Origin of the sequence: Thalassospira lucentensis, assembly GCF_032921865.1 — a bacterium.
In the GTDB taxonomy this organism is placed as follows: Bacteria; Pseudomonadota; Alphaproteobacteria; order Rhodospirillales; family Thalassospiraceae; genus Thalassospira; species Thalassospira lucentensis_A.
In genome coordinates, this window is sequence record NZ_CP136684.1 from 810672 (window position 1) to 868342 (window position 57671).

At 53.9% G+C, this 57671-nt stretch carries 54 protein-coding genes (2 of these 54 cut by a window edge); 24 read left to right on the plus strand and 30 right to left on the minus strand.

Annotation, left to right across the window (positions count from 1 at the left end):
• The 9 genes in view from R1T41_RS04395 to R1T41_RS04435 are tightly spaced (at most 36 nt apart) and all read right to left on the minus strand, a layout consistent with a single transcriptional unit that may run on beyond the window.
• Nucleotides 1–188: the start of an NAD(P)-dependent oxidoreductase gene (locus R1T41_RS04395; RefSeq protein ID WP_317340219.1), read on the minus strand. It extends 691 nt beyond the left edge of the window; only the first 188 of its 879 coding nucleotides appear in the window; the start codon lies at nt 186–188; its stop codon lies beyond the left edge, outside the window.
• Between the two features lie 12 nt (nt 189–200).
• Nucleotides 201–1478, minus strand: coding sequence for a nucleotide sugar dehydrogenase (locus R1T41_RS04400; protein ID WP_317340221.1), 1278 nt, complete (start codon nt 1476–1478; stop codon nt 201–203).
• Complete coding sequence (locus R1T41_RS04405; RefSeq protein ID WP_317340223.1) at nt 1478–2401, minus strand: Gfo/Idh/MocA family oxidoreductase; 924 nt, start codon at nt 2399–2401, stop codon at nt 1478–1480. Before R1T41_RS04405 ends, R1T41_RS04400 begins: the two co-directional genes overlap by 1 nt.
• 11 nt (nt 2402–2412) lie before the next feature.
• Nucleotides 2413–3984, minus strand: a complete 1572-nt coding sequence (locus tag R1T41_RS04410) for a PfkB family carbohydrate kinase (RefSeq protein WP_317340225.1) — start codon at nt 3982–3984, stop codon at nt 2413–2415.
• A gap of 8 nt (nt 3985–3992) precedes the next feature.
• Nucleotides 3993–4985 (minus strand): GDP-mannose 4,6-dehydratase, encoded by a 993-nt coding sequence (locus R1T41_RS04415; protein WP_317340227.1) that lies wholly within the window; start codon nt 4983–4985, stop codon nt 3993–3995.
• The gene (locus R1T41_RS04420) at nt 4985–5995 is read right to left on the minus strand and encodes an SDR family oxidoreductase (RefSeq protein WP_317340229.1); all 1011 of its coding nucleotides are present in this window, start codon (nt 5993–5995) and stop codon (nt 4985–4987) included. The genes R1T41_RS04415 and R1T41_RS04420 overlap by 1 nt, the downstream gene beginning before the upstream one ends.
• A gap of 36 nt (nt 5996–6031) precedes the next feature.
• Nucleotides 6032–6763, minus strand: coding sequence for a transaldolase (locus R1T41_RS04425; protein WP_317340231.1), 732 nt, complete (start codon nt 6761–6763; stop codon nt 6032–6034).
• A gap of 27 nt (nt 6764–6790) precedes the next feature.
• A complete protein-coding gene (locus tag R1T41_RS04430) occupies nt 6791–7333 on the minus strand; it encodes an HAD-IIIA family hydrolase (protein WP_317340233.1) in 543 nt (180 codons plus the stop codon).
• 27 nt (nt 7334–7360) lie between these two features.
• On the minus strand, nt 7361–7945 hold the full coding sequence (locus R1T41_RS04435; protein WP_317340235.1) for an SIS domain-containing protein: 585 nt from the start codon (nt 7943–7945) through the stop codon (nt 7361–7363).
• A 564-nt stretch (nt 7946–8509) separates the two neighbouring features.
• On the opposite strand from R1T41_RS04435, the gene R1T41_RS04440 reads away from it, so the two are divergent.
• Entirely contained in the window at nt 8510–9004 is a 495-nt protein-coding gene (locus R1T41_RS04440; RefSeq protein ID WP_317340237.1) for an NUDIX domain-containing protein, read from the plus strand.
• A 115-nt stretch (nt 9005–9119) separates the two neighbouring features.
• The gene (locus R1T41_RS04445; protein ID WP_317340238.1) at nt 9120–10493 is read left to right on the plus strand and encodes an oligosaccharide flippase family protein; all 1374 of its coding nucleotides are present in this window, start codon (nt 9120–9122) and stop codon (nt 10491–10493) included.
• On the opposite strand, the gene mntR is transcribed toward R1T41_RS04445, so the two are convergent.
• Nucleotides 10435–10875, minus strand: coding sequence for a manganese-binding transcriptional regulator MntR (mntR, locus tag R1T41_RS04450; protein ID WP_317340239.1), 441 nt, complete (start codon nt 10873–10875; stop codon nt 10435–10437). The genes R1T41_RS04445 and mntR overlap by 59 nt on opposite strands.
• Nucleotides 10876–11017: 142 nt before the next feature.
• Here mntR and R1T41_RS04455 point away from each other — a divergent pair, with 142 nt between their 5' ends.
• The 5 genes from R1T41_RS04455 (at nt 11018) to R1T41_RS04475 (ending at nt 16120) form a co-directional block, all read left to right on the plus strand.
• Nucleotides 11018–11992, plus strand: a complete 975-nt coding sequence (locus R1T41_RS04455; RefSeq protein WP_317340240.1) for a metal ABC transporter solute-binding protein, Zn/Mn family — start codon at nt 11018–11020, stop codon at nt 11990–11992.
• Nucleotides 11993–12015: 23 nt separating this feature from the next.
• Nucleotides 12016–12816 carry a metal ABC transporter ATP-binding protein gene (locus R1T41_RS04460; RefSeq protein WP_062961090.1) on the plus strand — a complete coding sequence of 267 codons (801 nt, stop codon included), beginning with the start codon at nt 12016–12018 and terminating at the stop codon, nt 12814–12816.
• A gap of 39 nt (nt 12817–12855) precedes the next feature.
• A complete protein-coding gene (locus R1T41_RS04465) occupies nt 12856–14076 on the plus strand; it encodes a metal ABC transporter permease (protein WP_317340242.1) in 1221 nt (406 codons plus the stop codon).
• Nucleotides 14073–15023 (plus strand): metal ABC transporter permease, encoded by a 951-nt coding sequence (locus R1T41_RS04470; RefSeq protein WP_317340243.1) that lies wholly within the window; start codon nt 14073–14075, stop codon nt 15021–15023. Before R1T41_RS04465 ends, R1T41_RS04470 begins: the two co-directional genes overlap by 4 nt.
• 176 nt (nt 15024–15199) lie before the next feature.
• Nucleotides 15200–16120, plus strand: a complete 921-nt coding sequence (locus tag R1T41_RS04475; protein ID WP_317340245.1) for a hypothetical protein — start codon at nt 15200–15202, stop codon at nt 16118–16120.
• 14 nt (nt 16121–16134) lie between these two features.
• On the opposite strand, the gene R1T41_RS04480 is transcribed toward R1T41_RS04475, so the two are convergent.
• Entirely contained in the window at nt 16135–17241 is a 1107-nt protein-coding gene (locus R1T41_RS04480) for a siderophore-interacting protein (RefSeq protein WP_317340247.1), read from the minus strand.
• Nucleotides 17242–17408: 167 nt separating this feature from the next.
• Between R1T41_RS04480 and R1T41_RS04485 the strand changes: the two genes are divergently transcribed.
• From R1T41_RS04485 to R1T41_RS04500, 4 genes are all read left to right on the plus strand, one after another.
• Complete coding sequence (locus R1T41_RS04485) at nt 17409–18260, plus strand: GNAT family N-acetyltransferase (RefSeq protein WP_317340249.1); 852 nt, start codon at nt 17409–17411, stop codon at nt 18258–18260.
• Nucleotides 18261–18625: 365 nt separating this feature from the next.
• On the plus strand, nt 18626–19399 hold the full coding sequence (locus R1T41_RS04490) for a motility protein A (protein ID WP_062948147.1): 774 nt from the start codon (nt 18626–18628) through the stop codon (nt 19397–19399).
• Between the two features lie 56 nt (nt 19400–19455).
• Nucleotides 19456–20379: an OmpA family protein gene (locus R1T41_RS04495; protein WP_317340251.1), complete on the plus strand. Its 924-nt coding sequence runs from the start codon at nt 19456–19458 to the stop codon at nt 20377–20379.
• A gap of 54 nt (nt 20380–20433) precedes the next feature.
• Complete coding sequence (locus R1T41_RS04500; protein ID WP_317340253.1) at nt 20434–21744, plus strand: pentapeptide repeat-containing protein; 1311 nt, start codon at nt 20434–20436, stop codon at nt 21742–21744.
• Nucleotides 21745–21751: 7 nt separating this feature from the next.
• Here the strand turns inward: R1T41_RS04500 and mutL are convergent, their stop codons facing one another.
• Nucleotides 21752–23695, minus strand: coding sequence for a DNA mismatch repair endonuclease MutL (gene mutL, locus R1T41_RS04505; RefSeq protein WP_317340255.1), 1944 nt, complete (start codon nt 23693–23695; stop codon nt 21752–21754).
• Nucleotides 23696–23835: 140 nt separating this feature from the next.
• On the opposite strand from mutL, the gene R1T41_RS04510 reads away from it, so the two are divergent.
• Nucleotides 23836–24555 carry a hypothetical protein gene (locus R1T41_RS04510; protein WP_317340256.1) on the plus strand — a complete coding sequence of 240 codons (720 nt, stop codon included), beginning with the start codon at nt 23836–23838 and terminating at the stop codon, nt 24553–24555.
• Between the two features lie 41 nt (nt 24556–24596).
• Here the strand turns inward: R1T41_RS04510 and R1T41_RS04515 are convergent, their stop codons facing one another.
• The 6 genes from R1T41_RS04515 to R1T41_RS04540 all read right to left on the minus strand — a co-directional run bounded on the left by R1T41_RS04515 (nt 24597) and on the right by R1T41_RS04540 (nt 32639).
• Complete coding sequence (locus R1T41_RS04515; RefSeq protein WP_317340259.1) at nt 24597–25955, minus strand: pitrilysin family protein; 1359 nt, start codon at nt 25953–25955, stop codon at nt 24597–24599.
• Nucleotides 25956–25957: 2 nt separating this feature from the next.
• A complete protein-coding gene (locus R1T41_RS04520; RefSeq protein WP_114109616.1) occupies nt 25958–27379 on the minus strand; it encodes a M16 family metallopeptidase in 1422 nt (473 codons plus the stop codon).
• A 187-nt stretch (nt 27380–27566) separates the two neighbouring features.
• Entirely contained in the window at nt 27567–28145 is a 579-nt protein-coding gene (locus tag R1T41_RS04525; protein WP_062948159.1) for a DUF3035 domain-containing protein, read from the minus strand.
• 50 nt (nt 28146–28195) lie between these two features.
• Complete coding sequence (lspA, locus tag R1T41_RS04530) at nt 28196–28669, minus strand: signal peptidase II (protein ID WP_317340261.1); 474 nt, start codon at nt 28667–28669, stop codon at nt 28196–28198.
• Between the two features lie 69 nt (nt 28670–28738).
• Nucleotides 28739–31579: an isoleucine--tRNA ligase gene (gene ileS, locus R1T41_RS04535; RefSeq protein WP_317340263.1), complete on the minus strand. Its 2841-nt coding sequence runs from the start codon at nt 31577–31579 to the stop codon at nt 28739–28741.
• Nucleotides 31580–31682: 103 nt separating this feature from the next.
• Nucleotides 31683–32639 carry a bifunctional riboflavin kinase/FAD synthetase gene (locus R1T41_RS04540; RefSeq protein WP_317340265.1) on the minus strand — a complete coding sequence of 319 codons (957 nt, stop codon included), beginning with the start codon at nt 32637–32639 and terminating at the stop codon, nt 31683–31685.
• 342 nt (nt 32640–32981) lie between these two features.
• On the opposite strand from R1T41_RS04540, the gene R1T41_RS04545 reads away from it, so the two are divergent.
• Complete coding sequence (locus R1T41_RS04545) at nt 32982–34241, plus strand: MFS transporter (protein WP_317340266.1); 1260 nt, start codon at nt 32982–32984, stop codon at nt 34239–34241.
• Between the two features lie 59 nt (nt 34242–34300).
• Here the strand turns inward: R1T41_RS04545 and R1T41_RS04550 are convergent, their stop codons facing one another.
• Nucleotides 34301–34735, minus strand: coding sequence for a MaoC family dehydratase (locus R1T41_RS04550; protein ID WP_082832855.1), 435 nt, complete (start codon nt 34733–34735; stop codon nt 34301–34303).
• A gap of 242 nt (nt 34736–34977) precedes the next feature.
• On the opposite strand from R1T41_RS04550, the gene R1T41_RS04555 reads away from it, so the two are divergent.
• Nucleotides 34978–35769, plus strand: coding sequence for a class I SAM-dependent methyltransferase (locus R1T41_RS04555; RefSeq protein ID WP_317340269.1), 792 nt, complete (start codon nt 34978–34980; stop codon nt 35767–35769).
• Nucleotides 35770–35781: 12 nt separating this feature from the next.
• Here R1T41_RS04555 and R1T41_RS04560 read toward each other — a convergent pair whose 3' ends face one another.
• Nucleotides 35782–36678 carry a sterol desaturase family protein gene (locus R1T41_RS04560; RefSeq protein ID WP_317340271.1) on the minus strand — a complete coding sequence of 299 codons (897 nt, stop codon included), beginning with the start codon at nt 36676–36678 and terminating at the stop codon, nt 35782–35784.
• Between the two features lie 103 nt (nt 36679–36781).
• Between R1T41_RS04560 and R1T41_RS04565 the strand changes: the two genes are divergently transcribed.
• From R1T41_RS04565 to R1T41_RS04585, 5 genes are all read left to right on the plus strand, one after another.
• The gene (locus R1T41_RS04565; protein WP_317340272.1) at nt 36782–37810 is read left to right on the plus strand and encodes a M23 family metallopeptidase; all 1029 of its coding nucleotides are present in this window, start codon (nt 36782–36784) and stop codon (nt 37808–37810) included.
• A 191-nt stretch (nt 37811–38001) separates the two neighbouring features.
• On the plus strand, nt 38002–40425 hold the full coding sequence (locus tag R1T41_RS04570; RefSeq protein ID WP_317340274.1) for an EAL domain-containing protein: 2424 nt from the start codon (nt 38002–38004) through the stop codon (nt 40423–40425).
• Between the two features lie 223 nt (nt 40426–40648).
• Complete coding sequence (locus tag R1T41_RS04575) at nt 40649–40771, plus strand: hypothetical protein (protein WP_256376265.1); 123 nt, start codon at nt 40649–40651, stop codon at nt 40769–40771.
• Between the two features lie 198 nt (nt 40772–40969).
• Nucleotides 40970–41296, plus strand: coding sequence for a hypothetical protein (locus R1T41_RS04580; RefSeq protein WP_062948496.1), 327 nt, complete (start codon nt 40970–40972; stop codon nt 41294–41296).
• An 80-nt stretch (nt 41297–41376) separates the two neighbouring features.
• A complete protein-coding gene (locus R1T41_RS04585) occupies nt 41377–42240 on the plus strand; it encodes an NUDIX hydrolase (protein ID WP_317340275.1) in 864 nt (287 codons plus the stop codon).
• A gap of 36 nt (nt 42241–42276) precedes the next feature.
• Here the strand turns inward: R1T41_RS04585 and R1T41_RS04590 are convergent, their stop codons facing one another.
• From R1T41_RS04590 to R1T41_RS04600, 3 genes are all read right to left on the minus strand, one after another.
• Complete coding sequence (locus R1T41_RS04590; protein ID WP_062948176.1) at nt 42277–42756, minus strand: hypothetical protein; 480 nt, start codon at nt 42754–42756, stop codon at nt 42277–42279.
• A gap of 119 nt (nt 42757–42875) precedes the next feature.
• A complete protein-coding gene (locus R1T41_RS04595; RefSeq protein WP_317340276.1) occupies nt 42876–43337 on the minus strand; it encodes a methylmalonyl-CoA mutase in 462 nt (153 codons plus the stop codon).
• Nucleotides 43338–43472: 135 nt separating this feature from the next.
• Nucleotides 43473–44135 (minus strand): NnrU family protein, encoded by a 663-nt coding sequence (locus R1T41_RS04600; RefSeq protein WP_317340278.1) that lies wholly within the window; start codon nt 44133–44135, stop codon nt 43473–43475.
• A gap of 214 nt (nt 44136–44349) precedes the next feature.
• Between R1T41_RS04600 and R1T41_RS04605 the strand changes: the two genes are divergently transcribed.
• Nucleotides 44350–44790 carry a GcrA family cell cycle regulator gene (locus R1T41_RS04605; protein WP_062948182.1) on the plus strand — a complete coding sequence of 147 codons (441 nt, stop codon included), beginning with the start codon at nt 44350–44352 and terminating at the stop codon, nt 44788–44790.
• Nucleotides 44791–44885: 95 nt separating this feature from the next.
• Here the strand turns inward: R1T41_RS04605 and R1T41_RS04610 are convergent, their stop codons facing one another.
• Both R1T41_RS04610 and R1T41_RS04615 read right to left on the minus strand, forming a co-directional pair.
• The gene (locus R1T41_RS04610) at nt 44886–46868 is read right to left on the minus strand and encodes a bifunctional 2',3'-cyclic-nucleotide 2'-phosphodiesterase/3'-nucleotidase (RefSeq protein ID WP_209220409.1); all 1983 of its coding nucleotides are present in this window, start codon (nt 46866–46868) and stop codon (nt 44886–44888) included.
• Nucleotides 46869–47035: 167 nt separating this feature from the next.
• Nucleotides 47036–48322 (minus strand): MFS transporter, encoded by a 1287-nt coding sequence (locus R1T41_RS04615; protein ID WP_097052071.1) that lies wholly within the window; start codon nt 48320–48322, stop codon nt 47036–47038.
• Nucleotides 48323–48460: 138 nt separating this feature from the next.
• Here R1T41_RS04615 and R1T41_RS04620 point away from each other — a divergent pair, with 138 nt between their 5' ends.
• The 3 genes from R1T41_RS04620 (at nt 48461) to R1T41_RS04630 (ending at nt 50784) form a co-directional block, all read left to right on the plus strand.
• Nucleotides 48461–49252: a helix-turn-helix transcriptional regulator gene (locus tag R1T41_RS04620; protein ID WP_317340281.1), complete on the plus strand. Its 792-nt coding sequence runs from the start codon at nt 48461–48463 to the stop codon at nt 49250–49252.
• A 29-nt stretch (nt 49253–49281) separates the two neighbouring features.
• Nucleotides 49282–49641 carry a GFA family protein gene (locus R1T41_RS04625; RefSeq protein WP_317340283.1) on the plus strand — a complete coding sequence of 120 codons (360 nt, stop codon included), beginning with the start codon at nt 49282–49284 and terminating at the stop codon, nt 49639–49641.
• Nucleotides 49642–49860: 219 nt separating this feature from the next.
• Complete coding sequence (locus tag R1T41_RS04630) at nt 49861–50784, plus strand: DMT family transporter (protein WP_317340284.1); 924 nt, start codon at nt 49861–49863, stop codon at nt 50782–50784.
• 46 nt (nt 50785–50830) lie between these two features.
• On the opposite strand, the gene R1T41_RS04635 is transcribed toward R1T41_RS04630, so the two are convergent.
• The 3 genes from R1T41_RS04635 to R1T41_RS04645 form a co-directional block, all read right to left on the minus strand.
• The gene (locus R1T41_RS04635) at nt 50831–51721 is read right to left on the minus strand and encodes a 2-dehydropantoate 2-reductase (RefSeq protein ID WP_317340286.1); all 891 of its coding nucleotides are present in this window, start codon (nt 51719–51721) and stop codon (nt 50831–50833) included.
• An 81-nt stretch (nt 51722–51802) separates the two neighbouring features.
• Nucleotides 51803–53026, minus strand: a complete 1224-nt coding sequence (locus tag R1T41_RS04640; protein ID WP_317341564.1) for a CaiB/BaiF CoA-transferase family protein — start codon at nt 53024–53026, stop codon at nt 51803–51805.
• Between the two features lie 75 nt (nt 53027–53101).
• Nucleotides 53102–54292: an acyl-CoA dehydrogenase gene (locus tag R1T41_RS04645; protein WP_297204824.1), complete on the minus strand. Its 1191-nt coding sequence runs from the start codon at nt 54290–54292 to the stop codon at nt 53102–53104.
• A gap of 224 nt (nt 54293–54516) precedes the next feature.
• Between R1T41_RS04645 and gcvA the strand changes: the two genes are divergently transcribed.
• On the plus strand, nt 54517–55413 hold the full coding sequence (gcvA, locus tag R1T41_RS04650) for a transcriptional regulator GcvA (protein ID WP_114109603.1): 897 nt from the start codon (nt 54517–54519) through the stop codon (nt 55411–55413).
• Nucleotides 55414–55430: 17 nt separating this feature from the next.
• Here gcvA and R1T41_RS04655 read toward each other — a convergent pair whose 3' ends face one another.
• Both R1T41_RS04655 and R1T41_RS04660 read right to left on the minus strand, forming a co-directional pair.
• The gene (locus R1T41_RS04655) at nt 55431–56876 is read right to left on the minus strand and encodes a hypothetical protein (RefSeq protein WP_097052080.1); all 1446 of its coding nucleotides are present in this window, start codon (nt 56874–56876) and stop codon (nt 55431–55433) included.
• On the minus strand, nt 56873–57671 hold the 3' portion of the coding sequence (locus tag R1T41_RS04660) for a hypothetical protein (protein WP_231858119.1). The gene runs 332 nt beyond the window's last position; 799 of the gene's 1131 nt are visible here — the last part of the coding sequence; its start codon lies beyond the right edge, outside the window; it ends in the stop codon at nt 56873–56875. The genes R1T41_RS04655 and R1T41_RS04660 overlap by 4 nt, the downstream gene beginning before the upstream one ends.

The window sequence follows — 57671 nt, forward strand, 5'->3', positions numbered from 1 at the left end:
TCAAAGATGTCCGCCAACCTTTTTGCAGCCCCAGCAGCCGTCAAATCGACATCCGACGAAGTTAGCGCCAAGGTTTCAATCTCTTGCCCCACTAATTGACGATGCAACACCTGCCCTATAAAACCTTTGGCGCCGATCAGAACAACCCGTTTTGGTTTTTGTTTCAAAGAGAATTCGTGGGTTAGCATCCCATATCCTTACTAAAGATCGTTTACGCCCAAAGTGAAGTAGCGAGCCCCTGCTACTCGACATGCTCCCCCCCCCAAGACCCTGTAAGGATCTATGATCATCTTTGTGCGCATGCTTTTGAGTAAGTCGCTCGGCTTGAGATTTCGGTAAATGGGCCAAGGAGTCATGATGATCAAGACATCTGCTCCATCGCAGGTTTCAACAGGCTCTTCCACTTGCCGCAGATCAAGGTTTGGCAACACGTTTGCAGAAACCACTGGATCATGTACTGCCACCTCAAAGTCTTTCAGATACTTCAACAGCGCCAATGACGGCGAATTTTTCGTGGAATGGGTATTTTCTTTGTAGGAAAGACCGAGGACTGCAAATTTCGGATTTTCTAGGAATGAAAAGACTTCCTGATGCAGCAGACGTAGAACCCAATCTTTCCGATATCGACTGTTCGCAATCCATGCTTTTACGATACCGGAGTCTGTCCCAAATTTATCTGAGAACTCGCAAACAGTCGTCAAATCACGCTCAAGGTTCCCCCCGGAGATTCCTAATCCTGGAGACAGATAGGAGTATTGCCCAATCCTTCGATCAAGTTTCAGAGCAGGCACAATTTCTGACCAATCAGCGCCAATATTCTCACAAAGTTCAGCGAGTGTGTTTGCAACACTCACACTTGCAACCAAGCAGCAATTAATTGAAATTTTTGCTAGTTCAGCACTCTCGTACCTCATTGGCAGTAGAGGACATTCATGTGCTGAAAGAAACGCTTCGTAGGAAGCCTCTAAAGGCTTTGATGGATCAGCACAACCGATAATATAACGCTCTGGATACAGTGCCCGTTCAATCGCTCTACCGAAAATAAGTGTTTCGACTTGATAATAGTACGAGCGCCCCTCACGCAAATTTAAGCCACGCGAGAACCCTGGTGGTACCTGGCTAAGAACAACCAGAACGGAGCTAATCGGGAGAGCATCGTCGACCGCCTGCAGTAACTCATTTACAACAGTTAAGTCGCTCTGGCCCATGTCATCCGTGGGAATATCCGGAGCAACATACACTACGTCACAGTTGGCTAGTTCCTCAATATTTGAGGTAAAACGGATACGGTCCTTGTGCTTTACCATTAACTCCTTAAGGTCTGGTTCTTCGACAGGCGGGTGACCACTCAAAAGTTCTTCAATGGTATTTTTGTCGAGATCGAAACACACCATTTCAAAACCGCGCTCTGCACCAGCTACCGCAGAGTTCAGGCCAAGGTGCGTCATTCCTGCGAACCCAATGGTTGGCAAAGGCATTAGCCGAACTCCTTCAAAGACTGATCGGTCATTTCGCGCAGGATACTATCTATCCATATATCGTTATCGATATTGCCGGCACCCGTTAAGCAAAGCTGCTTGAAATGTTCATATTCAAGTTTCCAGGTCGGGTCCGGCTGGACGAGTGTAGTTGTATTCTCATCCGGTCTTCCGCTGGGAATTTTACGATCACGGATCGTAAATGTGCTAGGTCCCCACTTACAGAGAGACTCGATGTGAGCACTACCTTTTTCCGCGAACACATCGGCAGTGAAATGATTGCGCCAACTCAGCAAAGTCATCTCTAGCTCGACACGTATCTCGCCATTTGATCCGAAACAAAAATGATCAAAGGTCCGGTTCTCAAAACAATGAGCACTAATGACTTTGAAGGGTGTTTTTGGTTGCCCGATCCAAAACAGAATTGTGTCTAGCAAGTGAGAGCCGAGATCAGGAAGAACTCCCGCACCCTGATCTCTCCATGCAGACTCTCTTACGAGGCGAGCTGTCCCATTTCCATAGAACATTCTAACGCTATAGATGTTACCGAGAATGCCGCTTTCTATCGCGTCTTTCATCCGCACAAAATGCGGTTCAAACCGATGATTATAAGCTGTGTAGCATGTGACCTTATGCTTAGCCGCAAGCTCACCTAACGACTTCAATGAAGCTGTGTCGTCATTTAGCAATGGCTTTTCGACTAAGACATGCTTTCCATTGGACAGCAAGTGCTCGAGGACAGTCCCCTTTGCCTCGTCCGGAGTGCACACAAGAGCAGCATCAAATGACGACAAAGGAACTTCCATTACCGACTTGAAGTCTGCTTCCGCGTGAAACGGATCTACGACTGCGACGACATCGGAGTCCGCAACAGCACGGCGTTTATGGCCTTGGATACCCAAGCCAACAACAATAACTCTCACCGAGTTTCTCCTTAGTCCTCTTTGATGTAATGAGCTTGGCGTTCGATTTTAGCCAATCGTCTCAAAACCAAATCCGGGGTAATTTCGTGATTTGCATCAAACTCACACTCAATACCTGCCGCGATATTGCCGAGGACAGATGCAATCGCCTCATTTCCTTCACTGGCAACCATAGCCAACGACGCATAAGCCAGCAAAGCATCGCCTGAACCTACAGCATCCACAACATGTTCAGCAAAGCTATCAACGTTGATCAAAGTTCGGGGATCGCCCTCGGGACGAGTGCAATAAGTAAGAATGCCGCGCGGACCAAGCTTCAGAATGAGAGTTTTACACTTTGCTCTCTTAAACAGTTCCGTTGCGAGTGGGCGCACAACAGAATCTTGATCTCCTAGCGCGAACCTAGCTTCACGTTCATTAGGTGTAATCAGATCAAATTCCTGGAATTCTGTGATGTTCCCCCAGCGACTTGCGACCTGACTGTCGGCAACTTTGAATATACCTTCAGGAATCGCTGCAATAAGATCAGGAATAGTGTGCTTGTTGAATATTCCGTGACGAAAATCGCTGAATACCACGATGTCAGCTTCTATATTGGCAATAGCTTCACAAAGCTGCCCGACAATCTTGTCGCCAATTGATCGGTTGTCGAGCGTATCAACCTTAAGAAGGCGATAATCGTTTGCAACAATTGCGTTTTTGTTCGTTGTCGGACGAGTAGGGTCAATGATTGGTTTACAATTGACGCCTGCTTTCTTGAGGTCTTCGAGAACAAAGGAAGAATAGCTATCTTCACCCAATACCGTCGAAAACGTTACGTCTGCACCGGCAGCGCGTAGGTGTTTTGCTACAACGCCGGCACCACCTACGTAGTCCACTTTCTCCTCGAAACGTACGCTCATAGTTGGTGTTTTCGTCATCCCACCGATCATCGAGCACTTTGTATAGCTGTCGACAATTGTATCACCAACAACATGAACTCTAAGACCTTTAGTCTTCTCCAAAACATCTCGGAAGCTTTGGAAAGTTAAACCTTCGTTCCGCATCATGAGCAGGAGTTTTTCTGTCGAGATATCTGGTGGAATATTTTCAATGATATAGGACGACGAATAAACAATATCACCAGGAGTGAAAATGATCTCACCCCCGAAGGACTCGAGAGTGTTTATTTCTTCTTGGGTTTTAGGTGGAATCTTGCCATCTACATACTCGTAACCCTTAGCGAAGTAGTCAGGTTTAATTCTTTTAAGGGTTTCGATCGGTGTCGAGTTTGGATCAATGATCACGTAATCGACCATTTCGAAAGCCGCGAGATTGATCGCACGTAGATCCTGAGGAACGTACGGACGCATATCCGCCTTGGTTACAAATTCGTCGCACGTCAGGCTTGTGACCAAGATGTCTGCCTTGCTTTTAGCATAAAGCAGATGACGAACGTGTCCCGGATGTACGACATCAAAAGTGCCGTGACACATGATCACTTTTTTATCGCGAGGACGATCACCAATAATCTCGGCGAGTTCATCTACAGTTTTGATTTTTGCCGATACAAAGCCGCGGCTAGCTTCATCAATAGGAGACATATTCTTGCTCAGTCCTGCATATATTGGAACCAGGTCTTGGTCGCTGTTTCGATCGAAGAAACATCCCACAGCGGAGCGTCACGCCAATAATCAATATTGTCGACGATGCGCTTCACACCTTCTTCAAACGACACCCTTGGCTTCCAACCCAAATCATGATTAATCTTCGTAGTATCAGCCCATGTACAATCGGGCTCCCCCGGCCTCTTTGGAATGTGAACGACTTCGCCACCTAGCAGCTCAACCAACCGATTAACAGACTGGGGCTTACTGGCACCGAGGTTGTATATTTCCCCACTTACCTGAACGTCAGATGCCGCAAAAAATGCCTCCGCAACGTCAGTAACATAAAGGAAGTCCCTAGTTTGTGTGCCATCGCCAACCACGGTGAACGGTTTTCCTGCCAGTTTTTGTTTCAAGAAAACACCAAAAACAGCGCCATATGCACCGGAAGTTCGCGAACGCGTCCCGTAAGCATTAAATATCCTTACCGAGTTTACGGGAAGGTCATACACTTTCCCCCAATGCAAAGCAGCCTGCTCTCCCTGATACTTTGAAAGAGCGTAGGGATATTTCGTATCAATTACATGATCTTCTTTTGTTGGAGTTTGCGCCAAGCCATAGCAAGACGAAGATGCAGCATAAACCAGCTTCTCAACACTTCCGGCGGCCCGAGCACATTCCAGTACATTTACTGTGCCTTGAACGTTAACCGACATATATTCAGAGGGGTGCTCAATTGACGGCACAATATCGCCAATACCAGCAAAGTGGAAAACTCTTTTAGCATCTGCAAAAATAGAGTTTCCAACTTTGAGATCCCTAATGTCGAGCTCGTGGAGCTCGACATTAGGATTGCCAGAATGATGATCAAGGTTTGCAGCCCGGCCTCCGACAAGGTTATCGACCACCCTAACGGCGTAGCCACGATCAACCAACAGGTCGACCATGTGACTGCCGATAAATCCCGCACCACCAGTAACAACTGCAACCGGTTTCATCACTTTGCCCCAATCTTCTTCATCGTACGAACGTTGTAGTAGTTATCATCTTCAAAACTATTCGGAAGCTTTTCAGCCTTGAAGGCCTTCACCAAATCACGTACCGCATCTTCGATAGTATGCTTTGGCGCGAAGCCCAGAACTCGCTTAATTTTGTCCGAATTGATGTGATAAGAGCGAATATCATCAGTTGGCTCTGTGTCGATTGAGATATCGCCAATCTCAGGTAACTCTGCTTCGACAACCGATTTAACTACTTTTGCAATATCCATAATGCTCAGATTCTGGAAACCACAGTTAAAGGTTTCATCTGCGACTTTCTCGTCCGGAGCTTCAAGCAACGTCTTGACCAGATCAGCATAGTCCTGAACATGCAGATTTGGGCGAAGCTGGGAACCACCGAAAACACGAATTTTATGGTTGGTAATTGCGTGGTTAGTCAGAATATTCACCGACAGATCCAAACGCTGGCGCGGGCTGTAACCGCAGACAGTTGCGGGACGGAAAATGACGCCAACAAAGTTTTCGTCGGTATGCTTCTTCAGCAGTGGCTCACACATACCCTTGTACTTGTTATAAAGGGTCAGCGGAACCAACGGATGATCTTCAGTTACATCGGGGCTATCTGAAACCCCGTATACAGAACTCGAAGAAGCGTACACGAAACGCTTTACCCCTGCAGTTTTAGCCGCAACGACCATCGGCTCGAAAGCATCCAAGTTCACCGTTGTGGAAAGGCCTTCGTCAAGTTCAAAACTTGCATCATTGGAGATACATGCCAAGTTAACGACAGCATCGATCCCCTGCATCGCTTCCGAGAGTTTAGCTGTGTCGCGAATGTCGCCTTTGACGATGGTGAGATTGGGATTATCGACCGGCAACTGATCGTAACCATAATACATGATGTCAAAAACTGTGACTTTATACCCCATATCGAGCAACTGGGGAGTAAGTACGCTACCACAATAGCCTGCGCCACCGGTGATGAGAATATTTTCGAACTTAGGCAATTTCTTTATCCTTCAAATCCAACGTGGAACAGCTAATTAGCAGTCGATTTTGAAACCAGCAGCACATGCATCATCGTAAAACATCTGAACTGTTTCAGCTGAGAAGTCATCCAAGTCCTTCCCAACAGTACCCAGCTTTTTGAGTACATCGTTTGTCACAGTAATAATACCGCAACCTGTCTCATCAGCTTGGAAGATGTTTAGCAATTCGCGAGGGCTAGCCCACAGCAAATCAGCTTTCGGCTGAAGATCCTTCAAGATCTCGTTCGCTTCATTCATCAACGGAACAGGATCTCTACCAGTGTCGGCAATGCGCCCTGCAAATACAGAAATGATTGACGCCGTATTTGGGTCAATGGCTTCCGCAATTGCCTTAACCTGCTCGTTCGTCATAATCGCTGTAACATTCAACACGACGCCTTCTGCAGAAAGTCGCTCCAAGAGAGGTCCAGCGAACTCCCGTTTTGTATTCATAACCGGAATTTTTACATTCACGTTTTTGCCCCAAGATGCAATTTTCAGAGCTTGAGCTCCCATTTCGTCAAATTCATCGGCGAAAACTTCGAACGAAACTGGTTCTTCGGTGATTTGATCCAGAACATCGCGTGCGAATGCTTCATAATCCGAAATCCCCGCCTTGCACATCAATGTTGGATTGGTCGTGAACCCTTTAATCAGCGGGTTTTTCTTCATCTCCAACATACCGTTGATATCAGCACCATCGGCAAAAATTTTGACCTTAAGGTTATCCAGAACCGCATTCGACATTTGGAATTCTCCGGGAAGCATTTGTAATTAGGAAAGATCGACATGAGACGATAGTATTCGAGCAGCTGCATCAGCCAAATCTCTAACTGTCTCAAAAGGAGGTACCGGCTTCTGCTCTGCATAGCCGTAATCAATGAAGTAACATTTGCGGCAACCAGCGTTATTGCCGGCCTCAACATCTCTCCATCTATCACCAACCATGTAGCTTTTCGCCAGATCTATATTAAGTGATTTAGCCGCATTTTTAAGCATTCCCGCATTGGGTTTTCTGCAGTTACAGCCCATGTCACTGGAATGATAACAGACTTGTATATCGTCTATTGGCAAATGCTGCTTTATGAAGGAATGCATTTCTTCGACGACACCTTGCAGTTGTTTTCCGGTAGCCACATCCGGCTGATTCGTAACAACTACAACTAGCAAACCGCTTACACTGAGCTCCCGGATAGCGTCTTCCACACCCGGTAAAAACTCAAACTCGTCGAAGCTCTGCGGTGGGTAGGACTTGCCATCCAGTATGGTCGCGCGATTTATCACACCATCTCGATCCAAAAAAACGGCACTACGCATATTCAAGCCCTCCCCCCCCCGAGAATCCTACCACTTCGTGGCTTTGATCTGCAGCTTCGGATGAGAAACCATCCCGTGCCAAATTACGGCTTGGAACGCTTCGGCATGAGGAGTTACTCGGTCCGGATGCACAACAGGCACGACAATTACGTTGTCACCAACTTCCGCCGTATATCCCCCGTCACGACTGACAATACCGAAAATTTTGAGGCCATGTTCTTTCGCCCACTGCAGCCCTTTAACAATGTTCATGCTCACTTGCCGTTCCGCATTTCCACCTCCGACGGAGAACACCAGCACTGCATCTTTCTCATTTGCCTTACTAATTTCCATCCACGCTGAGAAAACCGTCTCCCAACCTTCATCATTGGTGCGCGCAGTCAACTCCGAAACATTGTCTGTGGGAGCATATGTCTCGATACCACAAAGCTTTCGAAAGTCGTTAACCGCATGAGAACAGTTCGCGGCGCTGCCCCCAACCCCAAGCACGAACAGTCTCCCGCCCCTTTCTCTTAAGGCAAGAAGATCATCTGCAAGCCTTTCCATTGCCTCAGGGTTGACCAGCCCACAAATCTTTGCAGCTTCTTCCATGTATGTTGCAGAAAACGACATCATAAATCCCCATAGTCACATAAAATTGATAAACTAGCTGGTAAACCAACCTATTGGAAGCACATGCACCCCATTAAAAGGCAAGAGGTTCTTCTTTAGATTTTCAAGAAGAAAAATAATCGAAGCCCCCTTCATGAAACGCATCCTTGGCATTCAAACAAACATATTAGGCGCTATTTTTCCGCTCAATGAATAGGGAGTTTATTCCCGTTTTCCAAACGGAAAACACCCAAATCAACTAAAAAGTTCATTCTGCAAAAAAGCAAACTGGAGACCAAAAACTAAAAAGACGTTTATTTTCAGGATTAACCCTCTCAGAAACTCGCACGAATAAGCGCTTGTCGCATGTAACCAGTTTTTTTTTCAAACTCGCTCGCCCAAAGTCAAAAACGCTTCAATTCAGTATATTATTCTTCCCCATCCTCCAACCTCCTCCAAAGGATAGGCTTAAACCTACAAGCTCCTCTCGAAACCTCGCCAATAACCGAGTAACATTGGAAAAAACAGCCACCGCAAGGCATCTTACCCCTCCCCTGACAAACAATAGCTAAAACAGAGTTTCAGATGCAACACTCCTCTAAAGGCTCGTTCGACAATTTCCTGCACAGCAAAACCGAGCTTCGGCCCGGGAATGCAGTAGGACTAATCATCCAATCGGACGATGGAAAATACCTACTGCAACATAGAGATGACAAAGCTGAGATTTTCTTCCCAAACCATTGGTGCATGTTTGGTGGCGGCATTGATCACAAAGAAAGCCCTACAGATGCAGCCATAAGGGAAACCCAAGAAGAGCTAGGCATCATTATTTCTCCGGACCGACTTTCGTACATCACTACACTCTGGTTTGACTTTTCATTTGAGAATGCTCGCGAACCATACAGCCGTATCTTTCTTGCCATGGCGATTTCCAATGACGAAATTCAACAACTCAAGCTTGGGGAAGGTCAAGGGATGAGCTTTCTGACTATCGAAGAAGCACTCACTCGTGTACAAATCGCGCCTTACGATGCAATGGCTCTTTGGATGTACCACGCAAAGAACCGCTTAACTGCGTGAGACAGAAAACTTGAATTACAGGCCTTGGCATACACAACAAAGCCGTAATGCTCCCCCCTGAAACAAAACGACATATTCACCCAAAAGCAATGTTTGGTAAAAGCAAACAATCCCGATGAAAATTCCTAATCGACCTACCATTCGGCTGAAACGAGCATTAAATATTGTACGCCACGCAAATGGCTCGGGACAATTGCAACAAACAGCGATTGCGCTTGGGTGTTCGATATTCGCAACTGTTGCCGGATTTCTTGTGCAGTGGTTAAGTGCGCGCGTTTTATCTCCGACGGATTTTGGAATTTACAGTATTGGCCTATCTCTCATTGGGATTGGGACGATTTTTGCGCTGTGTGGAGCAGACACTTCGATGCTTCAGTTCTCCTCAAGGTACAGAGCAGATCAAGCCAGCACAGCCAGCAATACCCTATTTCTTACGTTGCTTAAATGGTGCACGGGAACATCAATTGTCACCATCATAGTTGTATACATTACCGGCACCACATCAATGCAAATGGCGTCTGGCATTACGTTACTTGTTGGCGCCTGTATTGGCACCATCACTATGACACTCCTGCTCCAGTGCCGACTGCGTGGCATCGGAGCTATGACATACAGCCTTTTGCCGGAAAGCGTCGTGCGCCCCGGACTTTCCCTTGCCACACTTACATTGACATACACTATTGGAACATCTCTCGGAGCCAGCGACCTATTTCTTATAATTCTGATTTCAAGCTCAGTCGCGCTGATGTTATCGGCCTATTGGACCACACAGCACAACAAAACCACTCAATCATCCAAACAGAAAATAGAAACAGACCTGAAAATCGAAAAAAAATCTTGGATTAGAAACAACATTACATTTCTAAGCATATCAATTGGAAACGCACTCAACACACAAGTCGGTGTATTGATTTTTGGATGGATGAGTTTGACCGTTGAAGCTGGAATATTTGGAATTATAGTAAGACTTTCCACGCTAACGGTCTTTGTTACAGCAGTAATCAATACTGTATACTCCCCCAAGTTTGTTGAGTTACACACAAAGCAAGAATTCAAATTGCTCAAGGCTGCTACACTTGAGGCAATCACCCTCTCCTCCCTCTACGCAGTTCCAGTTTTTATTCTGCTTATTGGCTTTCCTGAACTCGTTCTTAGCTTTTTTGGCGCACATTTTTCAGCTGGAGCCGGAACACTTCAACTTGCAGCAACTGGATATCTTATCCAAGCACTTTCCAGCCCGTTATTCACATGCCTCGTGCTAACCGGCTCCCAAAAAATCATGGCAAAGTTTCAATATGCTTCGATATTGATAAATATCGTAGCAACAGTATTACTTGCACCGCTTTTCGGGATGGAGAGTGCGGCGATTGGAACAATACTCAGTCAAATATTAATTGCCTGCGTTGTCACATTCCTAGCAGCGCATCGAATCAGGAATAAGGGCGCCTTACCAGAGCAGCCTCAAAAACCGCCAGCGTCTCCTCACTGACATGGTGCTCGATCCCTTCGGCATCAAATTCCGCTATAGCGGGATCGACGCCCAGTGCGATCAGAAAATTATAAACGATCTCGTGGCGTTTGCGACATTTCTCGGCGAGTTCTTTACCCCGATCGGTGAGGAAAATCGAGCGGTATGGGCGTGATGTGACAAAGCCGTCACGTTCTAGGCGCTTGATCGTATTATTGACCGTCGCCGCTGTTACGCCAAATCGTTCAGCAAGGGCGACGGATCTTGCCTCACCTTCTTCCTCAATCAGGTCGGCGATCATTTCGACGTAATCTTCAGTCACTTCGCGTGCATGGGCATCGCGCAATTGCGCGAAAACTTCGGCCTTGTTGTGTCGCGGATGACGCGCATTTGGATCGCCCATTCACAGCTCCTTTGAAATCCCCAAGGTCTTCATATCAAGACAGCACGCAAAAATCAATTTAGCCTTGACTAACTTTAAAAGTCCGCACATAAATAGGGGATATTAACAGACTGATTTTAACTTGCATCACAGGATCCCCCACATGTCGCTTCGCCGCATCACCCGGAATTTCGGTTTTGCCCTTGCTGCCATCTGTAGCTTTGTTGCCGCCTCAGTGACAGATGCGTCGGCCAAACCGATTGATGTTGTCGCCACAACTTCGATGATCGCGGATGCAGCTCGCCAGGTTGCAGGCGACCGCGCCAAGGTCACAGCCCTGATGGGTCCCGGGGTTGATCCACATTCCTATCGCCAGACACGCAGCGACATTGCCGCCATGGCACGCGCCGATCTGGTTTTGTGGCATGGCCTTTATCTTGAAGCACAGCTTGAGGAATTCTTCCTTGATCTGGAAAAGCGCCGCAATGTCGTTGCCGTCGGTGAAGCGATTGATAAATCGAAACTTCTGAGTCACGCCGAATATAAAGGTCGTTATGACCCGCATGTCTGGATGGATCCGAAATTGTGGGAGACCGTGGTTCTGGCCGTACGTGACGCGCTGATCAAGACTGATCCGGAGGGCGAGGCCACCTATCGCGCCAATGCCGACAAGCATATTGCCGATATCGAAAAGCTGATTACCTACATGCAATCGGTCACAAAAACCGTGCCGGAAAAAAGCCGCGTGCTTTTGACCGCGCATGACGCCTTCAACTATTTCGGCCGCGGTTATGATTTTGAGGTTATGGGCATTCAGGGCATTTCAACGGAATCCGAAGCCGGTCTGCGCCGGGTCGAGGAACTGGTCGACACCATTGTTGATCGCAAGATTGCCGCGGTCTTTGTTGAAAGTTCCGTGCCGGAGCGTAATGTACGTGCCCTGATAGAGGGTGCTGCCGCGCGCGGCCAGAAAGTTGAAATCGGCGGCACCCTGTTTTCCGATGCCATGGGAGAACCGGGAACCTATGAAGGCACCTATATCGGCATGATCGACCATAATGCGACCCTGATTACCCGTGCGCTTGGCGGCGATGCCCCGGCCACCGGAATGCAGGGCAAACTGGCCGCTGGCTCCTGAGCCGCGCCACCGAAGGAACTGTCATGAGCAACGCAGAACTGATTGCAGAAGCCGGAAAGATCGTTGATGTCGCCGCCAAGGACGCACCACTGACGGTGCGTGGTCTTACGGTATCCTATGGCAACAAACCGGCGGTTTTTTCCGTCGATGCCTCTATCCCGGCGGGTTCCATGACTGCGATTATCGGGCCGAACGGGGCGGGTAAGTCGACCTTTCTCAAAGGGACGCTTGGCGTTATCCCCCGACTGTCTGGCGAAATCCGTATTTTCGGCAAACCATTTCACGAGGCACGCGACCGGGTGGCCTATGTCCCCCAACGCGCCAGTGTGGACTGGGACTTTCCCGCCCGCGTCATCGATGTTGTCCTGATGGGGCTTTATGGCTCGGTCGGGCTGTTTCGGTTCTGGCGCGCACGCCACCGCGAACAGGCCATGGAATGTCTTGATCGCGTCGGCATGGCCGATTTCGCCACCCGGCAGATCGGGCAGCTTTCCGGCGGTCAGCAGCAACGCGTCTTCCTTGCGCGCGCACTGGCACAGAATGCCGAATTTTACCTGCTGGACGAACCCTTTGCCGGGGTCGATGCCGCAACCGAACGCGCCATTGTTGCCGTGCTGAAGGATCTGAAATCCGAAGGCCGAACCGTTGTTTGCGTGCATCACGACCTTTCGACCGTTGCCGAGTATTTTGACCGCGTGCTTCTGATCAATGTGCGCCGTATCGCCGAAGGCCCGGTCGACACCACCTTTACCGCCGCCAATTTGCAGGAAACCTATGGCGGGCGACTGGCGACCACGCATATCGATGAATTGCGTCTTGCCTGATCACATGCCCGTCCCGGCAAAGCCATCGGAACCCTTAAGATGAGTTTTCTTGATTACTTCATAAGCGCCCTGTTCCTGCAGGCCGGATATAACAGCGCCCTTGTCGCGATTGGGGCCGGGTTGCTTGGCCTTGCCGGGGGTGGCGCCGGTGCGTTCATTTTCCTGCGCAAACGCGCCCTTGTTTCCGATGCGATCAGTCACGCCACCCTGCCTGGTGTCGGCATTGCGTTCATGTTGATGGTGGCCCTTGGCGGAGATGGGCGCTGGTTGCCCGGCCTGATCATCGGATCGGCAATTTCATCAGGCATCGGGCTTTTGATGGTCGAATGGATCACGCGCCAGACCCGCCTGACCGAGGATGCCGCAATCGGGGCGGTTCTGTCGGTGTTTTTCGGGCTTGGCATTGTTCTTCTGACGATTATTCAAACCATGTCGTCGGGACGTCAGGCCGGGCTTGAAAACTTCCTGCTGGGATCGACAGCCGGCATGCTGATCAGCGAGGCGACCACAATCGCCATCGCCGGAGCCCTTGCCACCGCCTTTGTTTTCATGCTGCGCCGTCCGATGACTCTGGTGGCGTTTGATCCGGAATATGCTGCAACAACCGGCATCAATGTCCGTCACATTGATCTGGCCATGATGGGGCTGGCGCTGATTGTCACCGTGATCGGGCTCAAGATTGTCGGTCTGATCCTGATTGTTGCCCTGCTGATCATTCCGCCAGTCACGGCACGGTTCTGGACCAATCAGGTCGGACCGATGATCGGCATCGCAGCCGCCATTGGCGGGCTTTCGGGTTATGTCGGTGCGGTGCTGTCGGCGGCTGTGACATCCCTTCCGACCGGCCCGATCATTGTTCTGGTGGCGTTCGGGTTCTTTGTCATCTCTGCCCTGTTTTCACCGCTTCGTGGCGGTCTGGCATCGGCGCTGCGTCATTGGCGGTTCCAGCGACGCGTGCACCGTCGACAGGGGCTTCTGGCACTGGCACGGCGCGAACCGATCTATGACGGATTTACCCTTCGTATCCTTCGTCATTCGGGCATGATCCGGCGTGACGGTGTGGCAACATTGCGCGGTAAAACCGCATCGCAAAAAGCCGCCCGGGACGAAGCGCGCTGGGCGATGGCGCGGCGCATCCTGCCCGATGATTCCGCCATCGAACGTTATGACGGACTGACCCCGATCGAAGACATGATGACACAGGATCAGATCGATGAAATCGACCGCGTGATTGCCGAACAGACCGGAGCCCCCGCATGATCGACAGTCTGATTACCGCCCTAGGTGCTGAATTCGTGCAGCTCAGCCTGACGCCGATTGTGATCGGTATTCTGGGCGCGGTTGCCTGTGCCCTGCCCGGAAACTTCCTGTTGCTGCGTCGTCAGGCCCTGATCGGGGATGCGATCAGTCACGTGGTTTTGCCCGGGATTGTTGCGGCCTTTCTGGTCACCGGCACCATCACGGCGGTCCCGATGATGATCGGGGCCGGTTGTGCGGCAATCGTTGCCGTCATTCTGATTGAGATCGTCAAACGGTTGGGCCGGGTCGAACCGGGCGCGGCCATGGGGCTGGTTTTCACCACCCTGTTTGCCGCCGGTGTCCTGTTTCTGGAAATGACAGACACCAGTTCGGTGCATATCGATGTGCAGCACGCGCTTTTGGGGAATCTTGAAAGCCTGATCTGGTTTGATGCCGAAGGCTGGCAATCGTTGCTTGACCCGCTGGCACTGGCAACCCTGCCACCGCAATTGCCACGTCTGGCGGTCGTTCTTGTGGGGATCGTGCTGTTCATCACGCTGTTCTGGAAAGAACTGAAAATATCGACCTTTGATGCCGCCTTTGCCGAGGCGATCGGCATTCGCACCCGTGTTCTTGGATTTGCACTTGTCGTGGTAACGGCGATTGCCGCGGTTGCGGCCTTTGACGCGGTCGGGTCGATCATTGTGATTGCGATGTTTGTCTGCCCGCCTGCCGCCGCCCGCCTGATGACCAATCAGCTTGGCCGGCAGATCGGCTGGAGCGTCACCTTTGCCGTGATCTCGGCAATTCTGGGTTATGTCTTTGCCGGATATGGCCCCGGCTGGTTCGGGTCGCCCTATGCGGTCAGTGCGGCTGGCATGATCGCCACGATTTCCGGCATTATCCTGTTGCTGGCCTGCCTGTTCGGGCCACAGCGCAAACGTACCGGCCAGCGCGCCGAAGCGTAAAGGAGGTCTGCCTACCAATGACAAAACTGACCGGATCAACACTTGATCTTAAACGGGCATCGCGCCGGTTGGCCAAAATCCGCCGCGCGATAGCTGCGGCCCGCAAACTGGGATAGGGCGCGAGACCGGATCAGTTTGACCTCGCCCCCGGTCTGCCAAAACTGCATACTATGGGTATGGTGAAACTCGCATCCTGTCGCTATCTGCCACTCCTGATCATTTACTGCCTGCTATCGGGCATGGCGGGCGGCGGGGTTTTACCTGCAAAAGCGCAGGATGCAAGAACGCTTGCCGATATTGAACGCGATCTTAACCGTTATGAAAAGGTCGCCCTGCACAGTTTTGCTAACCGCGACGCCTTTCTGTCGATCATTGATCAGACCCTTGGCCTTGATAACATCAAGGGTGCCGATTTGCTGTTTGCCAAACTTCCACGGTCACCCTTTACCGTATCGGGACGCCGCGGCAACAATCAGGCAGTACCCTGCCAGATTTTCATTCCAGCCAAGATCGCACCGGGTAGCGGTACTGAAATATTCGCTGAACTGATGCGCGGCTGGTTTGGCGATCAGCTTCACTACGCCAGCAGCGCTAATCTGACCTATGACTGGCTGATGCGCCACGAAGTGCGCCATTGCGATCCATCACATTTTGGCGATGGCGGCGACAAGGAACGGGATAACGAAATAGAAGCCGATCTTTTCGCGCTGAACGTCATCACCGATCCGGTTATTCGTCAGAAGCTGGCGCAGGATGCGCTGGCATTTCGCGTGATCACCGCCACCCTGTTTGCCAGCAGCAGCCATATGACCGGCCTGTCACTGAAACGCGCATTGCATGACACACAATCTGGAAACGATCCGACGGCTGCCAACGAAATCGCGGCCTTTCTTGCGGCACGTCAACAAGTGTTCGATCACGCCAAAGCCATCGCAACCGGTGCCCGTCCGACCAATCAGGATATCATCCGCGCCGTAATTGAACTGGCCAACAAGCCACAAAGCAATTCGCTGGTTGCCGAAATTCTGGTCGATCTTGATCAGGCCATCGCCCATTTCGCACCCGAACTGCACGACCGGAACAAATCAGTCCAATAGCACATGAACTAAGATCAGGCCGTCTTGCGCCAGAAGGTCATGGCGAGACACTGATCACGGTCAAGGCCGGCTTCCTTGCGCCACATCTGATGGATGGATTTATAGCTCGCCTGCTCCACCCCGGCCCAGCAATAGACACGGGTTGCATCCTTGGGAACTTCGATGCGGCTGACCGCATCGCGGATAGGGCTGGCATCAGATGTTGGATGCAGATCCCGGCACACCCATTCAATCGCGATCCGGCTTTTGGTTGCCAGGTCAATGATATCGGCCGAGGTTTCCACCTCGATCACCGCATGACCGCTGGCATGTTCAGGCAGTTCTTCAAGATAACGGCCAATCGCCGGAAGGGCTGTTTCGTCCCCGGCAAACAGGAACCAGTCGGCATCGGGCAATTCCCCGCCCAGCGGCCCGGTCATGCCGATCCGGTCACCCGGTTGCGCATTGAGCGCAAAGGCCGAACCGGGCCCATTATCGCCATGCATGACAAAGTCGACTTCGATCCATCCTGCCGTGGCATCGATCCGGCGGATGGTATAAACCCGCGGCGCTACAGCATTTTCGCCTTCGGGCCAGATCACCATGCCATTGGGAGCCAAGGTCGGCCATTGCGGTTCGACCACACCACGCGGCGGGATCAAAAGGCGCATGTGAATGCCATCGCCGTCGTAAAATTCCAGATCATCGCCCGCAAGCCGCAACCGGCGCATATGCGATGACAGGTCCGTCACCCCGATGACGCGAAGTTCTCGGAAGTTCGGCAGCTTGCCATTGCTTTCCCCCGCCCCCTTCCAGCGACAGTCAAGATCGGCTTCAGGCACGATGCTTTGCAGGATGGCGATAAGTGCTGCCTTCATCTGAGCAACACCGGCCTCGCTTTTTGATCCGACTTCGATATCAAGGTGCTTTTCACCGGGCCGCAAAATCAGATGCCCGACCGACAGGGAAATCTTCGCTCCGTTGTCATCATTCGTCACATCGCAGTCGTGTTCGGCATAATAAGCCGCAACCGCATTTGCGGCATCAACACTGCCGGACAGCACGACACGGGTTTTGGCAATCAGGGGGCTATCGGATTTTACAGACATAAGGTGGCTTTCGGTGGCGATGACGGGCGGCATGAAGTCGCGTTCCATTGATAATAAAACTGATAGGCATTCTCAATAAAATTATTGTCATTACAATCGCGGGCTCATGTTACATCATGGCCCAAACCGCACCGGTCAGATGATGCGTCAACGCATGAATGGCTGGAAGTCCATGATCCACAAAGACGAAATAGCACGCCATGACCGATAAAATCCGCCGCCTGAAATCCTTTGAATTTGCCACTGCCGTTGACTGGGCCGCACAGGAAGGCTGGAATCCGGGATTCTCGGATGCGGATGCGTTTTTCAATACCGATCCGCTGGGATTCTGGGGCGCGTTTGACAAGCAGGGACTGGCAGCAGTGATTTCAGCCGTGCATTACAATTCGGATTACGGATTTGTCGGCTTTTACATCTGCCGCCCGGATCGCCGCGGCGAAGGTCTTGGTTTACGTCTTTGGGAAACCGTGCTGAGCGAGACGGTTGCCAAGACAATCGGTCTTGATGGCGTTGTCGATCAGCAGGAAAACTATCGCAAATCCGGCTTTGAGTTGGCCCATCGCAATTTGCGTTTTGGTGGTGTGGTAAGCGCATCAACCCCGCAAGCCGATGATCTTTTTGAACTTCTGATCAATGATATCGCGATCATTGACGCGTTCGAACAGACCTGTAACCTGTTCCCCGAAAGCCGGATAGAGTTTCTGCGCGGCTGGATTTCGGGGGAAAAACATACCGCATTGGCCCTTCGCGGGCCGATGGGTTTACGCGGCTATGGCGTGATCCGGCCGTGCCGTACCGGGCATAAGGTCGGGCCGCTTTTTGCCGACAATATCGACGATGCCCGCAGCCTGTTCCATGCCCTGCTTGCCACCCGCAAGGATCAGGACCAGCCGGTCTATCTTGATATTCCCGATGGTAATGAGGCTGCACGTGTACTCGTTGAAGAACACGGCATGCAGGCCGAATTTGAAACCGCGCGCATGTATCGCGGCAAAGCCCCCGAACTGAACCTTGGAATGACGTTTGGCATTACATCGTTTGAATTAGGCTGACTATCCTTGCCGGTGGGTTGAGCCCCCGACAAAAGTCGACTAACAAACGTATAGTATGCACTAGCCATTCACGCTAAGCATATATGCGGATTGGGAGGAGCACAGGCATGGACTGTTCGCAGCAGCGAACGAATTATGCCGGATTTTGTCCATTTGCTATGGAAAATCGGTCTGCAGCCTCCCAATTTGATGGAATGAAACAGAAAAGATAGTCGCCAACACCATGACACGTATCAGGGGTACCGCGTTCTGATGTTTGCTACCACAAATCAGCTACTTGCCAACCAGCAAGAGAAATCACCTCTTGTAAGCCAGAACCGGCTTTTGCCGCACAAACTCATAACGCCGGAAAACAAATAAGCATCATGGATATTGCAACACTTATCGGGATCGTCGCCGGTATGGGCGTTATCTTTGGCGCCATCCTTATGGGTGGCAGCCTGGATGCCTTTGTCGATCTACCATCGATCATGGTTGTTTTTGGTGGCACGGCGGCGGCAACGCTGATCAAGTTTCCGATGCGCGATGTGATCAAGTCGTTGAAGATCGGGATCAGGATCGCCTTCAAAAACCCCAAGGAAGATCCGCTGTCGATCTACGAGAAGGCAATCGAACTTTCCACTTTGGTTCGCAAGAACGGCTTGCTTGGTCTTGAGAATGTCGAGATTGAAAACGACATCATGGCGCGCGGCATTCGCATGTGCGTGGATGGTCACAGCGGCGAAGTCATTCGAAGCTCGATATCGAGCGAGGTCGAAAAATCGATCCAGAATGACGAACTTGGTGAACTGATGTTCCGTGGCATTGGTGATACGGCCCCGGCATTTGGCATGATCGGAACCCTGGTCGGTCTGGTACAGATGCTGGCCAACCTTTCGGACCCCGATGCCATCGGCCCGGCGATGGCGATTGCGATGCTGACGACATTCTATGGTGCGGTTCTGGCCAACCTGATTGCGCTTCCGGTGGCTGACAAGCTGGCCCTTAAAGTCGAACAGCTTAAAAGCACCAAGCAACTGATTATTGAATCGGTGGTGCAGATACAGTCCAGCCAGAGCCCGATGGTCATGAAGGAAATTCTTGGGCCTTATTTGCCAGGTGGCATTCCCAAGGATGCCGAAGGCGAAGGTGGAGAATAACCCGTTTTCTCCCCCCTTAACGCAACGAAGATACCCGAAGGCAACAGGCACAAGAAATGGCAAAGAAACCGGCAGCAGGAGCACCCGCATGGATGGCGACATTCGCCGATCTCATGTCATTGCTGCTTGTGCTTTTCGTGCTGTTGCTGACCTTTGCCGAAATGGATGTCATCAAATACAAACAGATTGCCGGATCGGTTAAAGCCGCCTTTGGTTTTTCCAAACAGGATGAACTGGCCGGTGTTGTCGAACTGGATGGCTCGATCCTTGGCAAGGCATTGAAACAACCAACCCCTGATACCCCACGCGTTGTTTCCAACATCCCCCCGGTCGAAACGCCCGAGGTCGAGATAAAGGAAGGCGACAGCAAGGCTGAAAAAGCCGAGGCACTCGAAGAAACGCTTGAAACCGTGCTTGATAAAATGGGTATGGCCGACGAAATCGGGGTCGAGCGGAAAGATGGTGACGTTATCGTCCGCTTCCCCAATGAAATCGCCTTTCCATCCGGCTCTTCGGGGATGACCCCGGAATTTGCAGCAATTCTGAACCGTCTGGTGCCCGTCATCAATCAGACCGAAGGCCAGGTTATAGTTTCCGGCCACACCGATAATATTCCGGTATCATCAAATTCGCCCTATATCTCGAACTGGGATTTATCGGCGGCGCGTGCGACATCGGTTTTGCATTACATGATTGATCAAAACGGCACCGATCCGATCCGAATGGTCGTTCAGGGACGCGGCGACAGCCGCCCGATTGCCGATAACAGTACGGCCGAAGGTCGCGCACAAAACCGGCGTGTTGAAATCACCATTGAGATGATCGACGATACAGGGGACAATGGTAGCCCAGCTAAATTCTCCCCGACCGGAAAGACACCGTCCGGCGGAGAAACCCCGGGAACAGCAAGCGAAAGCACCGCCCCGGATATTCCGCCGGTGGAACGACGTCGAAGCTTTTCCATACCGGGCAATCAGTAAAAGTCAAATGCGCCCAAGCCACAAAACCCGATAAAAGCAGGCAAGCTTGATGTCATGACATCGCGGTCACAAAAAAAACTGTCCGTCCTGTATGCCGATTACAGTGACCGGAACATCAAGGCAGTGCAAACAGCGCTCGAACCACTTGATCTGGCAGCCTTTCATACCAGCGACAATCGCGAATCCATCGTCGAACTTGCACAAATCCATCGCCCTGACCTGATCCTGATCGGTCTTTATCTTGATGGCATTCGCGGCATTTCAACCATCCGCACATTGCGTCAAAGCGCGTCTGAGGCCGATCCGTTCTGCAATCAGGTTCCGGTTTTACTGGGCGCCCCCAAACTGGATCGTCGCGCCATGCACGATGCGGTCAGTGCCGGGATCGAAGGTGTGTTTCGCCAGCCCGTCGATGATGATCGTCTGCGCAAAATCGTTCAGACTGTCATCAGGAAACCGCGCCGTTTTGTATTTGAAGGCAATTATTTCGGCCCGGCCCGCGAAGGCGACAATTTGGCCGAGCCATCCCGCAAAACCCGTCCATCTGCTTCGGTGACGATTAAACCGGCACCCCAATCAAAAATATCAACGCGTGTAGCTGCGTCGGTAACAGGCAAACCAGCATCGAGGTTTTCTTCGCCAAAAACGGATAATCCGGCCCAAAACAGCGCCCGCCCCGCAACCGGTGCAATCGGCATCGAAACAGCCGAGATCGCATCGGAAAAATCGGCGCGCGACTATAACCTTGATGCTGCCAGTTCCGTGCGCGAGGTCCTTGGTGCGGTTCCCATCCCTGACGAAACGGCACTACCAGTAGCGGACACTGTTCCGATTGATACCGCCATCGACGAGGAACTGGTTGAGATCGACCTGATGACGGCCCTTCAGGGCCATCGTCTCTGGGTTGATACCGGTGGCAAGGAAGGCGCGATGATGTCAATCGAACATGCCGATCTGCGTGATGCCGATCTGGAAGGCATTGATCTGACCCGGTGTGCCTTGCCGCATGTGTCATTTCGCAATGCCAATTGTCAAAAGGCGGTGCTCCGTCGTTGCGATATGACGGCAGGCGATTTCATCGGCTGCAATCTGGATCAGGCGGTCTTGGCTGCAAGCCGCCTTGCCGGGGCGCGTTTCACCGATGCCATATTGCGCAACACGGTGTTCCTCGGCTCAGATCTGTCAGGCGCATCATTTCGCGGCATGACATTGCACAATTGCGATCTGAGCGGCGCCAATCTTGCCAAAACCGATTTCCGCGATGCGGATTTATCCTCGGCCAAGGGATTGTTTGCCGAACAGATCCAACGCGCGCGGGTCAATGCCAATACCCGCCTGCCCCGCAATATGACGCTTAAGGAATAATGCTACCCTAGCGTCGGCCAAACATCTTTTCGATGTCATGCAGCTTAAGTTCGACATAGGTCGGGCGACCATGGTTGCACTGTCCGGAATGTGGGGTGGCTTCCATCTGCCGCAACAGCGCGTTCATTTCATCGGCGTTCAATTTGCGACCTGACCGCACCGATCCGTGACACGCCATGGTCGCGCAGACATACATCAACCGGTCTTTAAGCGCCATGCCCTGTCCCAGTTCGGCAATCTCGTCGGCAAGATCACGCACCAGCCCGGCCACATCAACCTTGCCCAGCATGGCCGGCACTTCACGCACCACCAGCGCGCCGGGACCAAACGGTTCGACCACCAGCCCCAATTCGGCAAATTCTTCGGCCCGGTCGGCAACGCGTTCGGCGGATGCCTCGTCCAGTTCAATGACCTCCGGCAATAGCAACCCCTGCCGTTTGACGCCATTTTCCGCCAGATCAGCTTTCATACGTTCATAGACAATGCGTTCATGGGCGGCATGCTGATCAACAATCACCAACCCGTCGCGGGTCTGGGCGATGATATAATTGGCATGCACCTGCCCGCGCGCTGCACCCAGCGGATGATCAACAAATTTCGATGCGTCGGTGTCATCAATCCGTGCCGACGGGGCCGCACCGGCATACCCGCCACCATATCCGCCAGCCAGCGCACTGGCCGCAGCCGCGGCAAATCCGCCATTGTCACCGCCGGTCTCACCACCAGCAAAATCGCGCCCGCGGTCAAACAACCCGCCATAGGACGAAGACGGTGCCTGGGCGGCATAGTCACGCTGCACTGCGGCCAGCCCCGGATGACTGGGCTGATAGGACCCGAAATTATATCCGCCGGAGGCCGGACGTGACCCGCCATAGGGTAAAGAGGGCCCGTCGCCCTCGCGCCTTGCGGCACCAAGCGCCATATCGGCCACCGTGGTCGATGCCCGGTGCCCTGCCCCCGCCAGTGCATGCTTTAACGCACCAACGATCAAACCACGCACCATGCCCGGATCACGAAACCGGACTTCGGTCTTGCCCGGATGGACGTTGACGTCAACATCGCGCGGCGAAAGTTCAAAAAACAGCGCCAATAGCGGATGCCGGTCCCGCGCCAGAAAATCCTGATAGGCCCCGCGCACGGCCCCCTGCAACAGCCGATCCTTGACCGGGCGACCATTAACGAACAGGAACTGCATCTGCGCATTGCCGCGGTTCAGGGTTGGCACCCCGGCATATCCGGTCAGGCGGATGCCTTCGCGTTCGGCTTCGATCTGAAGGGCGTTATCCTGAAATTCACGGCCCATCACCGCACCCAGCCGTTTCAGGCGCGCGTCGAACAAATCGCCTTCGCAGGCCGGGTAATTCAAAATCTGCTTGTTGCCATCCCCCGAGAGGGTAAAGCCGACATCGGGCCGGGCCATGGCCAGCCGATCCATGATTTCACGGGCATACATCTGCTCGGTTCGCGCGGCTTTAAGAAACTTCAGGCGCGCCGGGGTGGCATAGAAAAGATCGCGTACCTCGACCCGTGTGCCGAAGGGATGGGCGGCTGGTTCCGGAGCACTTTTCGCCCCGCCTTCGACCGTTAATGTCCAGGCATTTTCTGCCCCGCGTGTCCGGCTGGTCAGGCGCATCCGCGATACCGATCCGATGGACGGCAAGGCCTCGCCGCGAAACCCCATAAAACCGATATTGAACAGATCATCATCGGGCAGTTTCGATGTCGCATGGCGTTCAACCGCAAGGCCGAGCTCATCGGGCGTCATGCCCTTGCCATCGTCGGTGACAGATAACAGGGTCCGCCCGCCATCGCGCAAGGTCACGTCAACACGGGTTGCCCCGGCATCCAGCGCATTTTCCACCAGTTCCTTCAACGCCGCAGCCGGACGTTCAACCACCTCACCGGCGGCAATCTGGTTGATCAGGTTCTGGGGCAGGACGCGCAGGGTCATAAAGGAGATGCTCTTAATTGGGGAGTACATTTTAACCAACCTAGCAAAGCAAGATAACGTGCAGAAACTTATTTTTTGCACGAAAACAAAAATCACAAATGCTAATGTTATGTTGGTGATTTTCAATCTATAGGAAAAAAATGACTGAAAACCAGTTCATCTCTCCTGAAAACAAAGAGAAAGTCGAAAAAGTTTTAGGAGAACCCTTCATTGAAGACTTTTCTGAGAATACGTTTCGTATTCGCAGAAATTTAATAGCAATATCATCCATAGTTTTATTTTACAAATTGGGAGATTTAACTGTTTCAAAAGAAAGTTCATTTTTAGGTGTAAAACTAGACGGACTGACAAACGAAAAGATTGATATAATATTTATATGTTTAACTTCATACCTACTAATTCACTTTATAATATCAACATTTTCGCATTTTGGGGAATGGAGAGTTCGATTAAGTGGAATGAAGGTAACATATTTAACCTCTGCCATGTTCAGCGGAGAACATGAGGACAGTCCAGCAAACCCAAGGCAATCAACATTATTTGGCTATCTACTTCAAAAAAGAGATAAACTCGAATCAATTCAAACCTCAGTCGATAACTTTCAAAAACAATTAGAAGTGTGGGATAAATCTTTCTCGGATAAAAAGGACGTTGACAATAGCCTTAAAGACATAGTTCGCCGTCTAGAACAAATCGAAAGTTCCCTAAGTTTTTTAGATCGCATTTGGGTCTCTTTAAAGAGATTTGACAGATGGTTTTGTTGTTTTCAGTATTGGCAATTAGCCCGATGGATTTTAGTAGAATGGGCGGTACCAATCATTCTCGGACTTTGGGCAATTTATCTGGCGATTTGTTATTAGAAAATTTTCTGAGGGTAGGAATAATCCCACCCTCAGAGATATCAGAAAGATAGCTCACCTTCCGGCTGCCCCACCACCGTCACGGTGACATTGGCCGGATCAAGCAGTTCCCCAGCAACCCTATTGACGTCATCAAGGGTGACGGCTTCGACAAGGCTGTTGCGTTTATCAAGGAAGTCCATGCCCAGATCCTGCATCTGCATCCCAACCAGCATGCCCGACAGATTGCCAAGGCTGGTAAAGCGCAGCGGGAAGGCCCCGGTCAGATAGGACTTGGCGTTATCGAGTTCTTCCTGCGACACGCCCTTATCCTTCATTTTCTGCCATTCATCGCCAATGATCGACAGGCTCTGACCAATGGCGTCGTTGCGCGTCGCAACCCCGCCTGCCATCAGCTCTGCCTTGTCCATATCGGCCAGATAGCTGTAAACGCCGTAAGCAAGGCCGCGCTTTTCACGAACTTCCTCGGTCAGGCGCGATGAAAAACCGCCGCCGCCAAGGATATAGTTCATGATATAAGCCGCATAGAAATCCGGGTCCTTGCGTGCGATGCCCTTCTGCCCCCAGACCGCCTGGCTTTGCGGGATATCCTGTTGGATCACTTCAATCCCGCCAAATTTCGGCGTGACTTCGGGAATAGCCGGAAGGTCGCTTTTTTCCGGCAGACCACCAAAAGCTTCGTCAAGCAGCGGGCCGAGTTCCTCGGCCGTTATGTCGCCCGCAACCCCGATCACCAGATTGTCGCGCGCCATCGCATGACGGACAAATTCACGGAAATCATTGGCATTCAGGCTGCTGACCGATGCAATCGTACCCGATACCGGATTGGCATAGGGATGATCGCCAAATATCGATTTGAAAAATGCCTTTCCGGCAATATCACCCGGATCGGTTTCCGCCCGGCGCAGGCCGGACATCACCTGTGCCCGGATGCGTTCAACCGCCTCGTCATCAAAGCGCGGCTCGGTCAGGGCCAGTCGCAAAAGGTCAATCGCCGTATCGCGTTCACGCGTCAACGTCACCATCGATCCGGAAAAGTCATCGCGACCGGCATCAAAGGAAATGCTGATCGACCGATCTTCCATTTCAGTACGAAAGGCCTGGCTGTCCATTTCGCCAGCCCCTTCGTCGATCAGGCCCGACACCATATTGGCAAGCCCGCCCTTGCCCGCCGGGTCGGTTGCGGAACCGGCCCCCTTGAAGGCGAAATCAACCGTCAGAAGTGGGTTCAGATGATCTTCGATCAGCCATGCGGTAATGCCACCATCCGATGTGACTTCCTGCACCTCGACCGCACTTGCCTGACTTGTGAAGGCTGTCATCAGCAGGGTGGCCGATGCCAGCCCCAGCAGTGTTTTGCGCATTTTCAGTACCGGAGTGTTTTTTGCGATATAGCTCATGATCAATGCACCTCCTGCTCGCCGATGACCGGGGCGGTCGGCATTCCGCTGACCGGGCCGCCTTCGGGCGGTTGCAACCAGCCGGTAACGGAACGTTTGTCGTCAAACACGGATTTCGCAGCCGCATTGACCTGCTCGATCGTCACGGCATTGATCCGGTCCGGCCAGCTTTCCACCTGATCGACGGTCAAACCAACCGCCAGTGCCTCGCCCAGGGTGCGGGCAGCAGCCGACAGGGAATCACGGGCAAACACTGCACTATCTAGAAGCTTCTGCTTGGCACGCGCCAGTTCTTCCTCGGTCACGCCATTTTCGACAACCTTGGCAATTTCGGCATCAACCGCCTTTTCAAGATCGGCCAGTTCGACACCATCGCGTGGCACGGCATAAAGCCCGAAGCTTGCCAGATCGACCGCAACCGGATCGTAGAACGTTCCGGCACTGGTCGCAATCGACTGATCGACCACAAGCGATCTGAAGAACCGGCTGGTCGTGCCAGATCCAAGGATTTCGCTTAACACTTCAAGCGGGGCGGCCTGATCGGCATTTTCGCTGTTATAGGATGGTGCCAGATAATAACGCGACATGGATGCCTGCCCGACACGCGGATCGGTCAGCGTTACCTTGCGCGGGGCATGCTGGGTCGGTTCCTTGACCCGATGGCGGGTCGCAACATCACCTGCTGGGATGGCACCGTAATATTTTTCGGCCAGTGGTTTAAGCTGATCCATTGTGATGTCGCCGGCGACAACCAGAATGGCGTTATTGGGTGCATACCATTTGTGATAAAACGCCAGCGCGTCGTCGGTGCCGAGCGTTTCCATTTCATTGAGCCAGCCAATGATCGAACGGCCATAGGGATGCGCCATGTAAAGGGCAGCACGCATCTGTTCGCCAAGCAAAGCACCGGGATTATTATCAATCCGTGATCTGCGCTCTTCGATGATCACGTCGCGCTCAGGCAGCACCACATCATCGGTAAGCTGCAAATTCTGCATCCGGTCGGCTTCCATTTTCATGACCATTTCAAGCCGGTCGCGGGCAATATTTTGAAAATAGCCGGTGTAATCCCAACTGGTGAACGCATTATCATTGCCGCCATTGCGGGCAACGATCTTGGAAAAGTCACCCGGGGCAATGTCCTTGGTGCCCTTGAACATCAGATGTTCAAGGAAATGGGCGATCCCCGATACGCCCTCGGTCTCGTCGGCGGAACCGACCTTATACCAGACCATATGGGTCACGACCGGAGCACGGTGATTTTCCACCAGCACGACCTGCATACCGTTATCAAGGGTCATGGTTTGCGGACTGAAAACCGCCGCCCCGGCAAGATGGGGGCTTAAGATCATCAGAATTGCGGCAAGCAGGCCAATCGGCCCGCGCGCAAACAACGAAATCGGGGATCGGGTCGGAAATGTCATTATGTCATCCCAATGCTATAAGCAGGATCGCCAGAAACAGGCAGGGTGCCTGATCTATACGGCAACGGACAAGTTTTTGATTAAGAACTGAATATGACAGAACAAGGGCGCGGAAAGACCGCGCCCTGCCATAATTCGAATTTTGTTCTATTTCCGGAAAATTTCACCGGAATGTGACCGTCACGCTCTAGAAAATATCTTCGAGCCAGCCTTTCTGACGGCGTTCGATGACCGGTGTTTCACCTTCGGAAACCGACTCACCCAATGCCTGCTGATCGCGGATGCGTTTGGCTTCGGCTTCGGCGTCGACCTGGGTTCCGAATTCCGGCTTGTCCTGCCAGAAGATCAGCTTGTCGACGACGCTGTCGCTTTCTTCGATAAAGATCGAGGTTTCGCGATCAACCGTGGTGCGGATTGCCGGATCGGCATATTGCGCGCCCGACTGTGACAGCAGGGCAATCTGCCCCTGGCTGCGATTGCCATCGGTGATATCGCGCTTGACCGCATCGGGATCCTCACCAGTCAGGATACGACGCGCCTGATCGGTGGTCGTACCGGTCTGAGGGCGTGGTGCGCCCGGTTCGGGAACACGCAGTGTGAAATCAGGCGGCAGGCTCAGCGGAGCACGGGAAACAACCTGAAACTCGTCCGGGGCCGTTTTGTTCAGACCGAACGTTTCACGCGTTGATTCACAACCGGACACGGCAAGTGCCAACCCGCCCAGCAGCGCAACTTTGAAAATCGATGTCGATAGTTTCCGGGCCATTGATGCCTCTTTACCACTCAGTCTCCGGCATCGAAATGCCGGATCAAAAATTACCTGGATGATTTTTTACCGCCAAACAGGGAATCGATCAACAGCAGGACTGCACCAATCGTAATTGCGCTGTCCGCGATATTGAAAACCGGCCAATGATAACCTGCAACATGCATGTCGATAAAGTCGGTTACCGCCCCGTGACGCAACCGGTCAACAAGGTTGCCGACCGCCCCGCCAATCACCAGTGCCAGCGCAATACCCAGCAACCGGTCGCGCGTCCGCCACATCCAGATCAGGAAACCAATGGTGATTGCTGCCGTCGCCGCAATCATGACCCATGGGGCCTGCCCTTGAAACAGGCCGAACGAAACGCCACTGTTCCATGCCAGCAGGAAATTCATGAACGGCGTGACTTCGATCACGCGATGCGGGTTTGATAATCCGTCAATCGCAAGCTGCTTGGTCCACTGGTCGACGACGAAGACCACCGCAATAACAACCAGTCCAAAGACAAAGGCACGATGTTTCATCAACACTCTTTCTGTCTTGCCTGAACAAGGTCTTCCGGATGGAAAGACCCGGACCGGAAAAGGGCCGCCTTATTCGGCGGCCTCAATCCCCATTTCATCTACGGCATCGGCACAGCGCAGGCACACGGTTTTGTGCACCGGATGGCTGCCGACTTCGGGCAATGTCTGCCAGCAACGTTCGCATTTTTCGCCCTCGGCCAATGCCGGAACCACACCAACGCCTGCAACTTCCTCGAGGGTATAGGCCCCTTCGGGCGCATCGCCGGTGATCAGTTCGACATCAGATGTGATGGCGATTTCGGCAAGATTAAGGCCATTAAGCGCTTCGACATATTCCGCTGTCGCATAGACCTTCGGTGCGGCATCAAGGCTGGCGCCAATGCGTTTTTCCGCACGTTCAAGTTCCAGTGCCCCGGTCACGACACGGCGCAGTTTGCGGATTTTTTCCCACTTGGCAGCCAGTGCCTCGTTCTTCCAGCCATCCGAAACCGTGTTGAAGGTTTCGGAATGGACCGAACTGTCGGCACCATAACGGGCGCGCCATGCCTCGTCCGCGGTAAAGCACAGAACCGGTGCCAGCCAGCGCACCAGACAGTCAAACACGCGGTCCATAACCGTACGTGCCGCACGGCGTTTGGCACTGCTTGGCGCGTCGCAATAAAGCGCGTCCTTGCGGATATCAAGATAGAAGGCCGACATATCAAGCGCGCAGAAGTTATGCAGCTCAATAAACATCGTATGGAAATCATAATCTGCCGTGGTTTTACGCACCAGATCGTCAAGCTTGCTCAGACGATGCAGGACCCAGCGTTCCAGTTCCGGCAATTCGCTGTCCGCAACCTTTTCCGCCTCGGTAAAGCCATCAAGGTTGCCCAGCAGGAAACGCAGCGTGTTGCGCAGGCGGCGATAGATGTCCGAATGACGTTCGATGATCTCGTGGCTGATGCGCAGGTCATCGTGATAGTCGGAACTGACCACCCAAAGACGCAGGATATCTGCACCCAGTTTGTTGATGACCTCCTGCGGTGCAATGATGTTGCCAAGCGACTTGGACATCTTGCGGCCTTCGCCGTCCAGAACGAAACCGTGTGTCAGGACCGCGTCATACGGCGCACGGCCGCGCGTTCCGCACGATTCCAGCAAAGAGCTATGGAACCAGCCGCGATGCTGATCCGACCCTTCAAGATAAAGGTCGGCCGGCCATTTAAGGTCCTGGCGTTCTTCAAGCACGAAGGCATGGGTCGAACCGGAATCAAACCAGACGTCAAGAACATCGGTGACCTGTTCGAAATCCTTGGCATCATATTTGTCGCCCAGGAAATATTGCGCATCGCGCGTGAACCACGCATCGGCACCTTCAGCACAGAATGCTTCGTACACACGGTCAAGTACCCCCTGATCACGCAGCGGTTCACGGGTGTTTTTATTGATGAACACCGTAATCGGCACACCCCACGCACGCTGGCGCGAAACGCACCAGTCCGGGCGGTTGGCAATCATCGAATGCAAACGGTTGCGACCGGCTTCCGGCACGAAGCGGGTTTCATCAATCGCCTTAAGTGCCTTTTCACGCAGGTCATTATCCTTCATGGAAATGAACCATTGCGGTGTGGTGCGATAGATGATCGGAGCCTTGGACCGCCACGAGCATGGATAGGAGTGCTTCAGACGCCCGCGCGACAGCAATGCGCCAACTTCGATCAGTTTGGCGATGACCGCCTCATTGGCATCGGCTTCCTTGCCGTTTTCATCATAGATGCGTTTGCCAGCAAACAGCGGCACGGTCGGGTAATAAGCCCCGTCGCCATCAACCATTTCCGGCACTTCAAGACCGTATTTCAGACCGGTCTGGTAATCGTCCGGGCCGTGTGTCGGCGCGGTATGGACAAAGCCGGTACCGGTATCGGTCGTGACATAATCAGCCGCCAGAAGCGGCACATCAAATTCATAACCCTCACCGCGGAACGGATGGGCGGCAACGGTGCCTTCAAGGTCGGAACCCTTGAAATTGCCGACAACCTTATGTCCGGTGATGCGGCCGTTTTTGCAAACGTCTTCGACCAGATCGGCACAGATCGCCATTTTCTCACCGACCTTGGCCCAGGCTTCCTCGGCGGTTTCGGTCACTTCGATCACGACATAGTCGATCTCGGCCCCATACGAAATCGCACGGTTGCCCGGGATCGTCCATGGGGTCGTGGTCCAGATCAGGATCGTCGCATCGGAAAGGGCTTCAACCTTGGATGAAACAACCGGGAACCGGACATGGATCGTTTTGCTGGTATGGTCGTGATATTCGACCTCGGCCTCGGCCAGCGCGGTCTTTTCAACCACCGACCACATGACCGGCTTAGAGCCCATATAGAGCGAGCCGTTCATCAGGAATTTGCCAAGTTCACGGGCAATCGATGCCTCGGCCTTGTAATCCATGGTGACATAGGGATTGTCCCAGTCGCCCATCACGCCAAGACGTTTGAATTCCTCGCGCTGGATATCAAGCCATTTCTGGGCGAAATCACGGCATTCCTTGCGGAATTCGGCGATGGGAACATCATCCTTGTTCTTGCCCTTGGCACGGTACTGTTCTTCGATCTTCCATTCGATCGGAAGGCCGTGGCAATCCCAGCCCGGAACATAAACCGCGTTCTTGCCCAGCATCTGCTGCGAACGGGTGATCACGTCTTTCAGGATTTTGTTGAGTGCATGACCAATATGCAGGTGGCCGTTGGCATAGGGCGGGCCATCATGCAGGACAAACATTTCACGATCCGCCGAAATACCGCGAATTTTGCCATAGAGGTCCTCTTTCGCCCACTGTTCCAGCAGGGTCGGCTCCATCTTTGGCAAACCCGCCCGCATCGGAAAATCGGTCTTGGGCAGGATAACGGTCTTTTTGTATTCGACACTCATCGTGACGGTCCTGTCGTCTTTAAACAAATTACAAGGGCGAACCCCCGGTGATACTGGCTGCCCCCGTAAAGGCGCGCGGATCATAACGGGTTCGACAACAATTTCAAATCTTGCCGAGAATCTCTTTGGCGGCAATCACATCCGCAGCGATCTGGGCTTTCAGTGCGTCAAGCCCGTCGAACTTCTGTTCGCCCCGGATAAAGCCGTGCAAACGCACGCGAACGCGACGGCCATAGATGTCCTGATCGAAATCGAACAGGTGGGCTTCAAGCCCGGCATCCACATCCCCGCCAAAGCTGGGGCGCACACCAATATTTGCGACTCCGTCGATCCAGCGTTCGACGGTTTCATCATTTTCGTCCGATATCAGGCCAAGCTCGACGGCATAAACACCGAATTTCGGACGCAGATGATTGCCAAGTGCGACATTGGCGGTCGGAAAACCAATCGTGCGGCCGCGCTGATCGCCCTTGATCACCACACCGGCAACTTCCCACGGGCGCCCCAGCAAATGGGTCGCATCCTGCGGGCGGCCTTCACGCAATGCCTGCCGGATCGCGGTCGAGGAATAGATGATCCCGTTATCATGCGTAACCGCCTCGATCGCCGTCACCCCGAAACCGGATTTTTCGCCGATTTCACGCAGCAGATCGACATTTCCCGCCCGGCCCTTGCCAAAGCAGAAGTCCCAACCGACAACGACATGGCGCACACCAAGTCCATTCACCAGAATGCGTTCGATAAACTCTTCGGCGCTCATCGCGGCAAAATCGCGATTAAACTCGGCTTCGAAAAACAGATCGATATCCAGATCGGACGCCGCCGTAATCCGGTCATCGGCCGATGTCAGACGGAATTCGGGTTCGCCTGCGCGGAACAGCATCCGGGGATGAGGTTCGAACGTCAGAATGCCCAGCGGTGCATTCAGATCGCGAGCGATCTTGCGCGCATGATCAAGCAACGTCTGATGGCCCAGATGAAGGCCGTCAAAATTGCCAATCGCGACAACCGCGCCACGCGCGTCATTACCCAGATTGTCAAAAGATCGAAAAACGCGCATCCGCGCCGGTCTCTCTTTTTTGCTCGTCATCATGCCGGCAGATCGCATATCCGCACAGTCCAGCGGGCAGCTATAAAGCGCGCAAGCCCGAAGCGTAAAGACTTTTCCGACAAAAAGCGTCTGGCTGCTGCTATGCGCCCGGATCATTGTGGTCGCAGATTTTTAAAAAATCGCGCTGTTTTACCCCTTGACCTCAACTTTACTTCAGGATGCAGGATCATTGTCACGCCCCCCCCCGACAAAGGGGTTTCAACCAATACCGGTAAGCGATCAGAACCTTTTGCACCACCACACGGAACCCCGGCCTGCCTCGCGCCAATCAAACCGATCGGAGACTGCCCTGTGACTGACCAGCCCCTAACACGCCAGCAAGATATGCCAACCGAAACACCAAGCCTTTCGATCCGGATCACCATGCTGCTTCTGGCGTCGCTGACGATCATGTCGGGCGCGCTGATCGCGACATCGCTTCCGGGGATCGAAGCCCGCTTTGCCAATCATGAAAATGTCGTGATGCTCAGCCGCCTTGTCCTGACACTGCCCGGCCTGTTCGTTTCCATCGGTGCGCCCTTTGCCGGGGCGATTGCGGATCGGATCGGGCGCAAACCGCTGCTTCTGGTGTCGCTTCTGCTCTATGGAACCGCCGGTGCATCGGGCCTGTTTGCCGACAGCCTGTCTGGCCTTCTGATCGGTCGGGCGTTGCTTGGTCTTGCGGTTGCGGGAACCATGACCACCGCCACCGCCCTTGTCGGCGACTATTTCAGCGGTGATATGCGCGACCGCTTCATGGGATATCAGGTTGCCTTCACCGGGCTTGGCGGGCTGGTTTTTATTGCCGGCGGCGGTGTTTTGACCGAACTGCACTGGCGCAGCCCCTTTGCGGTCTATGCCATTGCCTTCCTGCTGATCCCGGCGGTTCTGAAAGTATTGTATGAACCCGAACCGGTCCGGCACGAACCTGGACACGTTCCCGCAGATGATGTCACCCGGCGCGATATCCTGCTGGTCGCATTATTCTGCCTGATAGCCGCCCTTAACAGCACGGCCTTCTACCTGATCCCGACCCAGATGCCATTCTATATCGAAAAACTCGGCATTGCGCCCGCCAGCGGCACCGGTCTTGCCATGGGCCTATTGCCACTGGCATCGGCCATCGCATCACTTAATTACGGACGTCTGCGGCGTCACTTCACTATCCCGGCCCTGTTTGCCATTGGTTTTGGCATTATGGCAGTGGGCATGAACCTGATCGCCCTGACCCAGGATTATTTCGGCATTGCCGGTTCCATCGGATTGACCGGGTTGGGATTGGGCATGGTGATTTCGAACATGATGGCCGGTGCCATGGCGGTCGCCCCACCATCCATCCGTGGTCGCGTTGCCGGGGTGCTGACTGCCAGCATCTTTATCGGCCAGTTTCTATCCCCGCTGATCAGTCAGCCATGGGTAGATGCGTTCGGATACCGCGCGATCTATCACGATATGGGCATGCTTGTCGGATGTTTCGCCGTGGTCGGACTGCTGACCGCCATCAGACGCCGGATCAGCGTCACCGCCTCGGGCAAAGCTGCACCCCGCCCCCGTGCCTATGGGGTTTCCTGATCCGGATGCTGGCGCGATGTCCGTCGCGCCAGCTTTTCTTTGCGGGTGTCTTCCTGTTGTCAGGCTGCGGCGCGCGATGGCACCATCACCATCGCCTCGCCCGCGATCACGCATTTATCGCCAACATAACAGTTGGTTTCCAGAACCACCCGACGCTTGGGCGCGATGATCTCGCGCACCGTAACCTTTGCGGTCACAGTATCGCCAATACGGACCGGTGCCTTGAACTGCAAATTCTGCGATAGGTAAATCGTGCCCGGCCCCGGAAGACGCGTACCCAGCACGGTTGAAATGAAACCGGCTGACAACATGCCATGCGCAATGCGGCCTTCAAACATCGTGGTTTCGGCAAATTCCTGATTAAGATGAACCGGGTTGGTATCGCCGGACAATCCGGCAAACATCACGATATCGGTTTCCGTCACGGTTTTGGCGTAACTTCCGACCATGCCGATCTCGATATCCTCAAGATACAGCCCTTCCAGTCCGTTCATCTCTCTCATTTCCTGACTTTCCTTGCCTGTTTCTGATCGCTGCGTCTGACTTCTGATTTATTTTTGCGCCGCAGCATTCGCAATATTATTTCGCGTTTTCTTTTTTCGGCAATGGGTAATTGGTTGAACAGGGTAATTTCACAGGCTTGCCATATCCGGCGGAACTGCCCAAATGGGGACTTCCGTCCTGCACCGTCACGGTGCAAACTGCCCCTCAGAACAACAAATTGCGGAAAACGTCCATGAATGCGACCACTGCCGACATCTATGAAATCGCCATGGGCCGATGGAGCCGCCGCCTATCGCGCAACTTCCTTGATTTTGTTGCGGCACCCTCCTGCGGTTCGCTGATTGATGTCGGCTGCGGTACCGGCAGCCTCACACTCGCCGCCGCCACGCGGTACCCAAAGGCACGCATTGTCGGGGTCGATCTGATCCCGGATTACCTGTCCGAAGCGTTGCTTAGCGCCGCCCCCAATGTCAGCTTTGAAACCGGGGATGCCAGCAACCTGCCGTTTGGCGATGACAGTTTCGACACCGCCTTTTCGCAATTGCTGTTAAACGATCTGGAAGGTCCGGCGGGTGCTGTTTCGGAAATGGTTCGCGTCACCAAACCGGGCGGGCGGATTGCAGCAAGTGTCTGGGATCGTGCCGGGGGATTATCCTTTATCCGCCTGTTTCTCGATGCCGCGGCCGTGATCGCCTATCCATCAGGCGATGAATTGCGCAGCAGGATTTTCGACATCCCCTATCAAAGCGAAGACGCCCTGTTTGATCTTTGGTCCGATGCCGGTTTGCGTGATGTCGATACCGCAACCCTGTCGATACGCATGGATTTTCTGGATTTCGAGGATTACTGGCAGTCGCTTCTGGGTGCGCACAGCCTGATCCGTGATTTCTTTACCGGCCTTGATCCCGAATTGGCCCTGCAGCTGCGCACCGCTACCGAACGGTCCTATCTGGGGGGCAAGGATGATGGTCGCCGTTCGCTGGTGGCATCCGCTATGGTTGTGCGCGGTATCGTCGGGGAATAGGCGACGATTACATCAAGACCGGCGAAACGGCATCCATAATACCGACCAAAGGCTTTGACTGCGTTTGTCGCGAAATTCCTTAAGTCCGATCTGCATGTCATGATCATTGGTCTTGGTATGGTCGACATAACTGACAAACAGCCGGTCCCAAACCGACAGGATATTTCCGTAATTGCTGTTGGTTTCGCGCATCAGGCTGGAATGATGCACCCGATGCATATCGGGCGTTACAATCAATCGGCGCAATAACCGGTCAAACCCGCCGGGCAAATGAACATTGCCGTGATTAAACAGCGCAAATCCGCTTAGCATGCTTTCATAAATCACCACCGCCCACGGATCAGCCCCCAGCAGGATCACAAAAGCCGATTTATAAATCGCTGATGCGACAATTTCGAACGGATGAAACCGCACCGCGGTCGAGACATCAAATTCGATATCGCAATGATGCACCCTGTGGAACCGCCAGAAAACCGGCACGATATGCGTCAGGCGGTGCTGCCAGTAAACCGCACAATCAAGTGCGACGATTGCAATCAGGCCACTCAGCCACCCGGGTAGGCTCATCAATTCCTCGGCCTGATTGATCACGCCCCAGCCCTGCAGTCCGGCCAGAATGGCCGCGGCAATCATCGCGGCCCCGATGGTGAAACGGGTTAATGCAGCCCCCATCAACAGCAAACCAAAATTGGTCAGCCACCGCCCTGGGTTGCGCAACCCACCCGCCGGACGATAAGGCATGAACGCCTCCCACATTGCCATCACGACAAGGATGGCGGCAAAGATACCCAACCTTAAAAGCCCGGCCTGTTGGTCCATCATGTTCCTGCCAAATACCAGGGTGGTGACGACGATTGTGTCTTTATGGTCATAGTCGATGATATTGAAACAATACAGTACCTTGCCCATCGCAAGTCCATCACCATTATGTTAGATGAAGGATGTGTGACGAAGCAGTCCTGTCAAAAGCGGTTTCAAAACCGACGGTACAGGGCACCGGCAGGAGGATTTGATGGGGCAGGCGACAGGATGTATTGCGGCAGGTTTGTTCGGGGTCCTGATCCTCGTGCCGTTCGCGACCATCGCCCGCGCGGATGGCCCGCCATTTGATCTGCCGGTCGATTGCCCCTATGGCCAGTGTGATGTGGTCCATTATGTCGACCATGATCCCGGCCCCGAAATTCGTGATTTTGCCTGTGGCACCACCACCTATGAAGGCCATCGCGGCACAGATTTTTCCATCCCTGACGAAGCTACCATGATTGGCGGCGTTGCCGTCAACGCGGTTGCCGCCGGCACTGTGATTGCCACCCGTGACGGGGTCGAGGATATCGACGCCGGCCGACTGGTCGGGGATTCGCTTAAGGGGATTGAATGCGGTAACGGCATTCTGATCAACCATGAAGACGGCTGGCAAAGCCAGTATTGCCATCTGCGCCGCGGATCACTGGCGGTAAAAAAGGGCGATACGGTCGAACGCGGCCAGACAATCGGGCTGATCGGCATGTCCGGACAGGCCACCTTCCCGCATCTGCATTTCAACCTGCGCAAGGATAACCAGCTTATTGATCCGTTCAGCGGCACGCCAATGGGTGCTGTCGCCCCGCAGGATTGCAATGCCAATAACGCCGTTCTCTGGACCGAGGCCGCGCAGGAACAGATGTCCTATCGCGCCATAACGCTTTACGCGTCGGGATTTTCGTCAGCCAAACCCAATGCAACCGATATCAAGCGCGGCTATGGCAAAAGCAGCGAACTGCCCGCCTCAAGCCCTGGCCTGTTTTTCTGGGCCTATCTGATCGGGGCGGCCAATGGCGATGTCATCCGCCTGCGTATGGATGGCCCGAACGGCATCGGCGGCCATCGTGATTTCACCATAAACGTCGAAAATGATAACGGCCCGCGCGCCAAGTGGTTTTACGTCAATATCAACCGCCCCGGTGATCGCTGGCCCGCAGGAGCCTATCGCGGTGAGGTAACCTTCACCCGGCCTGGGCAACCGGCTCGGGAAATCGGCATTACCGACCTCACCATTCGCTAGGCGGAACGTTTAATTCATTTGTCTTCAAGTCTGGTTGCGCGTGCGCTTCGTACCTATGTTTCATGGTAGCATTTTAAAAAACGCATGCTCGACAGGTTCATGATCGTGATAACCAGAATTACATTAGATAATCTCCTTGTAAGCTGATATCTAACGATCATCCCCAAGACAGATTTCCGAACGGCGAGTGGATGTATAGAGTTCTCGATTGCCTGACCACACAGCATGACCCGTGGCTGGTTCTGATTGCCGTCCTGCTGTGCCTTGGCGGGGTGCATACGGCATTCAACCTTTATAGCCGCGCATGCGTCGGACGCCTTCAGCAAAAACTGAGCTGGCTGTTCCTGACCGGTGTGGTGACCGGTTGTGCAATCTGGGCAACCCATTTCGTTGCAATGCTGGCCTACGACCCGGTTTTGCCGGTTGGCTATAATCCCGGTCTGACCATCCTGTCGCTTTTGATTGCGATTGTTGCAACCTTCATCGGCTTTACCATTCCCGGGGTTGCGAAACAAAACCTTGTTCCGGCACGTCTGGTCGGTGGTCTTGTCGTTGGACTCGGTATCTCGGCAATGCATTTCACCGGGATGGCTGCAATGCGGGTTCCAGGTGTCATAAGCTGGCATATGGATATTGTCTTCGCCGCCATTCTGATGGGGGCTGCATTTGGTATGGTCACGCTGCTGATCGCGGGAAAAGCCCAGACGAGGCGTGAAAAGACCTATGGCAAAATCGGGCTGACCGTCGCCATTGTCACCATGCATTTCAGCGCCATGGGCGCATTGATCATCACCCCGGATCCAACCATCCCCGTCCCGGCACAGATCATTTCGCAAAGCAGTCTGGCGCTTGCCGTTGCCATAGTTGCCACCCTTGTCATCGGGATCGGCTTTGTCATGGCGATGATTGACCGGCAATTGCGCGAAAATGCCTCGGCGCGAATGCGCATCTTTGGCGATTCAGCGATCGAGGCGCTGGTGATGACCCAGAATGGTATTATCGTCGATGCCAATCACAGCTTCCTGAAGATGATCAAGGGCGAAACAGCAACAATATCGGGGGTCGATTTTATCGAAACGTGGCTGCCTGATGCCTCTCCTGCGTTTCGCGATGGGGCCGAACATTACACCGAAACCAGTCTGGCGCTCAGTCCCGGCCATACGATACCGGTTGAAGTGATCCGCCGCGATCTGCCTGCCGACGAATTTTCCGAAGATGCGGTGATTTACGCCCTTCGCGATTTGCGCGAACGTTACGAGGCGGAACGTCATATCCGGTATCTCGCGGAACATGACGCCCTGACCAAGCTTCTGAACCGGGCCACTTTCCATGATCGTCTTGCGCTGGCACTGGAACAGTCGCGTGTCACCGGAAATCCGGTTTCGGTTCTGTGTATCGATCTTGATCATTTCAAGGAACTGAACGACACCTATGGCCATATCGCAGGTGATCACGCGCTTCGCGAAGTCGGCGAACGGATCGGCAAACTGATCGAGGATAACGTGATTTTTGCCCGTGTCGGCGGGGATGAATTCGTTGCACTGATCGTGCATGACAATCCCGACCCGGGCAGCATGATCGCGACCGCACAGAACAAGGCACAGGCGCTTCTTGATTGTCTGAGCGTTCCCGTATTTATCAATCCCGGCAATTCGGCCCGGATCGCAGCAAGTGTCGGCATCGCGCATTTCCCTGATGATGGCGATGATATCGAAAGCATCATGTTCCACGCCGATCTGGCGATGTACCGGGTCAAGCAGGGCGGCGGCAATCATCTGGTTTTCTTCTCGCCGGAAATGGATGATGAATACCGATACAAACGTCAGCTTTCCGGTGCCCTTCGCCATGCAATGGATGAAAACGCACTCGAACTGCATTATCAGCCGCAATGCAATGCCCACAGCAGCAAGATCATAGGTTTCGAGGCATTACTGCGCTGGCATCACCCCGAACTCGGTCAGGTACCGCCATCGCGCTTCATCCCGATTGCCGAGGAAACCGGCCTGATCAATCCGCTGGGTGAATGGGTTATGCGCAAGGCCTGCGAAGAGGCCGTAACCTGGACCAACCCGCTTGGTATCGCGGTCAATCTGTCCGCAGTTCAGTTGCAGAACCTTGATCTGGCTCAGACAGTCGCCGGTATCCTTGACGAAACCGGACTGGCTCCGGAACGGCTTGAGCTGGAAATCACCGAAACCGCCCTGATCCACAATGCGTCCAGATCACGCAAAATTCTGACCGAAATCAAGGCTCTTGGCGTTCGGATCGCGATGGATGATTTCGGGACCGGCTATTCGTCACTCGCAACCCTGCAGAACTTCCCGGTCGACCGTATCAAGATCGATCAGTCATTCATCGCAAGACTGATGGCAAGCGAACAAGCGGTGGCGATTGTCCGTGCCGTGATCAATCTGGGCCGCGACCTTAAACTCGAAGTCATCGCCGAAGGGGTTGAAACCGAGGATCAGGTCGCCTTCCTGACGGCCAATGATTGCGATGCGGTTCAGGGATACAAGTTCGGTCATCCCCGTCCGATTGCCGACTATCAAACCACCGTCAGCGGGACCGCCGTCGCGGCGCAGCATCGCAGCATCGCGGGAATCGGCAGTAACTGAGCCGGTCCGGCTTCCCGATTCTGACGTTTTTATGCAGCGCACCATCAACCTTTGGTTATTTGTGACCAAATTCGATACAGAAAAGCTGGCCTTTTCCATCAGGTTGAAAGTTTTTTGACGATTTTCAAAGGACAGCACTTGTATCGGGACCATATGCCTGCATATATTTCAACAGTGCGCCATACGGTGCATTTAAAGATACCTGTCATAAGACGGAGTAAAAATGATGAATAAGCGCAAAGCCGTTGCTATCGCCGTTGCCCGTGAACAGCAGATTGCCCGTTCGATGGAAATCCTGTTTGCTGGCACCATTCTGGCTCTGATTGCATCGCTTCTGATCCTCTGATCTTTTTTGTAACGCGCTTCGTCATTTAATCGGCCGTTAGCCATCCGGGATAACGGCCCCGAACGTTCAAGAACATTTTCATGAACAACCGCCGCCTTTTCATCGTTGCCATTACGCGAATTACCAGCCCGGTGGTCTGAGGACCCCGGGACGTGTCTTTTCGCCTTTTGGATACAATGAAAATGTGTGTGCATTGTCATGACCGATCATGCCTTTCTCGCGCCGCTTGAAAGCGCGCAGCCGACCAAATCCGTTTATTGTTTCGCCGTTCACGCCGCCGCAGAACCCGATGTGATGCCGCGTGTTCTTGAACTGTTCTCCAAACGCAATCTTGTCCCCGCAAGCTGGCATTCCACCGTCGCCGACGGCCATGCCGGTTTCAGCGAATTGCAGATCGATATCCAGATACAGCAACTTGAAACCAAGGTTGCCGAACATATCGCCCGGTGCCTGCGTCAGATCGTGCATGTGAATACGGTCCTGACCTCGGAAAAGGGATATTCCAACTCGGCACTTGGCGCTTAGGTCTTGGACGCTTAGTCTGTTCGGGTCGCGGCGCTGCAATATGATCGTGTTGCAGCGCGCCCCAACCGACGGAGCCCGCCTTGACCTATCTTGACCATATCAAAGCCTGCAACAACGCCAATCCGGCACGCTATGTGCCGTTCCGCATCAACGGAATGTCGATGGGGGCGCTACGTCCGGACTTCGCCACAGCCCTTGTATCGCTGGGGTCCGACTTTGTGCGCGACGACAATGGTGAATTCTGTTTCGCGCCGCATATCGTCAATCTTGATGACCGCAACCGCGTGCTCGATACCGCGACCAGAGCACTGCGCGACAAGGGTGTGATCCGTCGCCTCCATGGTGAACGGTTCGATATCCGCCCGACACTGGGCCATGATCCCCTATGCCAGCTTGATCGATCCGCCATGCCCTATTTCGGGTTCCGGTCCTGGGGCGTGCATATGAACGGTTATGTGCGCAAGGGTAACGACATCCATATGTGGGTCGCCCATCGCGCCAAGGACAAACCGACCTATCCCGGCATGCTCGATAACATGGTCGCCGGCGGACAGCCCGCCGGTCTTGGCTTTCAGGAAAACATGATCAAGGAATGCACCGAAGAAGCCGCCATTCCCGAAACCCTTTCCCGGAATCTGAAGCCGGTCGGCACCATTTCCTATCTGTATGAAACCAACGAAGGGCTAAAACCCGATGTGATGGTCAATTACGATCTGGAACTGCCCGCCGATTTCGTCCCGCAATGTGCCGATGGCGAGGTCGAACGTTTCGAACTGCTTCCGCTGGCCGAAGTCGCCGAAATCGTACGCAAAAGTTTCGATTTCAAATTCAACTGTGCGCTGGTGATCATCGATTTCCTGATCCGACACGGCTTTTTGACCGCCGATAACGAACCGGAATATTGCCAGCTCACGACCGGTCTTCATCGCAATATTTTCAGATAGGGATTTGTCGATTTGTTCCGCGCGGAAACGCCTGACTTATTGTTTGGTCGGCGGACCGCCCATAAGTGCGCCGACCGCCATCAGGGTCAGCTTGGCACGCAGTTCCGGGTCAAGCTTGTCCAGGTCTTCCTGCTTGGTGCGCATCGCGCTGAGCGCCTCGGAAATCAGCTTGGCGCGCTGATCATCGGCTGCGCTCGGCATCCGGCTTTTCTTTTTGCCGATCTTGGCATCGGCTTCTTCCAGTGCCTTCAGGATCGCTGTCTGCGGATCACTTGATGATTCTGTCAGGGTCTCGGCCAGGGCCTGGGCCCGGGCCTCGTCAAAGGACATGCCGCTTTCCTGATAGGCCATCGCCCGGTCTTCGATCCGGCGTGCCTGTTTGGCCTGGGCAGCGGTGCGGGCGGCCATATCGGGATCATTCAATTGCAGGGACTGCGCATCGCTATAGGCCTTCAGGGCCTCCCGTCCGCGTTTTCCAACGAAAACGCGCAGCAGCGTCTCCTTTAGCATTCCCATTCATCATTCCCGCTATGGTTTGATTGCCTTTACCGCAAGACAACCATTATGCCCCCAAAGGGTTTCAAAATCATTGCTTCAAATCCGCCGGAACGCGCCAGAACCACGATACCGGTCCGTTATATATGTTGCGCAACCCGGTCTTCTTCAATCTCAAGGATGTACCCGACCAGCGCTTCGCAATCCTCTGTGCCCAGATGTTCAAGATCGAAGACAAAATCAACATTGTCGCGCGCCGGATCGTCGGTTTTTCCGACGATGCCGAATTTGATATATTCCGCATCAAGCGCGGCCAAGGACGATATCACATCGGCAACCCCCACCCGGTCTTCGGCTGTCAGTGACAAGCGGATCAGAACCAGAATATCGGCATCGCAATCAACAGCCTGACGGGCAATCGATTGTGCATCGGAATTTTTCGGTGCGATATCAACGTCAAACCCGCCATCGGCAAACAGGGTTGCGACATGCTTGTGATGGGATTCTTCCACCGAAGATGCCGTCGCCAAAAGCAATCTGGGATGTCGGCCTTCCATTTCGGCAAAACGGGCAAGATTGGTCGCAAGTTCAGGAGACGTCATAACACCTCGCAGAAATAATCTGTCCGGGGCGGACAATTGGCAGCCCAGTATCCCAATGATATTCTGGAACTTCAAGCATTGCCGCGAGTTTTTCTGCATCGCTTCGCGCAAGCGCGATATGCCCGACACCGCTGCTCAGCCGCCCATTGTGGCTAAGGGATCAACTCCGATCACATGGGGATGAGCCCACAGGATGACGATATAAAGTCCGATCCCCAACACGATATCGCGCCAGCCAAACGCCCCCTTGGCAATTCCCGTCAGGTCAAACCGCCGAGTCCCGTCAAGGATTGCCTTATATTCCGCATCATCCATATGTCGGACGCGGATTTTTTCCATCCGCCAGAACCCCGCAATAGCAAAAACCGTCGCCCCGCCAAAGAACATGAACGCCACCAAATCGCCATTGGGCAGGATATGACCAAGCCCCCACAACATCATGCCCAAAAGCAACGGATGGCGCGTAAACCGGTTGATCCCGGGATGTGCCGGATCAAAGCCCTTTTTTCGTCCGATCGACAGCGGACAGGGTTGAATAATTGCCGTTGCCCACAAAATACAGGCGGGCAGCATCAGTGTTATTGTCACGTGATTTTGCCAGATTTCGTAGGGCCAGAGCGCAATGAAGTCTGCATTCTGCACTTCATAAATCACCCATCCCAATAGGAACAGCGACGTGATCGAGAACGTTACGATATAGGCCCTATGACCGATCCTTGCCGTGATCCCGCCACGCAAAAGACCGGGCACGATATGCCCCGCCATAAAGACCACAACCGAAACGAAAAACCATGTCAAATGACGATCTCCCCTTTACATTGACGCGCTGTCATGCAAATTGCGCATCTTTCCGCGTGCGCAAAGCCGGTCGGCAAACTGGCCCGAAATGGCTAAGACCCTTGCGCCGCGTGATATTAGCGGATACGTCTGTATCCCTGTTTGACTTCGGACAATAAGCACCTGCCTATGGATTTTCCACCGGGCAGACAAAGAAACACGGAATATACTCGAAATGAGCTGGACGCCGGAAAAGATTGAATTGCTGACCTCGCTCTGGAATCAGGGCTGGACCACAGCACGCATCGGTGAAGAACTGGGTGTTGGCAAAAACGCCGTCGTCGGCAAGGCTCACCGCCTTGGCCTGCCCAAGCGCCCCTCCCCGATCCAGCGTCGCGCCGAAGAAAGCGAGCCGAAAAAGGCCCCCGCACCCAAGGTACAAAGCAAAGGCATCAGTATCTTTGATCTGGGTGTCGGCATGTGCCGTTGGCCGTTTGGCGACCCGGGCGATGAAGATTTCCATTTCTGCGGCAAAAAAATTGTGCCCGGCAAACCCTATTGTGACGAGCATTGCGCTGCTGCTTATCTGAACGGGAAAAACCCGCGCGAAGATGGCCCGCGGAACGTTCCGGGCCGCCCGAATGCACCGCATATGTCGCACGGCGCCAAAAAATAACGGTTTCCGCCGGTCAATCAGACCAGCCGGTAAACGCCGAATGAAAAAGCCGCCCTCTTTCGACGGGCGGCTTTTTCTTTTGCGATTAGGCGATCCTATTTCGACTGAAGGACATATTGGGCAAAGCCCGCCTCATCCTCGCCGACAAAGCTGATATTGTCGGGCGCATTCAGGGCCGACGATGCCTTGGGGCTCGTCACGAACGTTACCTTGGATGCCTCACCGATTGGTGCCAGGCTCCAGTTGCCATCGGCCTTCGGATCGATTTCCTTTTCCTCAAGGATGTAATTCGCCAGAACCGTTCGGTTTTCATCCGGGGCTTCGATAATGATGGTCGATCCGTCCAGTCCCGGGAAATTACCGCCGCCGCTTGCGCGGTAATTGTTGGTCGCCACAACAAAATCCTGATCATCGGCAACAGGCTTGCCATCATAGGTCAGGTTGATAATGCGGTGCGCATCCTTGTTCACCACTTCGCCCGATGCGTTATAGCGCGCGGGCTGTGTCACATCGATCTGGTAATTGACCCCGTCGATGACATCAAAGTTATAGGTCGGGAATGTCTCGTTGATCAGCGGCTGTTCTTCAGTGCTGTTCGGATCGATCTGATTGAACTGCACGGCCGACATTTCAAGCCATTCACGCACCTGCGCACCATCAAGCAACACCGCGCGCAACGTATTGGGATAGATATAAAGATCAGCAACGTTTTTAAGCGCGATCTTGCCTTGGGGGATATCGGTGAAATATTCCGGGCCGCCACGGCCGCCGGCCTTGAAGGGTGCACCCGCCGACAGGATCGGCATGCCGTCATATTCGGATCCCTTCAGGATGCGTTCCAGATACCATTTCTGCGCATTGGTCACGATCTGGATCGACGGATCATCCGCCACCAGCGCAAAGAAGCTGTTGATCGGCGTTGCTGTCGTACCGACACCTTCGCGCATATAGGCAATTGTCGCCTCATGCTCTTCTTTCACCGCCTCGATCACTTCCGGATCGGCATCGACCAGCGGCGTGATATCGCGCCCTTCGCGGTGATAGATCGGACGTGCTTCCGAAAGGCTGTCTGTCACCTTCCATTCACCGGCATCATTGACCGAAAGCGTCAGATCAATAACGCCAAGATGGCTACCCCAAAAGCCCGGCATGACGGCAGCCACACCATTGATCGTCCCCTTGGCAAGGTCAACACCATCAATATCGGCATAGGTATCGGACGGGAAAACCGTATGGGCATGGCCAAACAGGATGGCATCAATGCCGTCAACCTCACTCAGGTAAAAGGTCGCGTTTTCCTCCATGCCTTCGCGCGCCAGAGTCGACAGACCGGAATGCGGCACCGCAATCACGATATCCGCACCCTTTTCGCGCATTTCGGGCACGTATTTTCTGGCCATGTCGACGATGTCTTTGGTCACGACATGCCCTTCGAGATTGGCCTTGTCCCACTGCATGATCTGCGGCGGGACGAACCCGATTACGCCGACCTTTGCCTTGTGCTTTTTGCCGTCGCTATCGGTAAATTCACGATCAAGGATCACATAAGGCTGGAAATACGGTTTGTCATTTTCCGCATCAGCGTCACCGTCATCGGCAAAGACATTGGCACTGACATAGGGGAACTTGGCGCCTGAAAGACTTTTGCCAAGAAAATCGAGACCATAGTTGAATTCGTGATTGCCGATATTGGCCGCGTCATAACCCAGCAGGTTCATCGCCTTGTAAACCGGGTGGACCTCGCCCTCTTTCAGGCCGTGGCGCTTGGCCATGTAATCGCCAAGCGGGTTGCCCTGGATCAGGTCGCCATTATCAATCAGAACGACATTTTCCGCTTCGCCCCGGGCATTTTTCAACAGGGTCGCGACCTTCGCCAGACCAACCGTGTCAGACTCGCCGTCGCGATAATAATCATAATTGACCAGATGCGTATGGATATCGGTGGTTTCCAGAATGCGCAGCGATACCGTGCTGTCGGCCAATGCCGTACCACTGGCAAGCGCCACGGTCAGGGATAAAACAGATCCCGCAAGGACACGACCGACAAAGGTGCGACTGATCGGACGAAAATGTGACATGTGACTGGTTCCTGTTGAAGCGATGCTCATGCTCGAATTTATTATTGTTCGTTTGGTCAGGTTTTGAAGATTTTGCGAAAATACCAAGGCAAACACAAACAAAAACACCCGCACAGGATGGCGGGCGTTTTCAGGATTGAAATTCTGCGCCAGGACGGAACCGCTTTCTACTCCGCCGGCCGCAACATCGGCTGGTGGGATTTGTACCCCATCACCACCTCGTTCCCCGGTTCCGGATCGTGGGGCACATTCAGCGCCAGGATCAGCGAAACCGCCGCCATCGCCGCCCCTGACAGGAACACCGCCGATGGCGATATCAGCCACAACATCCCGAACGCCACCGGGATAAACACCGCGGCAATATGGTTGATCGTAAAACTTACACCGGCCGTCGATGAAATATCGGCCGGATCGGCGATCTTCTGGAAATAGGTTTTGATCGCAATCGCCATCGCAAAGAACAGATGATCGATGACATAAAGCGCCCCGGCCAGCTTGTCGTTTTCGACAAAGGCATAAGACACAAAAACAATGAACAGACCGATATATTCAAATGTCAGCGCCTTGCGTTCACCCCATTTGCCAATCAGTTTCCCGATCTTGGGTGCCAGAACCATATTGATCGCATGGTTTAACAGGAACAGAAGCGTGATGGTTGCGGCGTCATAACCAAACTTCTCGACCATCAGGAACCCGGCAAACACCGTGAAAATCTGGCGGCGCGCCCCACTCATGAAGGTCAGCGCGTAATAAAGCCAGTAACGTTTGCGCAGGATCAGCTTCTTGGTCTGCGGGTGGGCATCGGCAAATTTCGGAAACGCCATCCATGCAAATACAGCGGCGATAACCGTCAAGGCCCCGCCAAACAGATACACATACCGGTATTCAACATTCAGCAATTCCAGCATCGCCCAGACAATGCCAAACATCACCAGCGATGCGACCGATTTCGCCGAAAGCTGCCGGCCCATCACCATCGCGGTGCGTTCCTTTTTCACCCATTGCAACGACAATGCCTGCTGCATGGTTTCAAAATAATGGAACCCGATCGACATCAGAACCGTGGTGCAATAAAGCCCGACGACAGTGGGGAAATAGCCCGAAATCGCCACCCCGATGCCCAGCACCAGAAGCGAGATCAGCGCAAAGGTCTGCTCGCGCAGGATGATCAGCACAAAAATCGCGGTAAAGGCCATAAAGCCCGGAATTTCACGCAACGACTGCAAAATTCCGATCTCGCGGCCGGTAAAATCCGCCATCTCGACCGAAAAGTTGTTCAAAAGCGCCATCCAGGTCGAAAATGACAGCGGCATCGCCGCCGCCATGAAAATCAGCAGCACCTCCGGGTTGCGCCATCCCTTGTGCGCAACAGCCGCACCCGACAGATCGGGATTGCCCGGCACCTCGATGGGGGCGGCGTGGGTGCTTGTTTCCGGTGGTAAATCCTTGGACATGATGTCTCCCCGCACGGAACCGGTGGCAATCGGGGCACGTGCTTTTATCTGTTTGATTGGAATGTCTTCAAACTAGCGTTGCGGCATACGTCTGTCTTGCGATAATCTGCCATCATATATTGCAAACAGGACATTCTCATGGATGGATCACGGGATATCTCGAAATATCCGCAACATTCCCGTCCCCGGCCCGATCATTTGCCGCGCCCGGTTTATGTCCGCATGAGCGACCTTCCCGCCGGTTACAGTATCGGCGCGCACAGTCACGACTGGCATCAGCTGATTTTTGCCATCGAAGGTACCATGACCGTCACCACCGCGGCTGGCATCTGGGTCGTCCCGCCCCAACGTGCGGTCTGGGTGCCGCCCGGTGTTGAACATGCTGTCGCCCATGCCACCTTCACCCGTGCGCGCCATATCTATATCGATAAGAATGCACCGGTTGAATTGCCTGATCGCTGCACCGTACTGGAAGTAAGCCCGCTTCTGCGCGAACTGATCCGGGCCGCGACCGAAATCCCGATTGAATATGACGAAGCCGGTTCGGATGGTCGGCTGATCCACGTGCTGCTTGATCAGCTAAAACCACCCAGAAACGATAACCTGCATCTACCCGCCCCCAAGGACCTGCGTCTGGCGCGCATTTGCGAACAGTTGCAGGCCAATCCGTCCGATAACCGGACTCTTGATGAATGGTCACGTGATTGCGGTGCGTCGTCACGCACCTTGGCCCGGCTGTTTCAACGCGAAACCGGCATGCCGTTTCGCGACTGGCGGCAAAAGCTGCGCCTGCTTTACGCGCTTGAAAAACTGGCCCATCATCGACCGGTTACCGAGGTTGCCCTTGATCTCGGCTATGAAAACACCTCGGCCTTTATCGCAATGTTTCGCAAGGCAACCGGCAAAACACCGGGCGGATATTACCGGTAACAAATAAACAGAACAGCAGGAGGAAACCCATGAGCGAGAAATCATATACCGGCGGCTGCCAGTGCGGTGCCGTGCGCTATGCGGTCGACAAACTCGATCTTGACCACACCATCACCTGCAATTGTTCACGCTGCCAGAAACTTGGATCGGTCCTGGCCTTCACGCCGCGCGATAATTTCGTGCTGAAATCAGGCGAAAGCAATCTGACCGAATATCTGTTCAATGCCAGAAAGATCAGTCACCAGTTTTGCAAAACCTGCGGCATCCAAAGCTTCGCTTATGGCGAAATGCCCGACGGTGCCAAAATGGCCGCGATCAATGTCAATTGCCTTGACGATGTCGACCCGCGCAGCCTGACCCCGCATCAAGTCGATGGCAAAGATCACTAATAGCCCACTCACAATCCTCATTCCCGCGAAGGCGGAAATCCAGGTGGCAGCGCAGGAACACATGACAAGTTGATTTATCGACTGTTCGCGATCCCAACACCGACCACTGAGTTTCGCTCCACCCTGATATGAAAAAAACTCAGTATTTCACACGGCTTATTCGGGTTACTGCTTGATTGGCGGGACATCCTTCCCGCGGAATGCAGGATGATCCCGAAAATGGGCAGTGTATGGTCCGGGATCGGCTTGCGGCTTGCCGCCACCGGTCTGTTTGCAGTGATGAGTTTGTTTGTGCGTCTGGCCTCGTTCGAGGCACCGGTCGGGCAAATCATGTTCTGGCGAAGCTCCGTCGCCCTGATCCCTATTGTCCTGTATCTGATGTGGCGCCGCCAGTTTCCGCGTGGCCTTCGCACCGCCCGCCCGTTCGGTCATCTTAAACGCAGCACATTCGGCCTTGTGTCGATGTTCTTTTCGTTTCTGTCGCTGGCCTATCTGCCGCTCGCCCTCGCCACCGCACTTGGCTTCCTTGCCCCACTTCTGGTGTTGCCGGTCGCGATGATCATGTTGCGCGAAAAGCCCGGCATGGCGGTCTTCACCGCGACCTTTGCCGGATTTGGTGGCGTGTTTCTGATGCTGTGGCCGACATTCTCGACACCGGGCATTGATACAGGTGTGCTGATCGGCATTGGGGCCGGTCTTGCCATGGCAGTCACCACCGCCTTTGCCAAGGTCCAGATCAAGGCCTTGACCAGTACCGAATCATCAGGCACGATTGCATTTTATTTTGCCGTGATCTGCTCGCTTGGCGGGTTGCTGACCCTGCCGTTTGGCTGGGCCGATCCATCGCCTGAAATCCTGATGTGGCTGATCGGGGCCGGACTTACCGGCGGTCTTGCCCATATTTTCATGACCGAGGCACTGGCACGTGCGCCCGCATCCACATTGGCAGCATTCGAATATACAGCAATGATCTGGGCCCTGCTGCTTGATGTCACGGTGTTTGGCCTGCTGCCCGAACCGGTTTCCCTGTTTGGTGCCTTCCTGATCGTGCTGGCAGCCGCCATCGTGATGTTTGGTGATCGGCTCGGTGTGCCGGTCCCCAAACCCGATATCGCCGCGGCACAGGCCAAGCAGGCGGAATAACGCGGACAATCCGGAAAATGACCGGTCGACTCATCGGATGCCGGGATCAGTCCCGGCGTTCGCGCAACTTCGTCATCGCATGCAGTGCAAGATTGGTCGGTGTTGCAATGCCAAGCTCCGTCCCCTTGCGCACGATATAACCGTTCAGGAAGTCGATCTCGCTGGTTTTGCCGCGCGCCAGATCCTGTGCGGTGGATGAATATTGCCCCGGCATGGTTTCGGCGATCTTTTCAATCGCACCCCAGACGTCACCGGGCACCGTCACCCCGCATCCCTTGGCCACCGCAAGGCATTCATCAACCGCATTGCGCATGACATCCCAAATGCCTTCGCCCTGCACCAGCGCGCCGTAGGGCATCTGCGATATTGCCGATAACGCGTTATAGGCACAGTTCAAAATCATCTTGGCCCAAAGTGCACCTTCGGCATTGTCCGAAATCTCGACCGGGATATGTGCCGGGCGCAGGGCCTCGGCGACTTTTTCACTTTGCGCAGACGTGCCGATCACCAGTTCGCCGCGCCCATGATGTTTGACATGCCCCGGACCTTCCATGCTGGTCGCGACATAGACCACCGTCGGGATCACCGGCATGCCGATCACGGCAGATAACCGTTCGGCATTATCAACCCCGTTCTGAAGACTCATCACGATGGTATCAGGGGTCAGAAACGGCTTGATCTGCGTCCCGGCATCGCTGGTATCAGTCGATTTGACACAGAACAGAACCAGACCTGCACCGGCAATCGCGCTGGCGTCCGAACTGGCGCTCATTTCAATATACTGCTGTGTTCCACCAAATTCCAAAAGCAGTCCGTCGCGATTGACGGCATCAACATGGGCAGGCCGCCCGATCAGGGTTACATCATGCCCGGCACGCGCCAACATCGCCCCGTAATAACAGCCAACAGCCCCCGCCCCCATCACCGCGATTTTCATGTCCGATATCCTGCCTTGAATGAATGTTGCTGCCGATACCTTTTCATACCGGCGGGCATTCTGCCAAGCAGGAAGGTGGCATCAGATAATCCCGGCTTCGCGCAATTTGGCAATCTGCATATCGCTAAGGTCCGCGACCTTGCGCAGGATTTCATCGCTATGCTGGCCCAGCATCGGCGGGGCGGTTTCACCGGCAATCGGTGTTTTGGAAAATTTGATCGGATTGGCAACCGTCGGCACCTTGCCCGCCGTTGGATGATCAAGGTACCGCACCGTATCGCGATGTTTGACCTGCGGGTTATCAAACACCCGATCCAGCGTATTGATCGGGCCACACGGCACATTGGCCGTTTCCAGAATGGCAATCCAGTCGTCGGTGGTTTTCATCACCATCGCCTGACGGATTTGCGGCACCAGCGTTTCGCGGTTTGCCACCCGTGACCGGTTGGTGGCATATCGTGCGTCATCGGGCAAATGCTCGATCCCGGCAACGTGGCAAAAGCTTCTGAACTGGCTGTCATTGCCGACCGCAAGGATGATGTAACCATCCGCTGTCGGGAACGCTTCATAGGGCACGATATTGGGATGCGCATTGCCAAGCCGCCCCGGAGCCTTCCCGGTTGTCAGGAAATTCATCGCCTGATTGGCAAGGATCGCGGTCTGCACATCCAGCAATGCCAGATCGACATGCTGTCCCTCGCCCGTCGCATCGCGGTGGTGCAGGGCTGCCAGAATACCAATCGTCGCATAAAGCCCGGTAAAGATATCGGCAACCGCCACCCCGACCTTCATCGGCTGCCCACCCGGGTCCTGATCCGGGGCACCGGTGATGCTCATAAGCCCGCCCATCGCCTGGATCATGAAATCATAACCCGGCCGGTCCTTGTACGGGCCATCCTGCCCGAAGCCGGTGATCGAACAATAAACGATCTTGGGATTGATTTCCGATAACGATGCATAATCCAGCCGGTATTTGGCAAGGCCACCGACCTTGAAATTCTCAATCACCACGTCGCATTCAACGGCAAGTTTATGCAGGATTTCCTGCCCCTCGGGCTTGGTCATATCAATCGTCAGCGACTTTTTGCCGCGATTGGCCGACAGGTAATAGGCCGCCTCGCTGGTATCGTTACCTGTAACGTCCTTGGCGTAGGGCGGGCCCCAGCCGCGCGTGTCGTCGCCCGCACCCGGACGTTCGATCTTGATCACCTCGGCACCCATATCGGCCAATGTCTGACTGGCCCAAGGCCCCGCCAAGACACGCGAAAGATCAAGCACACGAAGTCCAGAAAGCGCGCTGGTCATCATTCCATCCCAGGATCGTCATCAAAAAGGAAAAAGGGCGACACCAAAGATTGGTGCCGCCCGTCATCGAAGTCCTTAGCCCTCGGCGCTAAACGCCTGAATGCCGGTCTGGGCACGGCCAAGGATCAGGGCATGCACATCATGCGTGCCTTCATAGGTATTGACCGCCTCAAGGTTCATCGCATGACGGATGACATGGAATTCATCGGCAATGCCGTTGCCGCCATGCATGTCACGGGCAACACGGGCAATATCAAGCGCCTTGCCGCAGTTGTTGCGTTTCATCAGCGAAATCGCCTCGGGTGCAGCGGTTCCGGCATCGAGCATCCGGCCAAGCTGAAGCGCGCCCTGCAGACCAAGGGCGATTTCGGTCTGCATGTTCGCCAGTTTCAACTGGATCAGCTGATTGGCGGCCAACGGACGGCCGAACTGTTTGCGATCAAGGGTATATTGACGTGCTGCATGCCAGCAGAATTCAGCAGCCCCCATCGCCCCCCATGAAATGCCGTAACGTGCCTTGTTCAGGCAACCGAACGGCCCGCCAAGGCCCTTGGCATTTGGCAGCATGTTTTCCGCCGGGACAAAGACGTTATCCATAACGATCTCGCCGGTGATCGACGCACGCAGCGAAAACTTGCCTTCGATCTTTGGCGCGCTCAGACCCTTCATGCCCTTTTCAAGGATGAAACCGCGAATGACACCTTCGTCATCCTTGCCCCAGACGACAAACACATCGGCGATCGGGCTGTTGGTGATCCACATTTTCGATCCCGACAGGGTGAAACCACCATCGGCCTTGCGGGCGCGGGTTTTCATGCCGCCCGGATCGGACCCGTGGTCCGGCTCGGTCAGGCCAAAACAGCCGACCCATTCACCGGTCGCCAGTTTCGGCAGGTATTTCTTGCGCTGTTCTTCACTGCCATAGGCATAGATCGGATGCATCACAAGCGAGCTTTGCACCGACATCGCCGAACGATAGCCGCTATCAACACGTTCGACTTCGCGCGCGACAAGGCCATAGGCGACATGGTTGACACCCGGTCCGCCGTATTCTTCTGGGATGGTCGGGCCAAGCAGGCCAAGTTCGCCCATCTCGGTCATGATTTCGCGGTGGAAAATCTCGTGCCGGTTGGCTTCGAGAACACGGGTCTGCAGGTTTTCCTGACAATAGGCGCGCGCCGCGTCACGGATCATGCGTTCTTCTTCGCTCAGCTGATCTTCAATCAGCAGCGGGTCTTCCCAGTGAAAAGGTGCGCGGCTTGCCATCGTCCTGATCCCTTATGAAATTTTTGAAACCAAAGCAGGGATGACACCATAGAAGGGCGAGACGGCATCATCCCTGAAAGCTTATCGCTTCTGGGCTAAAGCTAGGGATTGGCAGGCAAGCTTGCAAATGATAAATCGGATATAGTTTATGCGTAAAACTCATGAACTAGCGATAACAAGCCCAGATAAAGTGCAAATATCCTCATATTTCGAGCAATTAGATCATGAGCCGCCGCATCCCGAGCCTGAAAGCGCTGAGTTGTTTTGAGCAGACCGCCCGCTTTGGCAGCGCATCACGCGCGGCCGAGGAACTTTACCTGACACAAAGCGCGGTCAGCCGACAGATACAGGGGCTTGAAGACTGGCTGGGCTGCAAGCTGTTTGCCCGCCAGAAACAACGCCTCGTCCTGACATCAGAGGGCGAAAGCTATCTGCAGGCGATCCGCCCCGCACTGGATCAGCTTGAAACCGCGACCCTGACCTTCCTGTCGGGCGGAGCCGAGGGCGGGGTTCTGACCATTGCCGCCCCACCGACTTTCGGGTCACGCTGCCTGATCCCGCTGCTGCCCGATTTTCGCAGCACCCATCCCGACATTGTCATCAACTTCATTTCGCGGATCGGCATCCCCGATTTTGACCGTGAACAGATCGACATTGCGGTTCTGTTTGGCGATGGAAACTGGCCGGGGCTGGATGCGCATTTGCTGCATGGCGAGGAAATGGTGCCGATCTGTAGCCCGAAGCTGATTGAGAATCTGGATTATTCACCAAAACCAAATAATCTTCGTGATTATTCACTTTTACACATAGCCACCCGCCCGCGTGGATGGAGCGACTGGCTGACCGCAAGTGGCCTTACCGATATTGATGGGGAAAACGGTCCGAAGTTCGAACATTTCACGATGGCGATGCAGGCTGCCATTGCCGGCCTTGGCGTGGCCTTGCTGCCGACATTCGCCATTGAGGACGAACTGGCCAATGGACGGATTGTCGCACCGTTTGGTCCGCCGCGCGCAAGCCCGTTTCATTATTACGCCACCACCCCGACCGGCCGTGCTCGCAACCCGAAAATCCGGGCTTTCATGACCTGGCTTGATCAGCGCAAAAATCAGGAAGCATAAAAGAAGAAAAAGAGCGACTAGCTTGCCTTTTTGCCCTGAAGCGCGCGCAGCGCGTTCATACCGCGACGGCGCAGCAGATCGGCTTCTTCGGGGCCGTCGATGATTTCAAGAAGACGGACAATCGCCATCAGGTTGCGCTGCGCATTATCAAGTTCGTCAGCATCAAGCCGTCCCATGCCATCCACGCCGGCACGGCCAATCTGGTTCAGCTTTTTCTTGAGCTCGACCACCGCCTTGGTTGCCGAACTTTGGGCCGCCAGAACGTGGGAAATGCGCGCCGTTTCAGCAATCGCCTCGGCCGATTGTTCAGCGGCAAGAACCTTTTCCTCGTCAAAGGGCTGGGCGAAAATCGGGCGCACACCCTGACGGCCGGAACCCGGCCCCTGCTTGGTTTCAAGCAGCGGCAGGGCATCGATGATGCGATCCGGACTGGCGCCAAACATGGTATTGGCCATCGCCTTGGATACGCGACGACGCGTTTCCAGCAATTTCTCGCCCCAGCGGCCATCCTTGCGGATATTAAACTCGCGCGTGATCCGGGTGAATTCGGACGCATACCAGCGGGCAAGCGACAGGATGTGATGCTCGCCCTTGCCAGTGCCGATACCCTGTTCGATCTCGGTCACGGTTTCGGCCAGAAGATCAATGATCAGATCGCCGGTGGTCGCCAGATTGGTGCTGGAAATTGTTCTGTCGTCGGCCTTGCTCGATAGCACGCGGATCAGTTTGAAAAGCTCACTCGGACGCAGCAGACGCGCCAGAACCGCCAAAAGATAAACCGGTTCGTATCCCGGTTTTTCCTGCGAGATCTCAATAAACCGGTCGCGCAGCCAACTGATATCGGCCGTGCCCAGACTTCTGATCGGGGCCGATGGGAAACGTTTGCGCATCTGGGTGATTTCTTCGGCAACGTTCAGGATTTTGCCGATTTCCTCAAACGCACGAAGATGACTGCGCGAACCAAGCCGCGTTGCCAATGCACGTTCGGTTTTCACCCCATTAAGCGAATTCTCTATTTCCTGCGCAATACAGACCGACGCCAGTTTCCACATCCGGCGTTCAGCCTGTTCGAGCATATCCTGATCGCGCTTGGCAGCCGCCTTTTCGATATCGGCAATCGCCTTGGTCATTTCAGGACCACCGGACGTTTCGACCACCTTCCAGATCGGCATCAGTGATGAACGGCTGATGCGAATGCTTTTTTCCGCAGGTGGTGCCGACGTTAGCAAATCCTCAAACGGATCGCAGAACTGGCGCATCGGAGTTGGATATCGTTCCGGTTTTAACGATGCCAGACGCGGACGCAGAATTTGCAAAATCTGTTCATGGGGCAGCGGTAGCTTGGGGTCGGCACGGTCACTTTCGATCGCACGTGTAAAACGCGCGATTTCCGAACTGTTTAACGATTCAAACAGATCGCCAAGCTGGGAAACACCCATATTTGCGGCATTTTCAACCTTCACGCCGACTGCCTCCGGAACCGCTCCAGCCGGTCAACCATATCGGCGTCAATTTCACCACTGCCCAGTTTGCGCAACTCGGACGCCCAAAGCATCTGGTTAACACGTACATCGACCCAGAATTCATATTCAAGTTTCTCAAGCTCTTCGATTGGCAGGACCGGTGCGAAACTTGCGATTTCCTCGACAATCTCGCGCTGGCGTGCCCTGTCATGCCCGGGGCGTGACCGCCACAAATCAATCAGTTCCTGCCATCCGTCAAGTACCCACCACAACCGGCCTATATCCTTTTGCAGATCGTCCCTGGCTTTGGACCAGTCTTTGAGAACCTTGCCAAGTTCATTATTCCACAAATCGATTTTGCGCAGCACCCGCACCGCATGATCGTTGGTTGCGCTGGCGGCATTGATCACACGGGTCGCCATGAAACGGAAATCTGACTGTTCGGAAATCGACCATTCCTCAACATCACCGGCAAGTTTCTGCAAACCCAGCGCAAGAAGGCGAAGCGGCCCTTCACAACCTTCGATCCCAAGGCCGACCGGCGCGCTCAGGACGCTCCACTCGCCAAGGGTATCAATGATCGAATCGTTTTCCAGACCGGCTGACGCCGCAAAGCGGTTCAATGCCTTGCGTGCGCGTATCTGGCCTTCCATCGTCAGAAGGTCTTCGCGTTTCATGTCCTGAACGTCATTACCGCCAAGCTGGCGCAATGCCTGATACAGCAGGGTCAGTTGCCCGAGTTCGCGCGCGGCTTTTTCTTCCTTGTTGCCGGTAATCCCGGCACGCGCCAGCGCA

Bases quoted from the DNA above. Each gene is read 5' to 3' on its own strand.
- R1T41_RS04400 (WP_317340221.1), bottom strand. From the start codon at position 1,478: ATGCCTTTGCCAACCATTGGGTTCGCAGGAATGACGCACCTTGGCCTG.
- R1T41_RS04410 (WP_317340225.1), bottom strand. From the start codon at position 3,984: ATGTCTCCTATTGATGAAGCTAGCCGCGGCTTTGTATCGGCAAAAATC.
- R1T41_RS04415 (WP_317340227.1), bottom strand. From the start codon at position 4,985: ATGAAACCGGTTGCAGTTGTTACTGGTGGTGCGGGATTTATCGGCAGT.
- R1T41_RS04425 (WP_317340231.1), bottom strand. From the start codon at position 6,763: ATGTCGAATGCGGTTCTGGATAACCTTAAGGTCAAAATTTTTGCCGAT.
- R1T41_RS04430 (WP_317340233.1), bottom strand. From the start codon at position 7,333: ATGCGTAGTGCCGTTTTTTTGGATCGAGATGGTGTGATAAATCGCGCG.
- R1T41_RS04435 (WP_317340235.1), bottom strand. From the start codon at position 7,945: ATGTCGTTTTCTGCAACATACATGGAAGAAGCTGCAAAGATTTGTGGG.
- R1T41_RS04440 (WP_317340237.1), top strand. From the start codon at position 8,510: ATGCAACACTCCTCTAAAGGCTCGTTCGACAATTTCCTGCACAGCAAA.
- R1T41_RS04445 (WP_317340238.1), top strand. From the start codon at position 9,120: ATGAAAATTCCTAATCGACCTACCATTCGGCTGAAACGAGCATTAAAT.
- mntR (WP_317340239.1), bottom strand. From the start codon at position 10,875: ATGGGCGATCCAAATGCGCGTCATCCGCGACACAACAAGGCCGAAGTT.
- R1T41_RS04455 (WP_317340240.1), top strand. From the start codon at position 11,018: ATGTCGCTTCGCCGCATCACCCGGAATTTCGGTTTTGCCCTTGCTGCC.
- R1T41_RS04460 (WP_062961090.1), top strand. From the start codon at position 12,016: ATGAGCAACGCAGAACTGATTGCAGAAGCCGGAAAGATCGTTGATGTC.
- R1T41_RS04465 (WP_317340242.1), top strand. From the start codon at position 12,856: ATGAGTTTTCTTGATTACTTCATAAGCGCCCTGTTCCTGCAGGCCGGA.
- R1T41_RS04470 (WP_317340243.1), top strand. From the start codon at position 14,073: ATGATCGACAGTCTGATTACCGCCCTAGGTGCTGAATTCGTGCAGCTC.
- R1T41_RS04475 (WP_317340245.1), top strand. From the start codon at position 15,200: ATGGTGAAACTCGCATCCTGTCGCTATCTGCCACTCCTGATCATTTAC.
- R1T41_RS04480 (WP_317340247.1), bottom strand. From the start codon at position 17,241: ATGCCGCCCGTCATCGCCACCGAAAGCCACCTTATGTCTGTAAAATCC.
- R1T41_RS04485 (WP_317340249.1), top strand. From the start codon at position 17,409: ATGACCGATAAAATCCGCCGCCTGAAATCCTTTGAATTTGCCACTGCC.
- R1T41_RS04490 (WP_062948147.1), top strand. From the start codon at position 18,626: ATGGATATTGCAACACTTATCGGGATCGTCGCCGGTATGGGCGTTATC.
- R1T41_RS04495 (WP_317340251.1), top strand. From the start codon at position 19,456: ATGGCAAAGAAACCGGCAGCAGGAGCACCCGCATGGATGGCGACATTC.
- R1T41_RS04500 (WP_317340253.1), top strand. From the start codon at position 20,434: ATGACATCGCGGTCACAAAAAAAACTGTCCGTCCTGTATGCCGATTAC.
- mutL (WP_317340255.1), bottom strand. From the start codon at position 23,695: ATGACCCTGCGCGTCCTGCCCCAGAACCTGATCAACCAGATTGCCGCC.
- R1T41_RS04510 (WP_317340256.1), top strand. From the start codon at position 23,836: ATGACTGAAAACCAGTTCATCTCTCCTGAAAACAAAGAGAAAGTCGAA.
- R1T41_RS04515 (WP_317340259.1), bottom strand. From the start codon at position 25,955: ATGAGCTATATCGCAAAAAACACTCCGGTACTGAAAATGCGCAAAACA.
- R1T41_RS04520 (WP_114109616.1), bottom strand. From the start codon at position 27,379: ATGACATTTCCGACCCGATCCCCGATTTCGTTGTTTGCGCGCGGGCCG.
- R1T41_RS04525 (WP_062948159.1), bottom strand. From the start codon at position 28,145: ATGGCCCGGAAACTATCGACATCGATTTTCAAAGTTGCGCTGCTGGGC.
- lspA (WP_317340261.1), bottom strand. From the start codon at position 28,669: ATGAAACATCGTGCCTTTGTCTTTGGACTGGTTGTTATTGCGGTGGTC.
- ileS (WP_317340263.1), bottom strand. From the start codon at position 31,579: ATGAGTGTCGAATACAAAAAGACCGTTATCCTGCCCAAGACCGATTTT.
- R1T41_RS04540 (WP_317340265.1), bottom strand. From the start codon at position 32,639: ATGCGCGTTTTTCGATCTTTTGACAATCTGGGTAATGACGCGCGTGGC.
- R1T41_RS04550 (WP_082832855.1), bottom strand. From the start codon at position 34,735: ATGAACGGACTGGAAGGGCTGTATCTTGAGGATATCGAGATCGGCATG.
- R1T41_RS04555 (WP_317340269.1), top strand. From the start codon at position 34,978: ATGAATGCGACCACTGCCGACATCTATGAAATCGCCATGGGCCGATGG.
- R1T41_RS04560 (WP_317340271.1), bottom strand. From the start codon at position 36,678: ATGGGCAAGGTACTGTATTGTTTCAATATCATCGACTATGACCATAAA.
- R1T41_RS04565 (WP_317340272.1), top strand. From the start codon at position 36,782: ATGGGGCAGGCGACAGGATGTATTGCGGCAGGTTTGTTCGGGGTCCTG.
- R1T41_RS04570 (WP_317340274.1), top strand. From the start codon at position 38,002: ATGTATAGAGTTCTCGATTGCCTGACCACACAGCATGACCCGTGGCTG.
- R1T41_RS04575 (WP_256376265.1), top strand. From the start codon at position 40,649: ATGATGAATAAGCGCAAAGCCGTTGCTATCGCCGTTGCCCGTGAACAG.
- R1T41_RS04580 (WP_062948496.1), top strand. From the start codon at position 40,970: ATGACCGATCATGCCTTTCTCGCGCCGCTTGAAAGCGCGCAGCCGACC.
- R1T41_RS04590 (WP_062948176.1), bottom strand. From the start codon at position 42,756: ATGGGAATGCTAAAGGAGACGCTGCTGCGCGTTTTCGTTGGAAAACGC.
- R1T41_RS04595 (WP_317340276.1), bottom strand. From the start codon at position 43,337: ATGACGTCTCCTGAACTTGCGACCAATCTTGCCCGTTTTGCCGAAATG.
- R1T41_RS04605 (WP_062948182.1), top strand. From the start codon at position 44,350: ATGAGCTGGACGCCGGAAAAGATTGAATTGCTGACCTCGCTCTGGAAT.
- R1T41_RS04610 (WP_209220409.1), bottom strand. From the start codon at position 46,868: ATGTCACATTTTCGTCCGATCAGTCGCACCTTTGTCGGTCGTGTCCTT.
- R1T41_RS04615 (WP_097052071.1), bottom strand. From the start codon at position 48,322: ATGTCCAAGGATTTACCACCGGAAACAAGCACCCACGCCGCCCCCATC.
- R1T41_RS04620 (WP_317340281.1), top strand. From the start codon at position 48,461: ATGGATGGATCACGGGATATCTCGAAATATCCGCAACATTCCCGTCCC.
- R1T41_RS04625 (WP_317340283.1), top strand. From the start codon at position 49,282: ATGAGCGAGAAATCATATACCGGCGGCTGCCAGTGCGGTGCCGTGCGC.
- R1T41_RS04630 (WP_317340284.1), top strand. From the start codon at position 49,861: ATGGGCAGTGTATGGTCCGGGATCGGCTTGCGGCTTGCCGCCACCGGT.
- R1T41_RS04635 (WP_317340286.1), bottom strand. From the start codon at position 51,721: ATGAAAATCGCGGTGATGGGGGCGGGGGCTGTTGGCTGTTATTACGGG.
- R1T41_RS04640 (WP_317341564.1), bottom strand. From the start codon at position 53,026: ATGACCAGCGCGCTTTCTGGACTTCGTGTGCTTGATCTTTCGCGTGTC.
- R1T41_RS04645 (WP_297204824.1), bottom strand. From the start codon at position 54,292: ATGGCAAGCCGCGCACCTTTTCACTGGGAAGACCCGCTGCTGATTGAA.
- gcvA (WP_114109603.1), top strand. From the start codon at position 54,517: ATGAGCCGCCGCATCCCGAGCCTGAAAGCGCTGAGTTGTTTTGAGCAG.